This is a genomic window from Frigoribacterium sp. 9N, assembly GCF_902506305.1.
Classification (GTDB): Bacteria; Actinomycetota; Actinomycetes; order Actinomycetales; family Microbacteriaceae; genus Frigoribacterium.
Genome location: NZ_LR733392.1, coordinates 1729324 through 1784932 on the forward strand (window position 1 = coordinate 1729324; position 55609 = coordinate 1784932).

A 55609-nucleotide genomic window follows, 5' to 3' on the forward strand; every position below is an offset into this window, starting at 1 on the left:
GTCTACGTCGACGTCGGCAAGTCAGGAGAACGACCGCCGAAACGGCCCGCAGGAGGCGCGGCGCAGCCGGACTCCGGAGTTGCCGACATCGGACGAGCAAGTCGGGCCGGCCGGGCCGCGCGGCCGGGTGGGGCGAGCAGGTCCACGTCGGCAAGTCAGGAGAACGTCCGTCGAAACGGCCCGCAGGAGGCGCGGCGCAGCCGATCTCCGGAGTTGCCGACATCGGACGAGCAAGCCGGGCCGGTCGGGGCCGAGCGGCCGGGTGGGGTCGAGCAGGTCCACGTCGGCAAGTCAGGAGAACGACCGCCGAAACGGCCCGCAGGAGGCGCGGCGCAGCCGGACTCCGGAGTTGCCGACATCGGACGAGCAAGCCGGGCCGGTCGGGGCCAGGCGAGCCGAGCGGTCGGAGCCAGGCGAGCCGAGCGGTCGGGGCCGAGCGGCCGGGCCGGTCGGAGTCAGGCGAGCCGGGCGGTCGGGGCCAGACGGTCGGGCCGGTCGACTCCGTGCGCCGAGGCGACGGGAGGTGTCGGGCGGTGTGGGGCTAGGCGGCGCCGTCGAACATCGAGGTGACCGAACCGTTGTCGAAGACCTCGTGGATCGCCCGGGCGATCAACGGGGCGATGGGCAGGATCTCGAGCTTGTCGAACTTCTGGTGCTCGGTGAGCGGCAGGGTGTCGGTGACGACGACCGAGTCGATGAACTCGCTGTTGAGGATCTCAGGGGCGGGGTCGCTGAAGACCGCGTGGGTCGCGGCGACCACGACGCCGATCGCGCCGTTGGCCTTGAGCGCCTCGGCGGCCTTGACGATGGTGCGACCCGTGTCGATCAGGTCGTCGACCAGCAGACACACGCGACCCGAGACGTCGCCGACGATCTCGTGGACGGTGACCTGGTTCGGCACCAACGGGTCACGGCGCTTGTGGATGATCGCGAGGGGGGCGTCGAGCTTCTCGCTCCAGATGTCGGCGACGCGGACGCGGCCCATGTCGGGCGAGACCACCGTCAGGGTGGTGTTGTCGAGCTTGGCGCGGAAGTGCTCGAGCAACACGGGCATGGCGAAGAGGTGGTCGACCGGGCCGTCGAAGAAGCCCTGGATCTGCGGGGCGTGCAGGTCGACGCTCATGATGCGGTGCGCTCCGGCCGCCTTGAAGAGGTCGGCGACGAGCCGGGCGGAGATCGGCTCGCGGCCCCGGCCCTTCTTGTCTTGCCGGGCGTACGGGTAGAACGGCGCCACGACGGTGATGCGCTTGGCCGAGGCCCGCTTCAGTGCGTCGACCATGATCAGCTGTTCCATCAGCCACTCGTTGATCGGCGCCGAGTGGGACTGGATGACGAAGGCGTCCGAGCCACGGACGCTCTCGTCGAAGCGGGCGTAGAGCTCGCCGTTGGCGAAGGTGCGGGCGTCGGTCGGGATCAGCTCGCTGCCGAGCTCGGCGGCGATCTGGTTGGCCAGTTCGGGGTGCGCACGCCCCGAGATCAGAACGAGTCGGTTCTCGCCGGTGATCTTGATTCCGGACACGTCACTCGCTCTCCGGCCCCGAGGGGCCAACCCGACCGGGTTCAGTCGGTCGTTCGTTCGGCGCGAGCGGCGGCCTCGGCAGCCGCCGAGCCGGGGCGGTTCGCCTCGACCCATCCGCTCGCATTGCGCTGTGGAGCGATGCTCAAGGCCAGGGCACCGGCCGGCACGTTTTTGCGGACGATCGTTCCGGCGCCTGTGTACGCTCCGTCGCCAATCCTAACGGGGGCGACGAAGACGTTGTGCGACCCGGTGCGGACGTGCGACCCGACCTCGGTGCGGTGCTTGTCCACGCCGTCGTAGTTGGCCGTGATGGTGCCGGCGCCGATGTTCGACCCCTCGCCCACCTCGGTGTCGCCCACGTAGCTGAGGTGCGGCACCTTCGACCCGGCGCCGATCTGCACGTTCTTGGTCTCGACGAAGGTGCCGATCTTGCCGTCGGCGGACAGGAGCGTGTTGGGCCGCAGGTACGCGAACGGCCCCACGGAGGCGCGGGCACCGATGACGGCGAGCGTCGCGTCCGTGCGCTTGACGGTCGCCCCCTCGCCCACCTCGGTGTCGACGAGGGTGGTGTCGGGGCCGACGACCGCGCCCGGGGCGATGTAGGTCGCGCCGCGGAGCTGGGTGCCCGGCAGCAGTTCGACGTCGGGGCTGAGGGAGACGTCGCGGTCGATCCAGGTGGTCTGTGGGTCGACGATCGAGACGCCCTCGCGCTGCCAGTGCTCGACGATGCGGTCGTTCAGCCGACGAGCCGCGGCGGCGAGCTGCACGCGGTCGTTGATGCCCTCGAGGCGCCACGTCTCGTCGATCGCCCGTGCGGCGACGACCTCGCCGGCACCGGTGAGCAGGCCCACCATGTCGGTGACGTACTTCTCGTTCTGCGCGTTGGCCGACCCGATGCGGGGCAGGTGGGTGCGCAGGGCGGCGACGGTGAAGACGTAGGTGCCCGAGTTGATCTCGCGCACGGCCCGCTCGTCGTCGGTGGCGTCCTTGTGCTCGACGATGCGGTCGACGTCGCCCGACTCGCGGCGGACGACCCGCCCGTAGCCGGTGGCGTCGGGCAGCACGGCACTCAGCAGCGTCGCCGAGGCGGAGGCGGCACGGTGCTGGTCGAGCAGGGCGGTGAGCGTCGCGTGGTCGAGGAAGGGCACGTCGGCACTGACGACCACGACGTCGCCGGTGAACTCGGCGGGCAGCGCCTCCACCGCTTGTTCGACGGCTCGACCGGTGCCGGGCACGTCGTCCTGATCGACGACGAGCGCGTGCGGGGCGGTGTCGAGCACGCTCGCGACGACCAGGTCGCGCTCGTGCCGCACCACGGCGACGAGGTGGTCGGGCCGGAGCGCGCCGGCGCTCTCGAGCACGTGCTGGATCAGCGGCAGCCCCGCCAGGCGGTGCAGGACCTTCGGGGTCGAGGACTTCATGCGGGTGCCCTGCCCTGCGGCGAGGACGACGACGGCGAGCTGGCGTTCGGGCATGGTGCTCCTTGGTGAGGGGTGGCGCGTGATCACCGCCGATCCTCCCACGGGAGGCCGCCCGACCACGGGTCACCCGCCCGGCGTGGGGACGCCGCCGACGCCGAGACGCGGTGGGGAGGAGTCAGCGGGAGCGGACGACGGCGACCGAGCCCGAGACCGCGACGGCGTCCTCGACGAGCGCGACAGTGATGTCGGGCAACCCGGTCTTCTCGACGACGGCCTTCCGCGCCCGGTAGAAGAGCCAGCTGCCGACGAGGGCGCCGGACGCCCCGGCGAGCGCTGCGGCCACGGGGGTGCCCCGACGGCCGGTGCCGGCCATCGCGATCCCCGCGACGGCGCCGGAGACCGCTCGACCGAACAGCGGGCCGGCACCGACCCGGCTCGGCGTGGCCGGCAGCTTGTCGCCGACGAGCTCACCGACGCCCGCGGCCACCAGGGCACCGCGGCCGAGGGGTGAGCGGAACAGGCGCCAGCGCTGCCAGGGGCCCCGCGCCTCCTGGGCGTCGTGGTTCAGGGCCAGGACGGCGAGCGGCGTCGCCGAGCGCGACCCGCTGAGGACGCCGAGCAGGACGGCCCGGACGAGGGATGGCGTGGGATCGGTCTTCGACATGGCTGGAGTCCTCGTCGTCGGATGGACGCCGAGGGCGCCCGCGGTCGGGGCGGGACGGACCCGACGAGCCGACCGCGACCTGCGACGCTCGGGGCTCCGCCACCAGGATTCGAACCTAGACCTAACAGCTCCAAAGGCTGTCGTGCTGCCGTTACACCATGGCGGACCGCGCGTGCGCGCCGGTCCATTCTGCCAGACCACGACTCGACCGAGGTGCCCGCGTGGGGCGACGGGCCCGCCGGGCCGCACCGCGCCTCCCGCACCCGACGACGGCCTCGGGCATGATGGGCGGATGCCCGAGCAGGACGAGGTCGACCGCATCGTCGAGGCGTGGCGCCACGAGCGACCCGACCTCGACTTCGCGCCGCTCCAGGTGCTCTCGCGCGTCGGGCGGCTGTCGAAGCACCTCGATCGCGCCCGTCGCGAGGCGTTCACCGCGAGCGACCTCGAGTCGTGGGAGTTCGACGTGCTCTCGGCGCTGCGTCGGGCCGGCGACCCCTACCAGCTGAGCCCCAAGACGCTGCTGCAGCAGACCCTCGTCTCGAGCGGCGCGATGACCAACCGCATCGACCGGCTCGTGGCCCGCGGCCTGGTCGAACGCCGCACCGACCCGAACGACGGCCGGGGCATCCTGGTCACGATGACCGGCGACGGACGGCGCGCGGTCGACGCCGCGATCGAACGCCTCGTCACGGCCGAGGGCACCCTGCTCAGCGACCTCAGCGACGACGACCGCCGCCGCCTGACCGACCTGCTGCGGACGCTGAGCCTCACCCTCGGCGACTGAGTCGGGGCGACCGGCGGAGCACGCCGGCCCGCTCGCCCGCTCGCTCGCTCGCTACGCCAGCAACTCGCTCAGCTCGAGCCACCGCACCTCGAGCTCGCCCGTCTTGTGGTCGAGCGCCGTCAGCTTCGCCTGCAACGCGGCCAGGCCGTCGAAGTCGGACTGGTCGAAGGAGGCGAACTGCGCCAGCAGGGTCTCGCGCTCGCCCGAGGCCTTCGCGAGCTTGCGGTCGATCGATCCGAGCTCTTTCTCGGCGTTGCGCTTCTCGGCTCCCGACAGGCCGGAGGCGGCGGCCGAGGCCGCGACGGACGCCGAGGCCCCCTGGACGGCCGTCGGGCGGTCGGTCGCGCCTCCTTGGTTCTGGGTCGCCTCGCGACGCAGCTGCAAGTACTGGTCGACACCGCCGGGCAGGTGCCGGAAGCGGCCCTCGAGCACGGCGTACTGCTGGTCGGTGACGCGCTCGAGCAGGTACCGGTCGTGCGAGACGACGAGCAGGGTGCCGGGCCAACCGTCGAGCAGGTCCTCCATCGCGGCGAGCATGTCGGTGTCGAGGTCGTTGGTGGGCTCGTCGAGGATGAGCACGTTCGGCTCGTTCAGCAGGATCAACAGGAACTGCAGGCGGCGCTTCTGGCCACCGGACAGGTCCCTGATGGGGGTCTGCAGCTGGGCGCTGGTGAAGCCGAGGCGCTCGAGCAGCTGCCCGGGCGTCATCTCTTTGCCCCCGGTGACGTACGAGGTGCGCTGCCGGCCGATGACGTCGTTCACCCGCTCGTGCGCGACCTCGTGGAGGTCGGCGAGCTGCTGGTCGAGGATCGCGAACTTGACCGTCTTGCCCTGTTTGACGCGCCCCTCGGTGGGGGCGATGGCCCCGGTGACGACCTTCAGCAGCGTCGACTTGCCGGCGCCGTTCACGCCGAGCACGCCGGTGCGCTCCCCCGGCGCGATGCGCCACTCGACGTCCTGCAGCACGCGCTTGTCTCCGAACGAGACGCCGACCTCGACGAGGTCGACGACGTCCTTGCCGAGGCGCGCGGTCGCCATCTGCGACAGCTGGACGGCGTCACGCACGGGCGGCTCGTCGGCGATCAGCTCGTTGGCCGCGTCGATGCGGAACTTGGGCTTGGTCGAGCGCGCCGGGGCCCCGCGACGGAGCCAGGCGAGCTCTTTGCGCATGAGGTTCTGGCGCTTGGCCTCGGAGGCGGACGCCATGCGGTCCCGCTCGACGCGCTGGAGCACGTAGGCCGCGTAGCCACCCTCGAAGGGTTCGACGATGCCGTCGTGGACCTCCCAGGTGTCGGTCGAGACCTCGTCGAGGAACCACCGGTCGTGGGTCACGACCACGAGGGCGCCCGAGTTCGTCGACCAGCGACGCGAGAGGTGCTGCGCCAGCCAGGCGACGCCCTCGACGTCGAGGTGGTTGGTGGGCTCGTCGAGGAACAGGACGTCCCAGTCGCCGACGAGCAGGGTCGCGAGGGCCACGCGTCGACGCTGACCTCCGGAGAGGTCCTCGACCCGCGCCTCCCACGGGATGTCGGTGGCGAGGCCCGAGATGACGTCGCGGATGCGCGCGTCGCCGGCCCATTCGTGCTCGTCGCGGTCGCCGACGATCAGGCTGCCGACCGTGGCGCCCTCGGGCAGCACGTCGCGCTGGTCGAGCATGCCGATGGTCAGGCCGCGGCGGGTCGTCACACGACCGTCGTCGGGTTCGAGCCGACCCGCGAGCACCGACATGAGCGTCGACTTGCCGTCACCGTTGCGGCCGACGACACCGATGCGGGAGCCCTCGTCGATGCCGAGGGTCACCCCGTCGAGGACGACCTTGGTCGGGAATTCGAGACGGAGGTTTTCTGCGCCGAGTAGATGAGCCACCACAGAAGCGTAGACGGCCCGGGCCGGGCGGCCGACTCGACGGTGCTCGACCGGGGTCAGCCCAGCGACGCCACCCACTCGTCCGAGCCGTCGGTGAACTCCTGGCGCTTCCAGATCGGGGTGCGGGCCTTGACCTCGTCGACGAGCGCGGCGCAGGCCGCGAACGCCTCGGCGCGGTGGGCCGACGCCACCGCGCAGGCCAGCGCGACGTCGCCCACGACGAGGTCGCCGTAGCGGTGCTCGACCGCGATCGCGACCTCGGGGTGCGCCTCGGCCACGGCGACCGCGACCTCGTGGATCACCTCGGTCGCCGTCGGATGCGCCTCGTAGTGCAGCGCCTCGACCCCCCGCCCCTCGTCGTGGTCGCGGACGACGCCCTCGAACGTCACGACCGCCCCGGAGGCGCGGCTCGTCACGAGCGCGGAGCACTCGGCCACCGACACGGTCACGTCGACGACGCGGGCGAGCAGCACGCGCTCGGAGGCGGGAGGCGCGGCGGGTGCCCCGGCGGACGCACCGCCGGGCAGGAGGGTCGGATCGTCGGCGGTCATGCGGCCCCCTCGGGACTGGGATGGCGGTTCTGGGCGTGGTCGACCCCGTGCAACTGGTCGACCACGTGGTCGAGGACGTCCTCGAGGACCGCGAGCCCGTCGCGCACCCCGCCGCGCGAGCCGGGCAGGTTGACGACGAAGGTGCCGCCGGCCACGCCCGCGAGCCCCCGGGAGAGGACGGCCAGGGGCGTCGAGGCCGCACCCCTGCGCCGGAGTTCTTCGGCGATGCCGGGCAGTTCGCGGTCGAGCAGCGGCAGGGTCATCTCGGGCGTCGCGTCGGTCGGCGACACCCCGGTGCCGCCGGTGGTGACGACGGCGTCGACGCCCCACTCGAGGGCGGCCTCGAGCACCGCGCCGACCGGTTCGCCGTCGGCCACGACGACGGGCCCCTCGACCAGCCACCCCCGCGCGACGAACCAGTCGCGGATGACCGGCCCGGTCGTGTCGTCGGCGGTGCCGGCAGCGGCCCGGGTGGACGCCACGACGACGACGGCCCGACGGCGCGCGGTCTCGTCGGGCGCCGTCACGCCGGGCGCGGTCACGCCGGGCGCGGTCACGCCGGGCGCGGTCACGTCGGGCGCGGTCACGTCGGCCGTCTCGTGCGGGGCGCCGCTCATCGCGACCAGTCCCCCGACTTGCCGCCCTGCTTGTCGAGCACCTTGATCTCGCCGATCACGGCGAGCGCGTCGACCGCCTTGATCATGTCGAAGAGGGTCAGGGCCGCGACGGACGCGGCGGTCAGGGCCTCCATCTCGACCCCGGTGACGCCCCGGGTCGAGACGCGGGCGATCACGGTGACCTGCGCCTCCGTGGTCTCGAAGTCGACGGTGATCGCGCCGAGCGGCAGCGGGTGGCACAGCGGGATGAGCGTCGGCGTCTGCTTGGCAGCCAGGATGCCGGCGATGCGGGCGGTGCCGAGGGCCTCGCCCTTGGGCAGCGATCCGTCGACCAGTCGCGCGACGACGTCGGGCCGGGTGGTCAGCACGGCCTGGGCGGTGGCGATCCGCTTCGTCTCGGACTTGCCGGTCACGTCGACCATGTGCGCGGTGCCGTCCTCGCGCACGTGCGAGAGCGGGGCGTCGGTCGGGGCGTCGGTCGGCGGCACGTCGGGCGGGGTCGGGGTCATCGGTCGGCCTTCTCGGCCTTCTCGTGGGGGGCGGGGTCGTCGAGCGCCCAGACCTCGACCCGGTCGTCCGCGTCGACGCGGTCGACCCCGACGGGGATCGAGACGAGCACGGTGGCCTCGGCGTGGGCGGCGAGCAGGTGCGAGCTCGGCCCGCCGACGAGGTGGGCGCGCCCGTCGACGTCGACCCGGCCGCGACGCAGCTGGTGCTTGCCGACCGGCGAGTCCACGGGGTGCGCCATCGGCACGGTCCAGCGCCGTCGGGGCAGGCCGACGCCGGTGACGCCCTGCAGGGCGGGGCGCAGGAAGGCCTCGAACGACACGAGCGAGCTGACGGGGTTGCCGGGGAAGCAGACGACGGGCAGCTCTCGGTCGTGCACGCGGATCGTCCCCCAGCCCTGCGGCCCGCCCGGTTGCATGGCGACCGGACCGAACGTGACGCCGGCACCCTCGAAGGCGTCGCGGACGACCTCGTAGGCACCCGCGCTGACCCCGCCGCTCGTGAGCACGAGGTCGACCTCGTCGGCGTGGCGGGCGACGACGGCGAGCAGGGCGGCCGCGTCGTCGGTCACCCGGGCGGAGGTGACGACGACGCCGACCTCGGCGAGCGCCGCGGCCAGGGCGACGCCGTTCGCGTCGTGGATCTGGCCGGGCCCGAGCGGGGCACCGGGTGCGGCGAGCTCTTCGCCGGTCGACACCAGCAGGAGGCGCGGGCGGCTCCGTACCTCGACCGCGTCGATCCCGGAGGCGGCGAGCACGCCCCACCGCGCGGGCGTCAGTCGCGTCCCGGCCGCGAAGAGCACGGAGCCCGCGGCGACGTCGCTGCCCGCGGCGCGGACGAAGGCCCCGGCGGCGACGCCCGGCGGCACCTCGACGACGGCCTCGACGCCCACGGGAGGGAAGGCGTCCGGCGAGACCCTCTCGATGGGCACGATCGCGTCGGCACCGGCGGGGACGGCCGCGCCGGTCATGATCGGGGCCGCGGCGCCGGAGACCAGGTCGGGGGCGGCCCGCCCGGCGGGGATGCGCGCCGCGACCCGGAGGCTGGTGGGCGCGTCCGGGTCGAGCCCGGCGGTCGAGACGGCGTAGCCGTCCATCTGCGAGTTGGCGAACGGCGGCAGGTCGATCGGGGCGACGACGTCGGCGGCGAGGACGCGGTCGCGGTACCGGTCGGAGCGCGAGGCGAGCGCCTCGGGGCTCACCACCAACGCGTCGACCGGACGGGCCCGCACGGCCGCCTCGACGACGGCCGTGACCTCGGCGAGGTGGGTCTCGATGGTGCGCACGCGGTTCCTCTCGGGCGATCGTCAGTAGCGTATCGGGGGTGACCGACCCCGCGACCGAGCCCGACGTCCCCCAGCCCACCCGCGCCTCCTCGGGGCCGCCGCCCGTCGACGTCGCCGTCATCGGCGGATCGGGGCTGTACTCGCTCTTCGCCGAGGGCGAGGCGACCCGGCACGTCGTCGAGACGCCCTACGGCCCGACCTCGAGCGAGGTGACGATCGGCGAGTTGGGCGGCAAGCGCGTGGCCTTCCTCACCCGGCACGGCGCGGGCCACGCGGTGGCGCCGCACCTGATCGACCACCGGGCGAACGTGTGGGCACTGGCGTCGCTCGGCGCGAAGGCCATCGTGTCGTCGTCGGCGGTCGGCGGGGTCAGCCCCGACGTCGCCCCCGGCACCATGGTCGTGACCGACCAGTTCATCGACCGCACCTGGGGACGACGCGACACGTTCTTCGACGTCGAGGGGCAGGTGCAGCACCTGATCGCCGCCGACCCGTTCGACCCCGTGCTCCGGGCCGCCGCGATCGCGGCCCTCGAGGCGCAGGGTGAGCCGTTCTCCCCGACCGGCACCTGCGTGGTGATCCAGGGGCCGCGGTTCTCGACCCGGGCCGAGTCGCTGTGGTTCCGGGCCGCGGGCGCGCACACGGTCAACATGACGATGTACCCCGAGATCCCGCTCACCCTCGAACTCGGCATGGGAGCCGTCAACCTCTCGTACGTGACCGACAGCGACGCCGGCCTGGCCCCGGCCGAGGGCGACGCACCCGACGCCGACGCCGTGAGCGCCTCGCTCGTCTTCGAACGGCTCGCGGCCGCCCAACCGCGCATCGTCGCGGCCATCGCGTCGATCGTCGCCGCGATGCCCGGCGACTACTCGCCCCGCGAGCTGATGCCGCCCGGGGCGGTGGCCGAGGTGCTCGCCCTGCCCGTCTCGGGTCGGAGGGCTGCGCTGTGAGCGCGACCGGCGCCTCCTCGTCCACCGACGGCCCGGGCCTGCTGCTCGTCACCGGTGGGGCCGGCTTCATCGGGTCGGCGATCGTCGACCTCGCCCTCGACCGCGGCTGGCGCGTGCGCGTGCTCGACTCCCTGCGGGCCGACGTGCACGGCGGCGAGCCGACCGTCGACCCGCGCGTCGACTTCGTGCACGGCGACGTACGTGACGCCGAGACCGTCGACCGAGCACTCGCGGGCGTCGACGCGGTCTGTCACCAGGCGGCCAAGGTCGGGCTCGGCGTGGACTTCCAGGACGCGCCCGACTACGTCTCGTCGAACGAGCTCGGCACGGCCGTCGTGCTCGCGGCGATGGACCGCGCCGGCGTCGACCGCCTCGTCGTCGCCTCATCGATGGTCGTCTACGGCGAGGGCAGCTACCGCACCTCGACCGGTGCGACCGAACGCCCGGCACCCCGCCGCATCGCCGACCTCGACGCGGGCGTCTTCGACCCGCGTGACGAGGCGGGCGAACTGCTCGAGCCGCAGCTGATCGGCGAGGAGGCCCCGCTCGACCCCCGCAACGTCTACGCCATCACGAAGCTGACGCAGGAGCACCTGTCGACCTCGTGGGCGCGCAGCACCGGCGGTCGGGCCGCCGCCCTGCGCTACCACAACGTCTACGGCCCGGGCATGCCCCAGAACACGCCCTACGCCGGCGTGGCCTCGCTCTTCCGCTCCGCCCTCGAACGCGGTGAGGCCCCGCGCGTGTTCGAGGACGGCGCCCAGCGTCGCGACTTCGTCCACGTCCGCGACATCGCGTCCGCCAACCTCGCGGCCCTCGAGTGGACCGCGGACCAGCCGACCGACACGTTCCGCGCGTTCAACGTCGGCAGCGGGACGGTGCACACGATCGGCGAGATGGCGGAGGCCCTGGCGCGCGAGGCCGGCGGACCGACGCCCGTCGTCACGGGCGAGTACCGCGCGGGCGACGTGCGGCACGTGACGGCGTCGTCGGCGCGGCTGCAGGGCGAGCTGGGCTGGCGACCGAGCGTGACCTTCGAGCAGGGCATGCACGAGTTCGCCACGGCCCCGCTGCGCGCCGCGGTCGTCCGCTAGGCGGGCGCGGCCGCCCCCCGTTCGGGTGCGCACCGCCCGCTCCCATCACCTTCATGGGATCGCATCCGTACAGTCGAGAGGATGAGCAGCCCCCGAGTCGACGTCGTGCTTCCCTGTCTCGACGAAGAAGGCGCGTTGCCCTGGGTCCTCGGCCGCCTGCCCGAGGGCTGGCACGCGATCGTCGTCGACAACGGCTCGACCGACGACTCCGCCCGCGTCGCCGCCGAGCACGGCGCGACCGTGGTGCAGGAGGCGCGGCGCGGCTTCGGCAGCGCCGCCCACGCCGGTCTCGAGGCCGCCACGGCCGACTACGTCGCGTTCTGCGACGCCGACGCGTCGATGGACCCCGCCGACCTCGTCGCCCTCGCCGCCCCCGTGATGGCCGGTGACGCCGATCTCGTCCTCGGCCGCCGGCGCCCGACGACCCGGGGCGCCTGGCCGGTGCACGCCCGCATCGCCAACCTCGCCCTCTCGCACCTCATGCGGCGGGCCAGCGGCGTCGCCCTGCACGACCTCGGCCCCATGCGCGTCGCGCGGCGCCGGGCACTGCTCGACCTCGACCTGAAGGACCGCCGCAGCGGCTACCCGCTCGAGATGGTGCTGCGCGCGAGCGAGGCCGGCTGGCGGATCGTCGAGCAGGACGCGCCCTACTCGCCCCGGGTCGGCCGCAGCAAGGTGACCGGCACCATCCGCGGCACGTCCGTCGCGATCAAGGACATGTCCCGACTCCTCAGGGAGGTCGGCCGATGACGACCCTCGTGGTGATCGCGAAGGAGACGATCCCGGGCAAGGTCAAGACGCGCCTGCACCCCCCGCTCAGCCTCGAGCAGGCCGCCGACGTCGCGGCCGCCGCGATCCAGGACACCCTCGACGTCGTCCGTCGGCTGCCCGCCACGCGTCGCGTGTTGCTGTTCGACGGCAACCGCAGGCCCGTCGGCTCCGAAGACTTCGATGTGATCCCTCAGATCGGTGGCGACCTCGACGCACGCCTCGGCGCCCTCTTCGACGAGGTCGACGGGAAGACCGTGCTGATCGGCATGGACACCCCCCAGGTCACGGTCGAGGCCCTCGCCCCCGTCTTCGACGCGTGGACCGACGACGTCGACGCCTGGTTCGGCCCGGCGAACGACGGCGGGTTCTGGGCCCTGGGCCTCTCCCGGCCGACCGGCGACCTGCTGCGCGGCGTCCCCATGTCGCGTGACGACACGGGTGCCCACCAGCTCCGCCGACTCGCCGACGCCGGCCTGACCGTGCGCATGCTGCCCGAGCTCGTCGACGTCGACACGATCGACGACGCCCGCCTCGTCGCGGCCGTCGCACCCGACAGCCGCTTCGCCGCCGCCCTGCGGCACGCCGAGGCGCCCCCCACGACCACCACCACGAACGGCGTCGCCCGCACGACCGATCCCGCCACCGAAGGGGTCACCTCATGACCATCGCCCCCGAACAGCCCGCCACCTTCGGTTCAGGAGGCGCGGAGCCGTACGCGCGCGCCCTGCGTCACGAGGGGCTCCTGCAACTCGTCCGCGCGGCCGGCGGTGCCGGACGCCCCGCGTCGCCCCCCGAGGCAGGCGACGACGAGGCGTTCGACGTCGCGCGGTGGAGCGCCGACGCCGACGCGGCCGACCTCACCACCCTCGACGGCGAGACCGGCCCCGTGCTCGACATCGGCTGCGGGCCGGCCCGCATGGTGCGCGCCGCCGTGGACCGCGGCCTGACCGTCCTGGGTCTGGACGTCTCGCCCACGGCCGTCGCGATGGCCCGCGAGGCCGGACTGCCCGTGGCCGGCGGGTCGGTCTTCGACCCGCTGCCCCGCGAGGGCCAGTGGAACCTCGCGCTGCTGCTGGACGGCAACGTCGGCATCGGCGGCGACCCGACGGCGCTGCTGACCCGCTGCGCCGAGATCCTCACCGCGACCGGTTCGGTCGTCGTCGAGACCGCCCCCGAGGCGTCGCTCGACGACAGCTACGAGGCCCACGTGGTCGACGACCAGGGTCACGCAAGCGCGACCTTCCCCTGGGCGGAGGTCGGCCGCGAGGCGCTGCACCGCCACGCTCGACGCGCGGGCCTGCGGGTCGCTCAGACCTGGTCGGTCGACGGACGCACCTTCTGCCGCCTGCGCGCCAGGTAGAGCGCGACCACAGCGGCCGTCAGCGCCGCGATGACGAGCCACAGCACGGCCAGGCGCAGGCCGTAGTCGAACGGCAGCACGGTGTCGTTCTTCGGCCCCTTCGCCTTCGCCACGATCTCGGGCACGACGACGAGCGAGAAGATCGCCCCGACGACGACCGCGCCCTGCACGATCCAGAGGACCGCGGGCCGGATGCGGCGTCCGGTCCGCCGCACGAGCAGCGAGACCGCGGCGACCACGGGGGCGAGCACGGCGTCGTGCACGACGACCGAACCGGCCAGCCAGAGCAGGAGTCCGCCGTACCGGTTCGGGGAGACGGTGTCGGTGAGCACCCAGCCGCCGAGGCCCAGGAGGGCCACGCCGAGGGCGATCAGCACCCCGCGCACGACGTGGACGGTGCGCGACGTGCCCGCGCCTCCTGCGCTCGACGCGGCCGAGGGCACCCGGGCGCTCACGAGAGCACCTCGATGGAGCTGAGCCACTTGGTCTGCAGCACGCCGGGTCGGCCCGGGGCGATCATGCGCGCCGGGTAGCCGTGGTCGATGCTGAGCGGCTCGCCGTTCAGCTCGAGGGCGACGAGGGTGCGCGGGTCGGAGGCGTACTCGGGGCCCATCTCGGTCACGCGGTAGCCACCCTTCTCTTCGAGGCTGGTGAGCCGGAGGCGCTGGTCGGTCGGGGCGCCGGCAGCCGCCAGCAGGTCGACGAGGCGGACGCCGCGCCAGGAGCCGGTCTGGCTCCAGCCCTCGACGCAGGCGATCGGCAGGCGTTCGTCGGCCCCGTCGAACCCGCGCAGCGCGTCGAGCGTGAACGAGGTCGCGACGCCGCCCACCAGGACGTCGAGCCGCCAGTCGGGGTCCATGGCCGTCTCGAGCACCCGGGCGGCGGCGGCCGTGCGGTTGATCGGCAGGTCGTTCGGGCCGAGCCCGCGCTGCCGGGGGCCGAAGGCGTTGAGGGGTGACAGCGGGGCGAAGGACTGCCCGGCCGTGAGCGCGACGACTCCCCCGGTGGCGACGCCGGCGGCGGTGAAGAAGCCGCGGCGGGACACCCGGGCGCGGCCCGGTTCGCGGTCGACCTCGTGTGCGGAGTCGATCCAGCGGAGGACGCGTCCGGTGAGGCCGCGGGCGGGCGCAGGAGGCGCGGCGTGCGGATCACGGTCGCGTCGCGTCCCGTCGGCGTCGCGCACGGCACGGAAGCGGGCGAGCTCGGCGGTCGCCTCGCTCTCGGCCACGAACGCGGCGCGGGCCTCGTCGAGCTCGGACGACGGCTCGACGAAGCGCCCCTCGGCGTCGTAGCTGTCCCGCGCCCGCCAGTAGCGGGTGATGAGCGGCAGCTTGACGGCGATGTGGATCGCGAGCGAGCCGATGATGACGAACGACAGGGCGAAGTGCACCTGCTTGAACGGGAAGGGCCACGGGTAGTACTGGTACGTGTTCAGCAGGCCGGTGACGAGCTGGAGGATCGACGTCGCCACGAACAGGGCGATGGAGGCGCGCTCGAGCACGTCGACCGGGTGCTTGATCGGCGGGTGCTGGAAGAGCTGCGGGAACACGGAGTGCAGCTTGACCAGCAGCAGGGGGATGCAGGCGATGCCCGCGGTGATGTGGACGCCCTGGCTCACCTGGTAGAGCCAGACGGGACTCGTCGGGAACCGCATCCCGTCGAGCGGCTCCTGCAGGAAGTGGCTGTAGAGCCCGGTCAGCAGGCAGATGACGAACGCGGCGCCGAGGAGGCGACCGAAGACGGTCGCGGACCGGGCGTTGCGGTTCGGCGACGAGGCGGCGCGGCGCGCCTCGTACAGCAGGCGCCTCATGGTGTCGGTCGTCTCATGTGGCTCATCATCTCCGATGTGCACGACTCCCAGGGCCGATTCGGCCAGACTGGGGGCGTGCGTACTGTGTTCGCGGCCGTGGCCGTCCTCGGATTGGCCGGGGCGATCGCCTGGGGCGTCGTGAACGTCGGGTTCCTGATGAAAGACCTGCGGACCGACTTCGTCGTCTGGACCGCCGTGTGCTGGGCGTTCTTCGCCCTGGCGGTGGTGCTGCTGCGCCGGGTGCCCGTGCGCCACGTCACCGCTCTCGTCGTGGCGGGCACGGCCCTGGTCGGCGGGGCGGGCCTGACCGGCGTACCCAACACGAGCACCGACCCGGCGCGCTACGCCTGGGACGGCATCGTGCAGACCGCCGGCGTCTCGCCGTACGAGTACACGCCCGACGCGGGCGAGCTGCGCGACCTGCGGCCGGCCTGGATCTTCCCCGAGTCGACGCCGTTCACCCGCGACGACGGCACGATCGGCGAGCGCTGCGGCGAACCCGACCGCCAGGTCCACCGTGCCTACGACAGCCAGACGGGCGACGTCGTCTGCACGCTGATCAACCGGCCCGACGTGCCGACCATCTACCCGCCGATGGCCGAACTGTACTTCTGGGCGGTGTCCGCCGTGGTCGGCCCCGACGCCGGGTTCTTCCCGCTGCAGGCGATGGGCTTCGTGCTCGTGCTGGGCACGACCGTCGCCCTGCTGGCGACCCTGCGCCGGCGGGGTCTCGACCCCCGCTGGGCCGCGCTGTGGGGCTGGTGCCCGCTCGTGGTCGGCGAGGGCGTCACGAACTCGCACGTCGACCTCCTGGGTGCCGTGCTCGTGGTCGCCGCGTCGTTGCTCGTCGCCACCGGTCGGCGCTTCCGCGGCGGCATCGCGCTCGGAGCCGCCATCGCGACCAAGTTGATCCCGGTGATCGCGGCACCCGCCCTGCTGCGCGGCCAGCCCTGGAAGGTGATCAGCGCCTCCGTCGTCACCTTCGCCGTGCTCTACGTGCCCTACGTCGCGATGACCGGGTGGGGCGTGCTCGGGTACCTGCCGGGCTACCTGACCGAGGAGGGCTACGAGGACGGCTCGCGCTTCGTGTTCCTGTCGGCCTTCATGCCGGACGCGTGGACGACACCGGTCGCCGTGCTGATCGTCGGTGTCACGGCCGTGCTCGTGTGGGTGAAGACCCCGGCTCACGACCCGTGGCTCGGCCAGCTCGTGATGATCGGCGTGACGCTCGTGGCGGTGAGCCCCCGCTACCCCTGGTACGCCCTGCTGCTGGTGCCGTTCGTCGCGCTGACCGGGCGGGTCGAGTGGCTGGCGATCCCGCTCGCGCTGCTCGTGCGCCAGCTCGAGCCGGGCATGGCACTGCAGCGGGCGTCGCTCGCCTCGGCCGTGCTCGTCATCCTGCTCGTGACGCTCTGGCGGGCCGGCCCCGGGTTCACGGACCGGTTGCTCGACGCCGTGGGGGGCGACGTCGACCGGCTGCGTCGGGTCGTCGGCCGCCGACGGTCCGCCCCCTCGTCGAGCCCCGGGCCCGCTCAGACCAGGTAGGCGACGGCGTCTCCGGCGTCGAAGGAGAACCGGACGGCACTGCCCGGCACGAGGTCGAGGCCGGCGACCACGCCGGGCGGGACGTCGGCCGACACGTCGCCGGCCCGGACCCGGACGACGTCCCCGCGGGGCTCGAGGTCCGTGACGACGACGTCGAGGGCGTTCTCGGACGGCGTCGGACCCGAGGGGGTCCCGGTCGACACGCGCACGGCGCTCGGCCGCACGGCCACCGCGGCCGCGGCGCCCGCCGGGAGCCCGTCGGCGGACCGGGCGGTCAGCAGGGTGCCGTCCTCCAACCGGACGCCTCCCCCGCGGGCCGTGCCGGTCAGCAGGTCGAGCCCCGCGAGCCCCGCGGCGAACGGCGTGGTCGGACGGTCGAGGACGGCGCGCGTGGGGCCGGCGTCGACGACCCGGCCCCCGTCGAGCACGACGACCCGGTCGGCCAGCGTGTAGGCGTCCAGGACGTCGTGCGTGACGATCACCGCCGTGCGGTCGGCGAGGACGTCGCGCAGGGTCCGTCGCAGGGCGGGCGCGACCGACGCGTCGAGGGCGGCCATCGGCTCGTCGAGCAGCAACAGGCAGGGGTCGGCGGCCAGGGCACGGGCGACGGCGATCCGCTGCGCCTGTCCACCCGAGAGCTGCGCCGGACGCCGCTCGGCGAGCCCCGTGGCGTCGACCCGGTCGAGCCAGTCGCGGGCTCGGCGGCCGGCCTCGCGTCGAGGCACCCCGGTGCTGCGCGGGCCGAAGGCGACGTTGTCGAGCGCACTGAGGTGGGGGAAGAGCAGGGCGTCCTGGGCGAGCATCGAGACGCCGCGCTCGTGCGGGCGCAGCGAGGGTCCGCGCCCGCGGCCGTCGACGTCGAACAGCACGCGGTCGCCCAGGCGGGCCGTGCCGTGGTCGGGTCGCAGGAGGCCGGCGACCAGGGACAGCAGCGTCGACTTGCCGGCCCCGTTCGGGCCGAGGACGGCCACCGTCTCTCCGTCGGCCACCTCCAGCTCGACGTCGAAGCCGCGGTCCTCGACGACCGCCGCGAACTCGAGCGTCACGACCCGCGCCTCCGGGTGGCGACGCCGGACGGCCCGCCCGCCCGATGGGCCAGGGCGACGACGACGACCGCCACGAGGACGAGCACGAGCGACAGCGCCACGGCGGCGTCGGGGTCGGTCTCGCGTTGCAGGTAGATCTCGAGCGGAAGGGTCCGTGTGACGCCCTGCAAGGAGCCCGCGAAGGTCAGCGTCGCCCCGAACTCGCCGAGGGCCCGCGCGAACGACAACACGGCGCCCGAGACGAGGGCGGGCAACACGAGCGGCAGCGTGACCCGCCGCAGCACGGTCGTGGGCCGGGCGCCCAGGGTCGCCGCGACGGCCTCGTAGCGCGTGCCCACCGTGCGGAGGGCGCCCTCGAGGCTCAGCACCAGGAAGGGCAGGGCGACGAAGGTCTGGGCCAGCACGACCGCCGTGGTCGAGAACGCGATCGTCACGCCGAGCGCGTCGAACGCCTGACCGAGCAGGCCGCGGCGCCCGAAGGTGTAGAGCAACGCGATGCCTCCGACGACGGGCGGGAGCACCAACGGCAGCAGCACGAGCGACCGCAGCACCCTTTGGCCCCGGAACCCGGTGCGGGCCAGCACGACCGCCATCGGGACGCCGAGCACGACGCAGAGGAGGGTCGCCGTGACCGACGTGCGCAGGCTGAGCCAGAACGCGGCGACCGACGACTCGGAGGTGACCAGCGGCACGAACTCGGCCCAGTCGACCCTCGACACCATGGCGACGAGGGGCAGCAGGACGAAGGCCGCCCCCAGGGCCGCGACGACCGCGATCCACACCGGGACGCCGGCGTAGGCACGGTGCGGGGCGGGCGTCACGGCGCGCCGAAGCCGGCGTCCCGCAGCACGCCCTGCCCGACCTCGCCGGTGACGAAGGCGACGAACGCCTCGGCCACCGCCGGGTTCGCCGTGTCGGCCACAGGGGCGATGGGATAGGTGTTGACGGCCTGGTCGGCCTCGGGGAACTCGATGCCTGTCACGCTGTCGCCGGCGGCCTCGACGTCCGTGACGTAGACCAGCCCGGCGTCGGCCTCCCCCGAGGTGACCTTGCCCAGCACGTCGGTGACCGAGGACTCCTCGCTGACCGGCGAGATCGTGACGCCGGTGGCCCGCTCGACCGCGACCGTCGCCGCACCGCAGGGCACCTGGGCCGCGCAGACCACGGTCGTCACGTCGGACTTCCCGAGGTCGGCGAAGCCCGTGACGTCGGCGGGGTTCGACGGCGGCACGGCGATGGTGAGGACGTTCGTGGCGAAGTCCTCCGAGGCCGACGGGTCGACGAGTCCGGCGTCGGTCAGCTTCGCCATGTTCTTCTCGTCGGCCGAGGCGAAGACGTCGGCCGGGGCTCCCTCGGTGATCTGCGTCACCAGGTCGGACGAGCCCGCGAAGGTCAGGTCGACGGTCGTGCCCGGGTTCGCTTTCTCGAACTCGTCGGCGAGCTCGGTGAACGTCGTCGTCAACGAGGCGGCGGCGTAGACGGTGATCGACCCCTCGAGGGTCGGGTCGGAGGCCGTCGGTGTCGCGCTGGTCGCCGTGTCGACGGTCGCGCCCGAGCACCCCGTCAGGGCGAGGGCCGTCGCCACCGCGAGGGCTCCGACGAGCGCCGTGACGACGCGGGGGGTCCGTCTCATGGTCAGGCCTTCCCGCCGGGCGTCTCGATGATGACCGTCGTGGCCTTCACGACGGCGATGGCCACCGAACCGGGTTCGAGGCCCAGCTCTCGGACGGCTTCGCTGCTCATCAGCGAGACGATGCGGTGCGGGCCGCACTGCAGCTCGACCTGGGCCATGACCCGGTCGGCGGTGATCTCGGTCACGACGCCCACCAGGCGGTTGCGTGCCGACCGCCCCACCTCGGACGGGTCGGCGGGCAGCACGGCGTTCTTCCGGGCGAGCGTCGCGAGCGCGAGCCCGTCGACCACGCCGCGCCCGGCGTCGTCCTTCTCGCTCTCGAGCAGGCCGAGGTCGATCCAGCGTCGCACGGTGTCGTCGCTCACGCCGAGGAACGCCGCCGCGTCCTTGATCCGTATCTGCGTCATGGACGCGAGCCTAGTTCCGAATGCGCGGTCGCGCAGCCGCAAGGAGTGGCCCCGGACGAGCCTGCGGGGCGGGGCGTCGTGCACGGCGGAGCGAAAGGAGGCGCGGGTCGCCTCCCATGGACACCCCACGTTCGGCCCCGCGGGCTTAACCTCGACGGATGACCGTCTCGCTCGGACTGCCCACCATGCCCGGCCGGGCCCCCGCCGACGACCTGCTGCCCGCGCGGCCGTCGAGCGACGCCGCTCCGGGACTGCTCGACCGCTTCGGTCGGACCGCGACCGACCTGCGGGTCTCGCTGACCGACAAGTGCAACCTGCGCTGCACCTACTGCATGCCGGCCGAGGGCCTGCCGGCCCTCCCCCGTGAACAGGCGCTCGACGCCGACGAGATCGTGCGCCTGGTCGGCATCGGCGTGCGCGACCTCGGCGTCCGGCAGGTGCGGTTCACCGGGGGCGAGCCACTGCTGCGTGCCGACCTCATCGACATCGTGCGACGGGTCGCCGCGATCGACCCGCGGCCCGAGGTGTCGCTGACGACGAACGCCATCGGCCTGGCGCACCGCGCCCAGGCCCTGGCCGACGCCGGGCTCGACCGGGTCAACGTGTCGCTCGACTCGCTGCACGCCGAGACGTTCATGAAGGTCTCGCGTCGTCCGTTCCTCGACAAGGTGCTCGCCGGCGTCGACGCCGCGGCGGCGGCCGGCCTCACCCCGGTCAAGATCAACGCCGTCCTGCTGCCCGGCATCAACGACCACGAGGCGCCCGACCTGCTCGCCTGGGCGCTGCGCGGCGGCCACGAGCTGCGGTTCATCGAGCAGATGCCGTTGGACGCCGACCGCAGCTGGGACCGCGCCTCCTTCGTCACCTCACGCGACATCCACTCGCTGATCGCCACGCGCTTCGACCTCAGCCCCGCCGACGTCGAGCGCGACGGAGCACCCGCCGAGCTGTTCGACGCCGTCGGCCGCGGTGACGACGCCGGACTGGCCGGGCGGGTCGGCATCATCGCCTCGGTCAGCGAACCGTTCTGCGCCGACTGCCGGCGCACCCGCATGACCGCCGAGGGCGGCATACGCAGCTGCCTCTTCAGCGGCGGAGAGACCGGCCTGCGCGACCTGCTGCGGAGCGGGGCGAGCGACCTCGAACTGGCCGACGCCTGGCGCGGTGCCATGTGGGCCAAGCCCTCGGGCCACGGCATCGACGACCCGGACTTCGTGCAGCCGGAACGCACCATGAGCGCCATCGGAGGCTGAGATGACGACCACGAACCCCGCCCCCACCGTCGACGGAGCCACCCCCGTCGACGGAGCCACCCCGGCCCCCGTCTCGTCGACGCTGCGGTTCTTCGCCGCCGCCCGCACCGCCGTGGGCCGCGACGACCAGCGCGTCGAGGTGCCCGCGGGCGAACGCCCGACCATCGGGCGCCTGCTCACCGAGGTCCGCCCGGTCGAGGGCGTGTCGGCCGCGGACTTCCGCGACGTGCTGCTGCGCTGCTCGTTCCTCGTCGACGGCCTGACCACGCGGGACCGCGAGCAGCTCGTCCCCGACGGCGCGGTCATCGACGTCATGCCGCCGTTCGCCGGCGGCTGAACGCCCGCCTACGGCCGCGTGGGTGCCCCCTGCGCGAGCTGCCACCCGAGCATGCCGCCGTGCAGCACCGACACGTCGAAGCCCTCGCCCGCCAGCAGGTCGGCCGCGGCGCGGGCCCGCGGCCCTCGGGCGCAGTAGACGACCACCCGCTGCGCCGGATCGAGCTCGGGCCGCTGGCGGGTGCGCGTGCCGTACCCGGGAGCCTGCACGTCACCGGAGATGTGGGCGAAGTCGTGCTCGTCGACCTCGCGCACGTCGAGCAGCGTGAAGTCGGCATCGCCCGTCGCTCGCGCCCCGAGCAGGGTCGTCAGCTCGGCCGCGTCGACGTCGGGGCCGACGCGGCGACCACGGGCCGGGGGCGCGTCGGCGGTGGTCGCCTGCGCCTCGGAGGCCGAGGACGAGGAGGCGCGGCGCGCATCGTTCACCGTCGCCCGGGCCTCGGCCCGGTGCGGGGCGCGGGCCAACCGGCTCTCCCGCCAGGTGCCGCCCAGGGCGTCGACGGTCACGACCCGGCCGAGCAGCGGATCGCCGAGACCGGTCAGCAGCTTGACGACCTCTCCGGCCATGCCCGCGCCCACCGTCCCGCACAGCGGCCCCAGCACGCCGACGTCGGCGCAGGACTCGTCCCAGCCCGAGGCGGGCGGGGCAGGGTGCAGGTCGCGGTAGTCGACCGCCCGGGCGTCCGGGGCGTCGTCCCAGAAGACGCTGAACTGTCCGTCCCAGCGGTTGACGCTGCCCCAGACGACCGGCAGACCGCGCTCGGCCGCGGCGTCGGCCACGAGGTAGCAGGTGTCGAACGAGTCGCTGCCGTCCACCACGAGGTCGTAGTCGTCGAGCAGGTCGGCGGTGCGGTCGCTCAGTCGGACGGGGTGGGCGACGACGGTCACGTCCGGGTTGGCGGCACGCACCCAGTCGGCGGCGGCGCGGGCCTTCGGGAAGCCCAGCTGGTCGGGGCGGAAGAGCACCTGCCGTTGTAGGTTCGACAGATCGACGGCGTCGTCGTCGACGATTCCCAGGGTTCCCACACCCGAGGCTGCGAGATATTGGATGACCGGCGCGCCCAGCCCGCCGGCCCCGACCACCAGCACCCTCGACGCCGCCAGGCGCCCCTGGGAGCCCAGACCGAACCCCGGCAGGCGCACGCTTCGCGAGTAGCGTTCGCCCTCGACGGGGTCGCCGCCGTGTCCACCGTCGCGCACGCCGGCACCGTGCACGCCACCGTCGTGCACGGCCGCCCCGCGCGCGTCACCCCCGTGTCGCACGCGAGATCCTCCGAGAGGGGGAAGAGACGACATGACGAACCTCCTGCATCCGGCCGACGGTCGATCGACCGCGCCCACTGTATCCACGACGCCCGGGACCGGCCGCAGCACAGCCCTCACGCGCCTCCGGCACTGGCGTCATCTCGACGCCGTGCTCGTCGGCCTGCTCGCCGCCGTGCTGTCGGGCGCCTTCCTCTGGGTGCCGTCCGTCTGGTACGACGAGGCCGCGACGGTCATCTCGGCGACGCGCAGCTGGGGCCAGCTCTGGCAGATGGTCCAGACCGTCGACCTGGTGCACGCCACGTACTACGCGTTCATGCACCTGTGGTTCGACGTCTTCCCGTACTCGCCGATCTCGCTCCGGGTGCCCAGCACGATCGTCACGGGGCTCGCCGCCGCGTTCACGGTCGTGCTCGCCCGCACCCTGGCCGACCGCCGGACGGCCGTCGTGGCGGGCCTGCTGTTCTGCCTGATCCCCCGCGTGACCTGGATGGGCGGCGAGGGCCGTTCGTACGCCTTCTCGGCGATGTTCGCCGTCGCCCTGACCCTCGTGCTCGTCACCGCCTCGCGCCGGACCGCCCAGGTCGGCGAGACCCGCACCCGGGCCTCGGCCGTCCGCTGGTGGGTCGCCTACGCCGTGCTCGCCGTCGTCTCGGTTCTCTTCTTCCTGTACGTCGCCTTCGTCGTGGTGGGGCACGGCGTCACCATGCTGGTGCAGTGGCGACGCGAGCGCCGGCTCCGCGCCTCCTCGGGGTCGGTGGCGACGTCGCAGGACGCCGTGGCGTCGACCCCGCTCGTCGGCGCACCGCACGGAGCACGCGGTTCGTTCCTCGGCTGGTTCGCCGGTGCGGCCGTCGCCGGACTCGCGAGCCTGCCCGTCGTGTACTTCACGTCCGAGCAGAGCGGCCAGGTCGGCTGGCTCGACCGGCCGAGCTTCGCGACGATCGACCAGGTGCTGACGACGCAGTGGTTCTACCAGAACGACCGTTTCGCCGTCTTCGGCTGGATGCTGGTGCTCGCCAGCCTGGTCGTCGTGGTCGCCGGTCTCGTGCCCCGTGCCCGGGGACTGGCCGAGGTCGTCCTGCCCTGGATGATCGTGCCCACCGTCGGCCTCGTGGGCGTCTCGCTCGTGACCGAGCCGCTCTACTCGCCCCGCTACCTGACCTTCGGCACCCCGGCCGTCGCGATCATGATGGCCGTCGCCGTGGCCGCCATCCCTTGGCGGCGGGTGATCGCCCTCGTCCTGCTGGTCGCCGTGGTGCTCACCGCCCCGACCTACGAACGTCAGCGTCAGCCCGAGGCGAAGGACTCGGCCGCGTGGAACCAGGTGGCCGACCTCGTGAGCGAGCAACGGGCGCTCGAACCGGCCGGGACGGCCGAGGGCGTCGTCTTCGGCCCCGTGCGTCGACACCCGAAGGCCACGTCGCGCATCATCGAGAACACGTACCCCGCGGCGTTCGAAGGGATGTCGGACTTCACGCTCGAGACCCCCGCGGCCGAGACCGGCGGGCTGTGGGAGGTCCAGCACCCGCTCGAGGACGTCATCGACCGCACCGACGACCTCGACGTCGTCTGGCTGATCACGAGCGACAAGCAGGACTGGAGGCCCCGGGTCACCGCGGACCTCGCCGCCAAGGGCTTCCACGTCGCCGACGAGTGGCACCTCACCCGCACGAACGTGCTCAAGTACGAGCGCTGAGCCCGCGAGACCCCGGGGCGTCGCCGAGCCCCCCTGCGCGCGCGGGGGGGCTCGGCGACGCCCTGGGGCCCGGGCCTAGTCGGTGACGACGCGGGCGCCGTGGACCGGGCCCGTGGCGCGGACGACCGTGAGGCGGGCGGCGCTCAGCGCGATCTGCAGCTCGAGAGCGCCGTCGAGGTCGGGTGCGAGGAACGCCACCGTCGGGCCGGAGCCCGACACGATGCCCGCGAGGGCCCCGTTGCCCTCACCGAGCTCGAGGACGTCGGCCAGGCCCGGCTGGAGGTGCAGGGCGGGCGCCTGGAGGTCGTTGTGCATGGCGTCCGCGAGCATGCCCGGGTCGCCCGCCCGGAGTGCCTGCAGGACGCCGGCGTCGACGACGGGGTGCCGCACCGAGCGGATCTCGCCCTGGTGCCGCAGACGGTGCGCGTCGAGTTCGTCGTAGACGCGCGGCGTCGAGAGGCCGACGTCGGCCACGGCCAGGACCCACTGGAACTGCCCCTTCGCCAGGGCCGGGCTGAGCTCGTCGCCGCGACCGGTACCGATCGCGGTGCCCCCGGCGAAGGCGAACGGGACGTCGGCACCGAGTCGGGCCGAGAGCCGCAGGAGTTCGTCACGACCGACGCCGGTTCCCCAGAGCGTGTCGCACGCGAGCAGCGTCGCGGCGGCGTCGGCCGATCCGCCCCCCATGCCGCCGGCCACGGGCACCGCCTTGTCGACGGTCAGGGCGACGCCGCCCGTGTAGCCGGTCGTCTCGGCCAGCAGGCGGGCGGCCTTGATCGCCAGGTTGGACCCGTCGGTCGGCACGCCCGACACGTCGATGGACGGGCCACCCGTGACGCTGACGGTGAAGTCGTCGGCGCGACGCGCACGCACGTCCTCGTAGAGGGACACGGCCTGGTAGGCGGTCGCGAGGTCGTGGTAACCGTCGTCCTGCAGGTCGCCGACGGCGAGGAAGACGTTGATCTTGCCCGGCGCACGCGTGTGGACCACGGTCGGGGCGGCCACGGACGTCATGCGTCCAACCTAGTCAGTTCTGGCGATCACTCATGACGCCGAACGCCCGCGTCAACCCCTCTTTCACGGGCTGCACCCGTTCGGGCAGGCGCAGGCTGCCCTGCGTCAACGACACCGAGCACTTCGGACCGGCGGTCGACACCACCTGGAGGCGCAGCGTGTCCCCGTGCGCGAGGGTCCAGTCGGCGGTCGGACGCGTCGCGGACCGGGCGACGACCTCGGGCGGGCCGCCGGCGTACCGGGCGAACCGGTCGACGGCGAGGTCGAACAGTTCGAGCGGTGCACCCCTCAAGCTGCGGCCGACGGTGACCGCGTAGCTGCCGTCGGGCTGGCGCCCCGGCGGCTCGACGCCGCGTTCTTGCTCGTAGCGCACCGTGATCCCCTCGGCCCACCACGGCACGACCTCGAACTCGTCGACCAGGAGGCGCGAGATCTGCTCGTGGGACAGTCGCGCCGCCCCCGCGGCGTCGAGCCGTGCGAACCACTCGGCCGCACCGCGTCCGGTGCCCGACCCGAGCCGGGCGTCACTGAGCCGCTGCTCACCGTGCCCGCGCTCGTCACCGCCACCGGCACCGTCCCTGCCCCTGGCCCTGCCGGACGGCGCGCCGTCGGGGCCGTTCTTGCGTCGGGGCACGGCTCAGCCGGCCTCGCCCTCGTCGGCGTGCAGCACGGCGGCGACGGACGCCCCGGCGAGGGCGTCGACGTCGCTGACCCGGGCCACGGCGAGGAAGTCGTCGACGGTGAGCTGCTCTCCCCGCTGGGTCGGGGCGAGTCCGGCACGTTCTAGGGCCTCGGAGGCGGCGGCGGACGACCCGTAGAGGGAGGACAGCGACTGGCGCAGCATCTTGCGTCGCTGCTGGAACGCGGCATCGACGAGGGCGAAGGTCGCCCGACGCTCGAGCTCGCTGCCGCGGGCCGGCTTGCGGTCGAACGCGACGAGGATGCTGTCGACGTTCGGCACGGGCCAGAACACCTGGCGGCTGACCTGGCCCGCGGCCCGGAACTCGCCGTACCACGCCGCCTTGATGCTCGGCCCGCCGTACACCTTCGAGCCGGGCTCGGCGGCCAGGCGCAGACCGACCTCGGACTGCACCATGACGAGCCCGTGCTCGAGCCCGTCGAAGTGCTCGAGGAAGTGCAGGAGCACCGGCACGCTGACGTTGTACGGCAGGTTCGCCACGAGGTGGGTGGGTTCGTCGGGCAGGGTCGTCACGCGCAGGGCGTCGTCGACGACGACGGTGAGGTCGGCCGCCGGCTGCAGCTGCGCGATGGTCTTCGGCAGCTGTTCGGCGAGGCGCTTGTCGATCTCGACGGCCACCACCTTGGCACCCGCCTCGAGCAGGCCGAGGGTCAGGGAGCCGAGCCCGGGGCCGATCTCGACGACGGTCATGCCCGCCGAGACACCCGACGCGGCGACGATGCGACGCACGGTGTTGGCGTCGTGGACGAAGTTCTGCCCGAGCTTCTTGGTCGGCTGCACGCCGAGGAGGTCGGCGAGGTCACGGATCTCGGCGGGGCCGAGCAGGGTGGCGCGCGACATCAGCCCTCGACCGTCACGGGCTCGCTGTCCCAGCTGCCGTACACCAGTTCGGTCGTCGACGAGATCTGGGCCGCGAGCATGGACACGTCGGTGCCGATCGTCTCGGCCATCGACCGCAGCGTGAAGGGGATCAGGTACGGCGCGTTGGGGCGACCGCGGTAGGGCACCGGCGTCAGGTAGGGCGCGTCGGTCTCGACCATGATCAGGTTGCGCGGCAACTGCACGAGGGCGTCGCGCAGGGGCTGGGCGTTCTTGAACGTCACCGTGCCGGCGAAGGACGCGTACCAGCCGTTCTCGGCGAGGATGCTCGCCAGCTCGGGCCCGCCGCTGAAGCAGTGGAAGACGGTGCGTTCGGGAGCGCCCACCTCGAGCAGCAGGTCGACCACGTCGTCGTGGGCGTCGCGGTCGTGGATCTGCAGGGCCAGGCCGTGGCGCTTGGCGATCTCGATGTGGCCGCGGAACGCCTCGAGCTGGGCCGCCCGACCGTCGTCGCCGGTGCGGAAGAAGTCGAGCCCGGTCTCGCCGACGGCGCGCACGCGCGGCCTCGCGGCGAGCCCGTCCAGTTCGGACAGCGCCTCGTCGAGGGTGCCCGCGGCCGCGAGGGCCGGGGCCTCGTTCGGGTGGATGGCGACGGCGGCGAGCACCCGGGGCTCGCGGCTGGCGATCTCGGCCGACCAGCGGGACGTCTCGAGGTCGGTGCCGACCTGCACCACGCCGCGCACGCCCACGGACGAGGCCCGGTCGAGGTGCTCGCGGTAGTCGAGGGGGCCGTCGCCGTCGTCTCCGACGCCGTCGGCGATCTCGAGGTGCGTGTGGTTGTCGTAGACCGGCACGACGAGGGGCTGGGGAGGCGCGGGGTAGGTCAGGTCGCGCTTCTGGCCGTCCGCGCCCGACGAGCGGTGGCGGACGTGCGTCGCCGGGACGCCGTCGGCCGGCCCGGAGGTCGCGCCGCCGCCACCGGACGTGTCGTCGCTCATGCCGCGGGCTCGGGCTGTTCGATGCGGGGGAAGAGCCCGGCGGCGAGCGGCTTGACGTCGGGAGCGCTCGACCACTCGGCCGCCCGGTCGACGGGCTGGCTGGTCAGCTCGCCCTGCCCGATCGACTGCCACAGGGTGCGCGTGGCCGTCGGGATGAACGGCGACAGCAGCACGGTGAGGGTGCCGAGACCCCGCAACGCGGTGGCGAGGACGGTCGCCAGGCGCTCGCGCTGCGACTCGTCCTTCGCGATGGCCCAGGGTTCTTGCTCGGTGATGTAGCCGTTCAGCTGGTCGACCAGTTGCCAGATCGACGCGAGCGCCTCGTTGATCGCGAACCGGTCGATCGCCGCGTCGGCCTCGGCCGTGACCCGCAGTTCGGTCTCGCGGACGGCCAGGTCGGCCTCGGTGAGGTCGCCGGCGACGGGCACGGTGCCGTCGAAGTAGCGGGTGATCATGGCCACGACGCGCGAGGCCAGGTTGCCGAACCCGTTGGCCAACTCGGCCTGGTAGCGGGCCGCGATGTCTTCCCAGCTGAAGTTGCCGTCCTGACCGAAGGTGATGGCGCGCATGAAGTAGTACCGGAACGCGTCGGCACCGAAGACGTCGGTGATCTGCTGCGGGGCGATGCCCGTGAGCTTCGACTTCGACATCTTCTCGCCGCCGACCAGCAGCCAGCCGTGGCCGAAGACGTTCTTGGGGACGGGCAGCCCGGCCGCCATGAGCATCGCGGGCCAGATGACGGCGTGGAACCTCACGATGTCCTTGCCGACGAGCTGCACGGCCGGCCAGCGACGCCGGAACTCGTCGTCGTCGACGCCGTAGCCGATGGCCGTGACGTAGTTGAGCAGGGCGTCGAACCACACGTAGACGACGTGCTTCTCGTCCCAGGGCACCTTGACGCCCCAGTCGAAGCTCTGCCGCGAGATCGACAGGTCGCGCAGACCCTGCTTGACGAACGAGACGACCTCGTTGCGCACCGAGTCGGGCTGCACGAAGTCGGGCTGGGCCTCGTAGAGGTCGAGCAGTCGCTGCTCGAAGTCGCTCATGCGGAAGAAGTAGTTGCTCTCTTGCAGCACCTCGACCGGGATGCTGTGGATCGCGCAGACCTGCTCGCCCTCGTAGGCGCCGGTGCCGGGCACCAGGTCGCTCGGCTGCTTGTACTCTTCGCAGCCGACGCAGTAGAAGCCCTCGAACTCGCCCTGGTAGATGAAGCCGTCGTCGTAGAGCTTCTGCAGGAACTTCTGCACGCCGGCCTCGTGGCGGGCGTCGGTCGTGCGGATGAAGTCGTCGTTGGCGATGTCGACGGTCTCGAGCAGGGGCTTCCAGGACTCGGTGACGAGCTTGTCGGCCCACTCCTGCGGGGTCACGCCGTGGCTCGTGGCCGTGCGCAGGATCTTCTGACCGTGCTCGTCGGTGCCGGTCAGCAGCCAGGCGTCGTCACCCCGCTGACGGTGCCACCGGGCGAGCACGTCGGCTGCGACCTCGGTGTAGGCGTGACCGATGTGCGGCACGTCGTTGACGTAGAAGATGGGCGTTGCGATGAAGAAGGAGTCGCCGGCGGGCATGGGGACCATCTTAGGTGGGGGCACCGACGTGATGACGCGACCCGCGCCTCCTGCGTCCGCCGCCGGGGACGAGGAGGCGCGGGTCGCGTCGACCGGTCAGGTCGCGTCGTGCTCCTCGGTGCGGTCGTCGGAACCCGCCCGCTCGCCGGCGTGCTCGCCCGGGTACTCGACGACGTCCATGCCGAGCACGTACTTGCCCCGGGCGTGGCCGTCCTCGAGGTCGCGGTAGGCGTCCTTGACGTCGTCGAGGGGGAAGATCCCGTCGATCGGCACCATGATCTTGTTGGTCGAGATCAGCTCGAGCAGCTCGGACAGCACGGCCTGCGACGTCGCCTGGGCGCTGCCCTCGGCCTTGACGCCGTGCTGCTCGACGGCCGCGAAGTCGATGATCGTGTCGATGCGCTGCGGCGCGACGCCGAGCTCGAGGGCGTACCCGACGTTGCCCTGGCCGAAGCAGTCCACGAACGCGTCCACGCCCTGGGGGGCGGCCTCACGGATGCGGTCGACGACGCCGTCGCCGTACTCCACGGGCGTGACGCCGAGCTGCCGCAGGAAGTCGTGGTTGCGCTCGCTCGCGGTGCCGATCACGGTGAGCCCGCCCAGGACGGCGAGCTGCGACACCATCACGCCGACGCCGCCGGCCGCGGCCGAGACGACGATCGTGTCGCCCTCGGTGGCCTGCACGGCACGCAGCGCGGCGTAGGCGGTGGGTCCGGTCACGCTGATGCTGCCCGCGACCTCCCACGGCACGTTCTCGGGCTTCGCCACGAGTTCGTCGTGGTCGACGACGACGAACTCGGCGTGCGACGACCGGTTGGCCCACCCGACGACCTCGTCACCGACGGACCACTCGTCGACCCCCGCGCCGACCTCGTCGACCACGCCGGCGAAGTCGGTCCCCTGCCCCGACGGGAACGCCGCGGGGAACGCGTCGTGCATCAGTCCGGCGCGGATCGCCGCCTCACCGGGGTTCAGGCCCGCCGCCTTGACGGCGACCACGACCTGGCCGGCACCCGCCTCGGGCTTCGCCACCTGTTCGACCTTCAGCTCGTCGATGTCGCCGTACTGCTCGAAACGGACCGCCTTCATGTCGTACCTCCTGCTCGTGGTGGGCCGCGCCTCCTCCGGGCACGCGCCTCCTCCGAGCTTGCACCCGCCGGGCTGGGCGGGGTACGCCACGCCCTACGCGCGGGGCGGGCGGGCGGCGAGGGCGGCCTGGTAGAGGTCGCGCCTCGACAGACCCGTGGCGGCGGCCACGTCGGCGGTGGCCTCTTTGAGGCGGGTGCCGTCGGCGACCAGGGCCTGCACCTGCGCGAGCCCGGCGGCCAGGTCGACGACGCGTTCGGGGGCGCCCTCGACCACGATGCAGATCTCGCCCCGGACGCCCTCGGCCGCCCACTCGGCGAGCTCGGCCGCGCTGCCGCGGCGCACCTCTTCGTGCAGCTTCGTCAGCTCACGGCACACGACCACGCGGCGCGTGGCCCCGAGAGCGGTGACCAGGTCGCCGAGCGAGTCGGCCAGGCGGTGGGGCGACTCGAAGAACACCATGGTGCGGCGTTCGTCGGCGAGCGCCCCCAGCACGCGCAGACGGTCGCCCTGCTTGCGCGGCAGGAAGCCCTCGAAGCTGAAGCGGTCGGTGGGCAGTCCCGACACGGCGAGCGCGGTGAGCACCGCGGACGGGCCGGGGATCGCCGTGACGGTGACGCCCGCGGCGGCGGCGGCCTCGACGAGCGGGAACCCGGGGTCGCTGATGGCGGGCATGCCGGCGTCGGTGAGCACGACCACGTCGGAGGCGCGGGCCAGCTCGACGATCTCGCCCGCCTTCTCGCGCTCGTTGTGCTCGTGCAGGGCGATGAGGCGGGGCCGGTTCTCGACGCCCAGGGCACGCATCAGGTGGATCGCCGTGCGCGTGTCCTCCGCGGCGACGACCTCGGCGTTCGACAGCGTCTCGATCAGGCGGCGGCTGGCGTCGCCGAGGTTTCCGATGGGGGTGGCGGCGAGCACGATCACCCGCCCATTGTCCCCCGGCCCCGGACCGCCCACTTACGATGGCCCGATGACGACCGGGCCCGAGCGCGAATTCGACGCGCTCGTCGAGGCCGGCACCGCGCCTCCTGCCCGTCCGACGGCGGGCGAGCCGGGCCTCGCGTCGGCCGACCCGCTCACCGACCGGGTGATCGTCCCGCCCGTCGGCACCCCGGTCGACGACGCGACCGCGGCCCACGCCCGCGAGGCTCCCCCGACCCGGCTCGACGCCTGGTGGGGGCGCGTGCTGCGCACCCCGGTCAGGAGGCGCGTCTGGGCCTGGGCGGGCCCGCTCGCGGTCACGCTGCTGGCCGCGGTGCTGCGCCTGTGGCACCTGAACTCCCCCGCGACCCTCGTGTTCGACGAGACGTACTACGTCAAGGACGCCTGGTCGTTGTTCAACCTCGGCTACGAGGGGTCGTGGCCGGCCGACTACGACCCGACCTTCGCCGCGGGCGGGGTCGGAGGGTTCCTCGCGGCACCGTCGTTCGTGGCGCACCCGCCCCTCGGCAAGTGGCTGATCGGCCTCGGCATGGCGGCGGTCGGTCCCGAGAACCCGGCGAGCTGGCGCATCAGCACGGCCGTCGTGGGCATCCTCGCGGTCGCCCTGGTCGCGGTCATCGGGTCGTTGCTGCTGCGATCGACGCTGCTCGGCACGCTGGCGGGGTTCTTCCTGGCGATCGACGGGCACGCGATCGTCATGTCCCGGGTGGCCCTGCTCGACAACTTCGTCATGTTCTTCGGCCTGCTGGCCTTTGGGGCGGTGCTGCTCGACCGCCGGCAGAGCGCCCGCCGGCTCGAGGCCTGGCGGGCGAGGAGGCGCGGTGCCGGTCGCGACATCGCCTGGGGCCCCGCCCTGTGGGCGCGTCCCTGGCTGGTGACGGCCGGCCTCCTGTGCGGGCTGGCGACGGCCGTGAAGTGGAACGGCCTGTACTTCCTGGCGTTCTTCGCGGTCTACACGGTGGTCGTCGACATGGTGGCGCGCCGCCGGGCCGGCGTGGAGTTCTGGCTGTCGGGCACCCTGTTCAGGCAGGCACCGGTGAGCTTCCTGCTGACCGTGCCCGTCGCCGTGGTGGCCTACCTGGCGAGTTGGACCGGCTGGTTCGCGACGTCGGGCGGCTACTACCGCAGCTGGGTCGAGGACGGCGGCACGCGGTGGACGGGAGCCCTGGCGTGGGTGCCCGACGTGGTGCAGAATTTCTGGCACTACCAGGCGGGCGTCTACGGGTTCAACGTCGGCCTGCACACCCCGCACGCCTACCAGGCGAACCCGCTCACCTGGCTGCTGATGCTGCGACCGACGAGCATGTACTACCAGGGGTTCGACGAGGGCCAGGGCGGCTGCGACGTGGCCCGGTGCGGCGAGGCGATCACCTCGGTCGCGAACCCGCTGATCTGGTACGCCGCGGTCGCGGCCTGCTTCTACCTCGTCTACCGCGTCGGGCGGTACCGCGAGTGGCGGTACGGGGCGATCCTCGTCGGCGTCGCGGCGGCCTACCTGCCGTGGCTGGCGTTCACCGACCGGACGGTGTTCCAGTTCTACACGATCGCCTTCGAGCCCTACCTCGTGCTCGGCCTGGCCGCGGTGCTCGGCATCGTCCTCGGCCGACGCACCGACGACCGGTCCCGGCGGCTGAGCGGCATCGGCGTCACGGCGATCGTCGTCGTGGTCGCCGTCGCCGTGTCGGTCTTCTTCTACCCCCTGTGGACGGCGCAGCTGGAGGACTGGGAGTTCATCCGGCTGCACTACTGGATACCCAGCTGGAAGTAGGCGTCGGAGCCGCCTCCGGCCGACCGACGGCTCCTCCCCCGCAGGAGGCGCGGGTCGGCCGTGTTCCGCCGTGTGACGTCCCGGGTCCCCGCGTGACGACCAGCGGCTAGCGTGGGGGCATGGCAGATCGTGAGTACGGCTTCCGCACGCGGGCGATCCACGCGGGCAACATCCCGGACGCGGCGACGGGGGCACGGGCGCTGCCCATCTACCAGACCAGCGCCTTCGTGTTCGACGACACCGACGACGCCGCGGCGCGGTTCGCCCTGCAGAAGTACGGCAACATCTACAGCCGCCTCGCCAACCCGACCACCGCCTCCTTCGAGGAGCGCGTCGCCAGCCTCGAGGGCGGGCTCGGCGCCGTCGCGACGGCGAGCGGCCTCAGCGCCCAGTTCGTCACGTTCGCCTCGCTGGCCGGCGCGGGCGACCACATCGTCGCGAGCGCGAACCTCTACGGCGGGTCGATCACGCAGCTCGACGTCACCCTGCGTCGCTTCGGCGTCGAGACGACCTTCGTGCAGTCCTCCGACCCGGCGGACTACGCCGCCGCCATCCGTCCCGAGACGAAGCTGGTCTTCGTCGAGACGGTCGCGAACCCGTCCGGCGAGGTCGCCGACCTCGAGGGCCTGGCCGACGTGGCCCACTCGCACGGCCTGCCCCTGATCGTCGACTCGACCATCGCCACGCCCTACCTCAACCGTCCGATCGAGTGGGGTGCCGACGTCGTCGTGCACTCGGCCACGAAGTTCCTCGGCGGTCACGGCACCACGCTCGGCGGCGTCGTCGTCGAGTCCGGCCGCTTCGACTGGGACAGCGAGCGGTTCCCGCTCTTCGACCAGCCCGTGCCGAGCTACGGCGGGCTCAACTGGTCCGGCAACTTCGGCGAGTACGCCTTCCTAACCCGGTTGCGCGCCGAGCAGCTGCGCGACATCGGCCCGGCCCTCGCTCCCCACTCGGCTTTCCTGCTCGCCCAGGGGGTCGAGACCCTGCCGTTCCGCATGCAGGCCCACGTCGACAACGCCCGCCAGGTCGCCGAGTGGCTCGACGCCGACCCGCGCATCGAGCGCGTTCGCTGGGCCGGCCTGCCCGGGCACCCGCACCACGAGCGCGCGGCGAAGTACCTGCCGAAGGGCCCCGGCTCGGTCTTCACGTTCGAGCTGAAGGGCGGTCGTCCGGCCGGCAAGACCTTCATCGAGTCGGTCGAGCTCGCCAGCCACCTCGCCAACATCGGCGACGCGAAGACGCTCGTCATCCACCCGGGCTCGACCACCCACGCCCAGCTCAGCGAGCAGCAGCTCGTCGACGCGGGGGTGCTGCCTGGCTCGGTGCGCATCAGCGTCGGCATCGAAGACCCCGACGACATCATCCACGACCTCGACCAGGCGCTGGCCGCGGCGACGAAAGGCGAGTGACCCGACGTGACCGACACCGTCACCACGCAGCTGACCAACGGGCTGACCTGCGAGCTGCCCGCGTCGTCTCCCCTGGCCAAGCTGCTCAAGTCGCAGCGGACGTGGGTCGGCCCCACGGCCCGCGAGCGCCAGGCCATCCTGCGCTCGGCGAAGAGCGTCGCCGTCGTCGGTGCCTCGCCCAACCCGAGCCGGTCGAGCTCGTTCGTGGGCACCTACCTGCAGCAGTCGACCGACCTCCGCGTCTACTTCGTCAACCCCCGAGCCGACACCATCCTCGGCCAGAAGGCCTACCCCGACCTGGCCTCGCTGCCCGAGGTGCCCGACGTCGTCGACGTGTTCCGCAAGGCCTCCGACATCCGATCGGTCGTCGACGACGTGCTCGCGATCGGCGCGAAGACGATCTGGGTCCAGCTCGGCATCTACGACGAGGAGGCCGCCCGGTACGGCGAAGAACAGGGGCTCACCGTCGTCATGGACCGCTGCATGAAGGTCGAGCACGCCCGGTTCAACGGCGGGCTCAACCTGATGGGCTTCGACACCGGCGTCATCACCGCGAAGAAGGCCGGTCGCTGACACGACCGTCGGGGCGGGTCGCGGTTTCCCCGTTCGTCGAGGCGCACACGTTGTGACGCTTCATTGCGGACTCAGGGTCCGATGTCACCGGTCGGCGTTACCGTGGCCCGCATGGCACCCGTCCTCACCTCACCCGTCGTCTCGACACAGTGGTTGGCCGACCACCTCGGCGCCGACGACCTGACGATCGTCGACGCGACGGTGCTCGTCGACCTCGATCTCGACGTCGACCTCGACGTCGATCCGGGTCGCGGCGTCGGCCCGGGTCGTGGCGACGGCCCGGCGGCCCTCACCACGGGCCGCGACGGGTTCGAGCGAGACGGTCACGTCCCCGGGGCGGTCCTCGCCGACCTGCTCGTCGACTTCAGCGACCCCGGCTCCGACCTGCCCTTCACCCGGCCCGGGGTCGACCGTTTCCAGGCCGCGGCGGCCGCGCTGGGCGTCTCGAACGACAGCACGGTCGTCGTGTACGACACGGTCGACGGCCGCTGGGCGTCCCGCCTGTGGTGGCTGTTCCGCGCCTACGGGCACGACGCCGTGGCGGTGCTCGACGGCGGGTGGTCGCAGTGGCTCGCGCAGGGCAAGCCGTACGACCTCGGCGACGTCCTGCCGACGCCCGCCCCGTTCGTCGCGACCGAACGTCCCGACCACTGGGTCGACAAGGCCTTCGTCGAGTCCGTGGTGGCGGGCGACGAGAGAGCGGCGCTCGTCTCCGGTTCGCCCCGCGACGAGTTCGACGGCACGTCGAGCCCGTTCACCCGCGCCGGGCACATCCCCGGCAGCGTCAACGTACCGGCCGAGACGCTCCTCGCCGACGACGGCACGCTCGCCCGCGACCCGGTCCTCCGCGACCGCCTCGCCGTCGTGCCCGACGAACCGCGCACGGTCGTCTACTGCGCCTCGGGTGTGTCGGCCAGCGTCGACGCCCTCGCCTTCGCCGTCCTCGGCCGCTCGGACGTCGCGGTGTACGACGGTTCGCTCGCCGAGTGGGTCGCCGACCCGGCCGCACCGCTCGTGCCCGCCGCCGCCTGACGCCCCCGCCCGGCGCCCCGCACGGTTCACCCGCCGGGAGCCCCCGCCTGGCGCCCCTACCCGGTGCGTCGCCGGTGCCTGGGAGATCGACGCGGTCGTGTCGTCACCCCTCGAGCAGCAGTCCGTCGAGGTCGCCCACGGTCGTGACCGGCAGTCGGCAGACGAAGTCGCGGCAGAGGTACGCGGTGGGGACGCGCCCGGGGGCCGAGCGACCCGCGAACAACTCGAAGCCCGCGTGCTCGAAGGCGACCAGCGCCTCCTCGTCCAGCACGGCGACGACGCTGCCCGGGCGGACGACGCTCCGTGCCCGCCGGGCGAGGCCGTCGTCGGCGCGGTCCGTCGGGGACGGCTCGACCACGACCAGCTGCGTCAGCGGGGCCTCGAGCTCGACGAGCAGCCCGAAGGCGGCACCGTACGCGAGCGGGTTGTCGAGGGCCGAACCGGCCACCTCGGCGACGAGCCGTCCGGCCACCGACCGGTAGCGCGCCTCCCCGGTGAGCTGGTGGAGGGTGAGCGCGGCCGCCGCGACCGCACTGCGTCCCGACGGGTAGGCACCCTCGCTCGGGTCGCTCGACAGGGCAACGCCCTGCGAGACCAGCACGGGGTCGCCACCCGACGGGGCCGCGACGACCCGCGGGTCGGCGTCGTCGAGCAGGCAGGCGTCGACGAACGACCGCGCGGCGACGGCGTACCGGGCCTCGCCCGTCGCGAGCGAGAGGGCCAGCAGGCCGGACGCGAACAGGCCGTGGTCCTCGAGGGTCGCCACGGCGTCCGACACGGTCGACCCGACGGAGGCGCGCAGCAGACGACCGTCGTCGGTCACGTGACGCGAGAGCAGCAGGTCGGCCGCGCTGCGGGCGGTGCCCACCCAGTCGGGGCGACCGTGCCGTGACCCCGCCTCGGCGAGCGCCGCGATCGCGAGGCCGTTCCAGCCGGTGAGCATCTTGTCGTCGACGGGCGGCGGGTCGAGGGCCGCGCGACCCGCGGCGTCCCTCCGGTAGTAGCCGCCCTCGTCACGGACGCCGTCGATCGTGCTCTCGCTGTCCTGCGCCGAGCCGAAGGCCCCGTCGGCCGTGCGCAGTCGGGAACTCAGGAAATCGGCGACCCCGGCGGCGACCCGGACCGGATCCGAGCCGATCTCCTGAGTTGCCGACGTCGGCGCGGGGCCGGGGGCCGGGTCCGGGTCGAGCACCGAGAGCCGCGAGTAGGCCAGCAGCAGCTGCGCGTTGTCGTAGAGCATGCGCTCGTAGTGGGGTTCTGACCAGTCGCGTCGGACCGCGTACCGGAAGAACCCGCCCTCGACCGGGTCGCGCAGCGGCGACGCGGCCATGCGGGCGAGCGTCCGCGACACGAGTTCGAGCGCGCCGTCGTCCCCTCCCGCGCCGAGGGCGAGCAGCGCCAGCTGGGCCGGCGCCGTCGGGAACTTCGGGGCCCCGCCGAAGCCGCCGTGCTCGCGGTCCTCGTGGGCGACGAGCCGGGCGACGGCGTGGGCGAGCTCGGGCCGTCCCGGCAGGGCGACCCCGGCACCGGGACCAGGAGGCGCGGTGCCGGTGACCGACGCGGGCCCCGCAGCCAGCGCCTCCTGAACCGCCGACGCGGTCGCGTCGACCTCGGACCGCCTGGTGGTCCAGGCGTCGGTGACGGCGTCGAGCACCTGTCGGAACGACGGCCGACCCTGCACGGGCACGGGGGGGAAGTACGTGCCGGCGTAGAACGGCCGACCCTCGGGCGTGACGAAGACGGTCAGCGGCCAGCCGAGCCCCTCGGTGAAGGCCGAGGCGGCGGCCAGGTAGCTGGAGTCGACGTCGGGGTGCTCCTCGCGGTCGACCTTGACCGAGACGAAGCCCGCCGAGAGCTGGGCGGCGACCTCGGGGTCGGAGAAGCTCTCGCGCGCCATCACGTGGCACCAGTGGCAGGTCGAGTAGCCGATCGACACCATCACGGGCACGTCCCGCTCGACGGCCTCGACGAACGGCCCCGTCCCCCAGGCACGCCACTCGACGGGGTTGTCGGCGTGCGACCTGAGGTAGGGGCTGACGGCGTCTCGCAGCTGGTTCGGCATGCGGGCCACGGTAGGCGTCAGCGCGCGGGGACGTCCCTCAGGGGTGCGCCGTCGTACTCGCTCAAGGGGCGGATGAGGGAGTTGGCCTCGCGCTGCTCGATGACGTGGGCGCTCCAGCCGAGGACCCGCGACGCGACGAACAGCGGCGTGAAGACCGGCGTCTCGAACCCCATCAGGTGGTACGCCAGCCCGGACGGATAGTCGACGTTGGGCTTCAGGCCCTTGCGCTCGAACACCGTCGCGGCGACGACGTCGTAGGTCTCCTTGAGCCCGTCGACCCGGTCGTCGCCCCGCTCGCGGGCCCGGTCGACCAGACGGCCGAGGGCGTCCTCCATCGTGGGAACCCGGCTGTCGCCGTTCTTGTAGACCCGGTGTCCGAATCCCATGATCTTCTCCTTGCGCGCGAACGCCTCGTCGAGCCAGGCCACGGCCCCGTCGGCGGGGCCGACCCGGTCGAGCAGCTCGAGCGCGGCCTCGTTGGCGCCGCCGTGCAGCGGGCCCTTGAGCGCCCCGATCGCGCCGACGATCGAGGAGTGCAGGTCGGACAGCGTCGAGGCGACGACCCGGGCCGTGAAGGTGGAGGCGTTGAACGAGTGCTCGGCGTAGAGCGTCATCGAGGTGTCGAACGCGTCCACGTCGAGCGGGTCGGGCTCGCGGTCGAACACCTGGTGCAGGAAGTCGGCGCTGTAGCCGAGGTCGTCCCGCGGCGGAACCGGCGGCAGGTCGTGGCGGCGCCGCTGGTCGTAGGCGATCACGGCGGGCAGCACGGCGAAGAGGTGCGTGGCGAGTCGACGCGTGTCGGCGACGTCGTAGGCACCCGCACCCGTCGTGGGTTCGGGCCGGGCGGCGCCGATGGCGCTCACCGCGGTGCGGACGACGTCCATGGGGTGCGCCGAGGTGGGGATCAGGTCGATGAGGTGCTGCAGCCCGGGGGCCAGCGTGCGGTGCGAGCGCAGCTCGGCGTCGAAGTCGCGTCGCTCGTCGACGGTCGGCAGGTCGCCGTGCAGCAGCAGCCAGGCGACGTCCTCGACGTCCCGCTCGGCGGCGAGCTGCTGCACCGGGTAACCGCGATAGAGCAGCGAGTTGCTGGCCGCGTCGACCTTCGAGACCGCCGTCCGGTCGACCGTGACGCCGGCCAGGCCCTTGTGGATCTCGGGACCGTCGGAGGCGGCCGGGGCGGGTGCGGTGATGGTGTCGCTCATGTCACTCCTTCGTGATGAGGCGGGCCCGCCGGAGCGGGCCGGTCGTGTCGGGACGGGGCCGCGACACGATCGTCGAGGCTCCACTCTAGGTGGCGACCGCCTCGGGACGGGAGGGGCGGACGGGTCTCGTCAGCACGATCGAGACGACACCCGCCAGCACGAGGGCGAGGCCGATCCAGCCCGGCGGCTCGAGCCGCTCGCCCACCACGAGCACCGCCAGCAGGGTCGCGACGAACGGTTCGAGCAACGTCACGGTCGTCGCCCGAGAACTCGACACCGTGCGCAGGCCGTGGCCGAAGAGGAGGTAGGCGACGAACATCGGCCCGATCGCGAGATAGACCGTCGCCCCCACGGAGGCGCCCGACTGCAGCAACGGAGCCCCGGTCGCCAGCAACACCGGCAGCAGGAGCACCGCACCGAGGCCGAACTGGGCCGACACGGCCCCGCGCGACGGGTGGCCCTCGGCCATGAGCCGAGCCGCGGTGTAGGTGTACGTCGCGTAGGCGAGGCCCGCGAGGACGCCCAGGGCGATGCCGAGCGGGGCCGACCCGGGGGACGCCGCCGCGCCCGCCTGACCGTGCTGCCCGGTCGCCGCGAGCACTCCGACGCCCACGACGGCCAGTGCCGCACTCGCCACCCAGCGGGGCTCGAGGGGACGCCGCCGGCCGGGCGGGTCGAGCAGGCGTTCGAGCAGCGCCGCGAAGACGGGCGCCGTGCCGAGCGAGACCACGTTGCCCACGGCGACGCCGGCGAGCGACATGGACGAGTAGAACGCCAGCGGGTAGACCACGACGCCCAGTGCCCCCGGCACGAGCCAGCACCACGCCGCCGGGCCACCTCGTAGGGCTGCGCGCGTGGCGCGGGGGGCCGTGAGCGCCAGCAGCAGGCCGCCGACGCACATCGTCGCGGCGCCCGTGGCGAGCGGGCCGACGTCGCCGGGAAGAGAAGACGCCACCGTGCCCGTCGTGCCCCAGAGGAGCGCGGCGAGCACGATGGCGATCATCGTGCGAGGGTACCGACGGCGCGGGTCAGGTGCGCGGCGGGCCCGGGCAGTAGTTCAACGCGGCCGCGTTCTCGGAGACGGCCGCCGTGCCACCGATCGTGACGACCTTCTCGGACTCGAGGCCCGCGATGAGGTCCTCGGCGTAGTAGTTCGTGCAGCCGGGCGGGGTGAGGAGCACGGGCGACTTCTCGGCGCCGGCGACCGCGGCGATGGCGAGGGCGTCCGGGAAGTTCTGACCGGAGGCGAGGTACGCGGTGCCCGAGTCGTCGGTACGGGGGGTGTCGCCCTTCGCGTCGCTGAAGGCGAAGAACGAGACGAAGGCCGAGGTCTCGTAGCGGTCCTCGCCAGCCAGCAGCGCGACGTCGCCCGGGAACTGCGCGTCGAGATCCGCGAAGATCCCGTCGGAGACCGCCAGCGATCCGCCGACGACCGCCACCGTCTGGACGTTGAGGTCGTCGAGCAGGGTCGACGTGGCCTGGTCGAGATGTTCCGCCGAACCCGGAACGAGCACCACGGCGTCCGGCGCACCGGTCGAGTCGGTGCTGCCGGCACCGGCGGCGGCACTGGCGCTGATGGCGTCGGGGAAGTTCAGGCCCGTCGTGACGAAGGCGCGGTAGACGCCGGTCTCGGCGAAGAACGCGTCGACGACGGCCCGCGAGGTCGCGTAACGGTCGGCGCCCTGGACGCGATCGACCGTCGCCCCGGTGATCTTGCCGATCTGGGTGGCGACGGCGGGGGACACGGCGTTGACGCCACCGATGACGACGACGTTCCGCGGCTTGAGGGCGACGAGGCGGTCGGCCACCGACGACGGGAGGGCGTTCGGAGCCGTCAGCAGGAGCGGCGCCTCGATCAGCGCGGCGGCCGGAGCGGCGCTCAGCGCGTCGGGGAACTGCAGGCCGTTCGCGATGATGACCGTGCCGGCACCGTCGGGGTAGGCCCGGCCGGCGATGTCGGCGGCCGTCGCGAAACGGTCGGCGCCCTGGTAGCGGTCGAGGGCGGGGGCCGCCGCCGCGGAGGCGTCGGACCCGGTGAAGGAACCGGTGGCGGGTTCGGCGGTCGCCGCGGTGACGCCTGCCAGGCTCAGGGCGACGAGGCCGCCCACGGCGGCGGTGACGCCGAGGACTCGGGACATGGAAGGGTTCACGGGGGTCCTGTCAGATCGGGCTGAGGTTCTGCTGTGAGGCTAGAAGCCCGATCGTCCGCCCGGCAGCCCCCGTCCGGGCAGCCCCCGTCCTGGTGATCCCCGTCCGGGGGGTGCCCTCGTGACCCGGTCAGCGGGGCGCCGCGGCTCCCTCGCCGACCCCGGTGACGGCGGCCGAGAACCGGTCCACGAGTTCGCGCTTGAGCACCTTGCCGCTGGGGCCGAGCGGCAAGGCGTCGAGGACGTGGACCACGCGGGGGTACTTGTAGGCCGCGATCTCGTCGGCGACGAAGGCGACCAACTCGTCGGGGGTCGCCGTGGCCCCGTCACGGAGGACGACGGCCGCCTCGATCTCTTGCCCGTGGAGTTCGTGCGCCACGCCGAAGACGGCCGCCATCGTGACGTCGGGGTGCTGCGCGAGGACCTCTTCGACCTGCCGCGGGTACACGTTGTAGCCGTTGCGGATGATCATGTCCTTCGTGCGGTCGACGATCGTCAGGTAGCCGTCGTCGTCCTTCGTGCCGAGGTCGCCCGTGCGGAACCAGCCGTCGACGATCGCCTTCGCGGTGTCCTCGGGCCGGTCGAGGTAGCCGTTCATGAGGTTGTGCCCCCGGATGACGAGTTCACCGATCTCGCCGTGCGGCAGCAGCACGATCGAGTCCTCGACGTGCTGGTCGGCGATCTCGACGTCGACGCCCCAGATCGGCGTGCCGATGGTGCCGGGCCGCGGTGGCACCCCGACGTGGTTGAAGGTGGCGACGGGCGAGGTCTCGGTCAGCCCGTAGCCCTCGTGGATCGGGGCGTCGTACACCTGCTGGAACTTCTCGAGCACGGCGAGCGGCAGCGACGCCCCACCCGAGACGGCGTAGCGCAGCGGTGGGCGCGCCTCGCTGCGGGTGGCCGCGGCGATGAGGGCCATGTACATCGTGGGCACGCCCATGAACACCTCGCAGCCGTGCTCGACCATCGCGGCGAGCGCGGCGTCGCCGTCGAACTTCGGCAGCATGACGATCGTCGCGCCGACCCGGAACCCGGTGTTCATCGTGCAGGTCTGTCCGAAGGTGTGGAACAGCGGCAGGGCCCCGAGCAGCACGTCGCCGCGATGCATGTCGAACGTCGTCATCAGGTTGGTGTTGACCTGCTCGATCAGGGCGAGGTGAGACCCCTCGGCCCCCTTGGGCTGGCCCGTGGTGCCGCTCGTGTAGAGGATCGTGGCGGTGTCGAACGGGTCGCGGGGCACGTAGGTGTCGAGGGGTGCGGCGGCCGCGGCGAGGTCCTCGAGGCGGTCGGGCCCGTCGTCCTCCTGGCCGGCAGGAGGCGCGAGCACGGTCAGGACGTCGACCCCCGCGAGCTGCGCTCCCGCGCCTCCTTCACCGAGCAGCGGTGCGGCGCAGACGAGCAGGCGGGAGCCGCTGTCGCGCAGCACGTACTCGATCTCGTGTCGCTTGAGGAGGGCGTGGACGGGCACGGCCACCGCGCCGAGCGCGAGCGTCGCGTAGTAGACGCGAGGGAAGTCCGCGACGTTCGGGACGAGCATGGCGACCCGGTCCCCGGGGCCGACGCCCCGGGCGCGGAGGGCCCCGGCGTAGGCCAGGGTCTGCTGCCAGAGTTCGGCGTAGGTGGTCGAGGTGGGCCCGACGATGACGGCGACGTCGTCGGGGTACCGGCCGGCCGACTCGGCGAGGATGGCCGCGACCGATGCGGTGGCGTGGCCTCGGGGGCTGGGGGCTGATGACATCGTGTCTTCTCCGTCTCCGTTGACGTGCAGTTCGACGCGATCCTACGACGCCGTGCGGGGAAGCCGGCCCTCGTCGGGCCCGGGTCGGGCCCGGGTCCGAGCCGGCGGGCCCTGCTACCGCACCCCGCTCCGGACGAAGCCCTGCACGAAGAACCTCTGGAACGCGAGGAACAACGCGACCATGGGCAGCACCGAGATGACGGCGAGCGCCATGATGCCGTTGTAGTCCGGGTTGGTCTGGCCCTTCAGGTAGAGCAGCCCGACGGGCAGCGTGTAGAGGTCCGGGTCCTTGAGGGCGATCAACGGCCAGGCGAAGTCGTTCCAGCTGCCGAGCAGGGTGAGCAACACGAGCACCGCGACCAACGGACCGCTCAGCGGCAGGACGATGAGGGTGAAGACCCTGATCGGGCCGGCACCGTCGAGGCGGGCGGCCTCGATCAGCTCCTGCGGGATGCCGAGCATGAACTGGCGCGCGAGGAACACCCCGAACGCGGTGGCGGCCGACGGGAGGATCACCGCCCAGTAGGTGCCGTAGATCTCGAGCCCGTTCACCAGCCGGAACTGAGCGACCATGATCGCCTGCACCGGGATCATCAGGGTCGCGAGGAACACGAGGAACACCGCCGTGCGCCCGACGAAGCGGAGCTGTGCGAAGGCGTACCCGGCGAGCAGGCTCACGACGACCGTCAGCACGGTGACGAAGACCCCGATGACGATCGAGTTGCCGAACCACGCGCCCACGGGGTACCGCTCGAGCACCCGGGTGAAGTTCTCGAGGGTGACGGCGCTGGGCAGGAGGCGGAGGCCACGTCCGAAGACCTCGCCCCGCGGCGAGAACGCCACGACGAGCATCCACAGCAACGGGAACGCGACGACGACGGACGCCACGACGGCGACGACGGTACGGAGGACGACGAAGCCACCATGGCGACGTGGTCGCCTGCGCGGGGCACGGACGCCGGCGACGCGATCGGCGCCGCGGACGGTGCTCCGCGGCGCGCCGGCCGCGGGGACGTCGGCGACGGACTGGGGTGTGGTCACGTTCTGTTCCTCGTCATTCGGTGAGGTCGCGGGTGCGGTTGGTGCGCCACTGCACGACGGTGAACGCCAGCGTGACGACGAGGATCACGACGCCGAGCGCGGCGCCGTAGCCCTGTTCGCGGATCTGGAAGCCGTTGCGGTAGGCGTAGGTGCCCAGCACCGACGTGGAGTAGCCGGGGCCGCCGCCGGTGAGCACGAAGACGAGGTCGAAGACCTGGAACGACGCGATCACGTTGAGCACGAGCAGGAAGAACGTCGACGGCCCGACGAGCGGCACGGTGATCGAGCGGAACCGCTGCCAGGCACCGGCGCCGTCGAGCTCGGCCGCCTCGTAGAGCTCGGGTGAGACGGACTGGAGGCCCGCCAGGTAGATGATCATGTTGAGGCCGACGCGCAGCCAGATCATCGTGACGATGACCGAGACCATCGCGAACGCGCCGTCCGACTGCCAGGGCACGGCCCCGAGCCCGAGGGCGCGCAGCACCTTGTTGACGAGACCGTTCGCCTCGGTGAAGAGGATCACGGCGATCATCGCGCTGGCGACGCCCGAGACGACCATCGGCAACACGAGCAGCGTCCGCCAGGTCCGTCGACCGGGGAGCACCCCGTCGAGCAGGACCGCGAGCCCGAGTCCCACCGCCATCTCGACCGGCACGGTGACCACGGTGAAGAGCACCGTGTTGCCGAGCGTCTGCCAGAAGACGGGGTCGGCGACCATGCGGGCGTAGTTGGCGCCGCCGACCCACTCGGGGTCGCCGAAGCCGCGGGTCTCCTGGAACGACAGCTGCACGGCCCAGAGGATGGGGACGAGCAGGAACACCGACAACAGCACGAGGTTCGGCCCGATGAAGGCCCAGCCGACCAGGTTCTCCCGGAGGCGGGCGGCGCGTCGTCCCGGACGGCGCGCACCCGGCATCGCCGTCATCAGTCGGTGGCCTGGCCGACGGCCTCGTCCAGGGCGCTCAGGGTGTCGTCGACCGACTGCCCCTGGGTGAACGCCGCCTCGAGCTGGTCCTGCATCGCGACGGTGATCTCGGCCAGGTACGGCGAGGTCAACTGCTTGACGTCACTCGGCTGGATGGTCGTGGCCTGGTCGACGAACACCGGCATCACGTCGGGCCGCACGGCGAAGTCGATGGACGAGGCGTCGATGTCGGTCCGGGTCGGCAGCTCGTTGGTCGCGGCGCAGAACTCCGTCATCGCGTCGGCCGAGGCCATGAAGTTCAGGAACTCGGTCGCGAGCTCGCCCTGGTCGGTGTCGGCCGTCGCGACGAGGGCGTTGCCGCCGAGGTCGGTCGCCCCGCGCTCGTCGACCGGCATCGGCACGGCCGTCCAGTCGAAGTCGGTCGAGGCCAGCTCGGGCACCAGGAACGAGCCCACGAACGCCATCGCCGTCGTCTGTTCGCCGAACTCGGTGTCGGCGTACGTCGTCGACTTCACGCTGCTGCTCGGCGCCACCCACCCCTGCTCGAAGAAGGACTGGGTGAAGCCGAGCGCCTCTGCCGCCTCGGGCGAGTCGATCTCGCTCGTCGTCCCGTCGTCGGCGAGCAGGGCGCCACCGGCCTGGAACAACCAGCTGAGCCAGCGCGGTGTGCCACCCTGCTGCCAGTTCACCCCGAACGGGTACTGGTCGGCGGGGAGGCTCGCGCGGAGCTTCGTCGCGACCTCGCCGAACTCGTCCCACGTCCACGCGTCCGCCTGGCTCGTCGGCAGGTCGGTGACGCCGGCGGCGGCGAGCAGCTCGGTGTTGACGAGCAGCGCCGAGACGTCGGTCTGGTGCGGCACGCCGTAGGGGGCGCCCTCGTACGAGACGGCCTCGAGCATGGCGGGCTGGAAGGAGTCCTCGTCGTCGATCCGGCCCGTGAGGTCGAGCAACTGACGCTGGCTCGAGTACACGCCGAGGTTGCCGTAGTCGACCCGGAAGACGTCGGGGGCGTCGCCCGTCGAGAGCTGCGCGTCGATGTTCGAGAACATCTGGTCGTAGGGCACGACGTTGAGGTCGACCGTCGCGCCGTCGTGCTCGCTCTCGAACTGGGCGACGAGCTTCTCGAACGAGTCCTGCTCGGATTCGCTGGCCCAGGTCGTGAAGGTGAGGGTGCCGTCGGCGGCGTCGTCGGAACCGCCGGTGAAACCGCTGCAGCCGGAGAGGCCGGCGGCGAGGGCGAGGGACGCCGCAGCGGCGGCGGTGGTGCGTCGGGTCGTGCGTCGGGTCGTCATGTGGGTCTCCTGGCGTCGGTGCGGTCGTGATCGGTGCTGGGGTGCTCGATGCGGTGCGGTGCGGATCGGTGCTGTGGAGGGTGCGTTCGCGTCTCGACGAGACGGGCGACCGTCACGACGCGGTCAGGCGTGCCTCGACCAACGACACGAGGCCGTGTGGCCCGAGCAGGGCGTCGAGACCGGCTTGTACCCCGGCCCTGTCGCCGTCGTGCTGCGCAGAGTTTGCTCCCTCGAGCGCCAGGACGACCGCCGTGACGTCTTCGAGTGCGCGGACGCAGCCGAACCGGGTGATGCGGTCGTGGTCGGGCACCACGTCGTCGCCGTAGCCGGTGCGGAACGCCGCCCGGTGCTCGGGCTCGACGGGCAGCCCGGGCAGCACGCCGAGCTCGACGAGCACGAGGTCGACCTCGCGTGGGGCGACGGTGGCCTCGTCGAGGTCGATGAGCCAGGGGCGGCCCTCGGGATCGACCACGACGTTGCCGAGGTGGGGATCGCCGTGACAGGAGACCCGGGCGGTCGCGCCCCGCGCCTCCTTCAGTCGGAGCGCGGTCGTCTCGAGGAGCCGGAGACGGTCGCGGTGGGCGTGCCAGAGATCGGCCAGCCAGGGGTCGACCCCCGGGGCCCGAGCGGCGCCGACGAAGCGGGCGTCGAGGTCGCGGAGGCGCACGCGGGCCCGACGGCCCGTGCGCTTGACGCCGTGGCGCAGCGGCGCGACGGACGACGGAGGCGGTTGGTCGTGCACCCGGCGGACGACGGCGCCCAGCTCGGCCCACTGCGCGAGGTCGAGGCCGCGCGCGTCCTCGGCGGCGTCGTCGCCGAGGACCCACGGTGAGACCGACACGAGGAGCCCACCGCGCTCGACCCAGTGGTGGCCGGCGAGGGTCGGCAGCGGTGCGACGACGCCCGACCCCGGGCCGAGCACCGCGGCGAGGGCCAGCCCGAACCGGCAGTCGCGCCGGGTGGCCTTCACCGCCCACTCGTCGCCGGCCCGGTCGCGCACCTGCCAGACCGCGGCATCGGGGTCGAGCCCGCCGACGATCATCGTCTCGTCGACGGCGTGGAGGCCCCAGTCGCCGAGCGCCGGAGGGCGGCGGGACGACAGCGACGGGAGCGTCGAGGACGGGGCGGACACGCGGCCATCATCGTCCGCACCACCGACATCGGTCCGTGGGAGCCGAGCGGTACTCGTTTCCCGGACAGCCCCCGGCGACCACGACGAGCGGAGGGACCCCGACGGCGAACCCCCGTCGCCCGGTCCGGCCCCGGGCGGCTTACGATGGAGGGCTCATGATCCCCACCATCACGTATCCCGCCGAGCTGCCGGTCAGCCAGAGGCGCGACGACATCGCCGCGGCGATCCGTGACAACCAGGTCGTCATCGTCGCGGGCGCCACCGGTTCGGGCAAGACGACCCAGCTGCCCAAGATCTGCCTCGAGCTCGGCCGGACCAAGATCGGCCACACCCAGCCGCGCCGCATCGCGGCCCGCACCATCAGCGAGCGCATCGCCGAAGAACTCGGCGACGAGGTCGGCGGCGTGGTCGGCTACCAGGTGCGGTTCACCGACAAGGTCGGTGCCGACACGCAGATCAAGCTGATGACCGACGGCATCCTGCTGAACGAGATCCACTTCGACCGCGAGCTCGAGCGCTACGACACGATCATCATCGACGAGGCCCACGAGCGCAGCCTGACCATCGACTTCCTGCTCGGGTACCTCAAGCAGCTGTTGCCCCGCCGCCCCGACCTCAAGCTCATCATCACGAGCGCCACGATCGATCCCGAGTCGTTCTCGAAGCACTTCGGCGACGCGCCCATCGTCGAGGTCTCGGGTCGCACCTACCCGGTCGAGGTCCGCTACCGACCGCTCGTGGCCGACGACACCACGAGTGACGACGACGGCGACCTCGACGACGACGACCGCCCCGCGGGTCGCCAGGGCGACCGTCAGGAGGCGCGGGCCGGCGACCGCAGGCAGCGCGCCGACGACAAGGACTACCTGCAGGGCATCAACGAGGCCCTCGACGAACTCGCCCGCGAGTCGAGCGGCGACGTCCTCGTCTTCCTCAGCGGAGAGAACGAGATCCGTGACGCCGAGGAGAGCATCCGCGGCCGCAACCTGCCGTTCACCGAGGTGCTGCCGCTGTACGGCCGGTTGAGCGCCGCCGACCAGCACCGGGTCTTCCAGCCCAGCACGACCGCGGGCACCCGGCGCCGCATCGTCCTCGCGACCAACGTCGCCGAGACCAGCCTCACCGTGCCCGGCATCAAGTACGTGATCGACGCCGGCACGGCCCGCATCAGCCGCTACTCGACCCGGGCCAAGGTGCAGCGCCTGCCGATCGAGGCCATCTCGCAGGCGAGCGCCAACCAGCGGTCGGGCCGCTCCGGTCGCACGAGCAGCGGCATCGCGATCCGCCTCTACAGCGAGACCGACTTCGAGAAGCGTCCCGAGTTCACCGAGCCCGAGATCCTGAGGACCAACCTCGCCGCGGTCATCCTGCAGATGATCTCCCTGAACCTCGGCGACATCGCCGCCTTCCCCTTCCTCCAGCCGCCCGACTCGCGCGGCATCAAGGACGGACTCGACCTGCTGCGCGAGCTCGGCGCCGTCACCCAGGGCGGCCAGATCACCCGGGTCGGCAAGCAGCTCACGCGACTGCCGATCGATCCGCGCCTCGCCCGCATGGTGGTCGAGTCCAAGACGCAGGGCACGACGCGCGAGGTGCTCGCCATCGTCTCGGCCCTGAGCATCCAGGACCCCCGCGAGCGGCCCCTCGAGCGGCGTGCCCAGGCCGACGAGAAGCACTCGCGCTTCCGCGACCCCAAGGGCGACTTCCTCACGCTGCTCAACCTGTTCGAGTACCTCGAGGACAAGCAGAAGGAGCTCAGCGGCAACGCCTTCAAGCGTCTGTGCCGCGACGAGTTCCTCAACTACCTGCGCATCCGCGAGTGGCAGGACGTCTACCGCCAGCTCAGCCGCGCGGCCAGGCCCCTCGGGCTGCACATCGGCGAGCGCAGCGCGAACCCCGACGGCGTCCACCGCAGCCTGCTGGCCGGCCTGCTCAGCCAGATCGGCCTGTTCGACCCGCAGAAGAAGGACTTCGTCGGCGCGCGCCAGACGAGGTTCCTGATCTTCCCGGGCAGCAGCCTCGCGAAGAAGCCGCCGGCGGCCGTGATGACCGCCGAACTCGTCGAGACCAGTCGCCTGTTCGCCCGCGTCGCCGGCTCGATCGACCCGGCGTGGGCCGAACCGCTGGCGCCCGACCTGGTCAAGCGCAGCTACGGCGAACCCCACTGGGAGAAGAAGCAGGGCGCCGTCGTCGCCTACGAGCGCGTCACGCTCTACGGGGTGCCGATCGTCGAGCGACGACGCATCCAGTTCTCGCGCATCGACCCGGCCTACGCCCGCGAGCTGTTCATCCGGCACGCGCTGGTCGAGGGCGACTGGGAGGGGCACCAGGCCTTCGAGCAGAAGAACCGGCAGCTCATCCGCGAGCTGACCGAGGTCGAAGAGAGGACGCGTCGCCGCGACATCCTGGTCGACGGCGACGCCGCGTTCGAGTTCTTCCAGCGGCGCATCCCGGCCGACGTCGCGAGCATGCGCGACTTCGAGGGCTGGTGGCGCAAGGCCAAGGTCGACACGCCCGACCTGCTCACCATGACCGCCGCCGACCTGCTCGGGGACGACGAACCCGACGTCGACGAACAGGGTTTCCCGAGCACGTGGCAGCAGGGCGACCAGACGTTGACCCTGCGCTACAAGTTCGAGCCGGGGGCCGACGACGACGGCGTGACCGTGATCGTTCCGCTGCCGCTGCTGCCGCGCCTCCGTCCGGTCGGCTTCGACTGGCAGGTGCCGGGGTTGCGCGACGAGCTCGTCACGTCGCTCATCAAGTCGCTGCCGAAGCAGATCCGCAAGAACGTGGTGCCCGCCGCCGACTGGGCGTCGAAGATCACGGACGAGCTGCCCGACGCACCTCCGGCCGACGTCGACGAGCCGTTCACGGCGACCGTGGCCGCGGCGATCAAGAAGCTCACCTACACGCCCGTCTCGACCGACGACTTCGACCTGCACCGCGTGCCCGCGCACTTGCGGGTCACGTACGCCGTGGTCGACGAGCGGGGCCGCACGGTCGGGGCCGACAAAGATCTCGACGCGCTCCAGCACCGGCTGCGCGACGCCACGCGCGACAGCGTCGCGCGCGTCACGCAGGGCGGCGGGCGCGACGAGCGCGGCCGTGGCCGGGGTCGCGGACGAGGAGGCGCGGGGGGCGACGCCACGCCCGTCACGCCTCGCCCCACGAGCTCGATCGAGCGCGAGGGCCTGACGTCGTGGGACTTCGACGAGCTCCCCGCGGTCGTCGACACCCGCCACGGCGACACCGTGATCCGGGCCTACCCGGCGTTGGTCGACCACGGCGACTCGGTCTCGATCACGTTGATGGCGACGCCCGCCGACCAGGCCCTGGCGACGCCGAAGGGCGTGCGGCGCCTGCTGATGCTGGCGACCCCGTCGCCCTTGGCCTACGTGCAGCAGCACCTGACGAGCGCCGAGAAGCTCATCCTCGCGACGAGCCCGTACCAGAACACGTCGGCGCTCTTCGCGGACTGTCTCGTGGCCGTCGTCGACGACGTGCTGTTCCGCGTCAAGCCCGACGGCATGGTCATGACGAAGAAGGAGTTCCTCTCGACCCGCGACCGGGTCTCAGGGGCCGTGATGGACCAGATGTTCCAGACCGTCTCGCTCGTCGCCCGCACGCTGACCGCCGCCCGCGACGCCGACAAGGCCCTGAAGGGTGCGACCTCGATGACCCTGCTCGCGGCGCTGACCGACATGCGGCAGCAGCGGGATCGCCTGATCCGTCCGGGCTTCGTGTCGCAGACCGGGCTCCAGCAGCTCCAGCGCGTGCCGGTGTACCTCGTGGGCATCACGAAGCGCACGGCGAAACTGCTCGAGAACCCCGGGCGGGACCGCGTCTGGCTCAGCGAGGTGCAGCAGGCGACCGAGCTGTACGAGGCCGCGGGCGGGACGTTCCCGCCCGCCGACACCGCGCCTCCTGCGCTCGTCCGCGCCCGGTGGATGATCGAGGAGTTCCGCCTCAGCCTGTTCGCACAAGACCTGCGGCCGAGCGAGAGCGTCTCGCTGCAGCGCATCGTCAAGGTGCTCGCCTCCGCCTGAGCGCCTGCCGCCACTAGCCTGAACGCATGCGCGCGACGGTGAAGGACGTGGCGGCACTCGCCGGGGTGTCGCCGAAGACCGTCTCCAACGTGATCAACGGCGTCGTCTTCGTCCGGCCCGACACCCGCACCCGGGTCGAGAGCGCACTGGCGGAACTCGACTACGTGCCGAACCTCAGCGCGCGTGGCCTGCGCACCGGGCGCACCGGGTCGATCGCCCTGGCGTTCCCCGACCTGAGCACCCCGTACAGCGCCGAGATGACGCACTGGTTCGTCGAACAGGCGCACGAGCGCGGCTGGTCGATCCAGCTCGAGCAGACCGGCTCGCGGCCCGAGCGCGAGGGCGAGCTGCTCTCGCGCGGCAAGGAACACCTCGTCGACGGCCTCGTCCTCAACCCGATCACGCTCGACGCCAGCGCCCTGTCGTCCGCCGGCAGCGGCTCCGGCACCGGCTCCGGCTCCGGCTCCGGCTCGGGGGCCACCGACTCGCTGCCGCCCGTGGTCGTCATCGGCGAGGTCGAGCAGACCCTCGTCGACCAGGTGCGGGTCGACAGCGTCGCCGCGGCCCGCGACATGACGGCCCACCTGATCGCCGCCGGACACCGCCGCATCGCGACCCTCGGCGACTCGGCCGGCGAGTTCGACACGGCCACGGCCCGCGCCCGCACCCGCGGCTTCGAGCAGGCCATGGCCGAGGCCGGGCTGCCCCTCGACCACGCCCTGCAGTACTCGTGCCCGGAGTGGACCTCGGCCGACGCCTTCTCGGTCGTCCGGGCGGCCGTCGAGCGCGGCGACCGGCCCGACGCGATCTTCTGCTTCACCGACTCGCTCGCCATCGGCGCCGTCAGCGCGCTGACGTCGGCGGGCCTGCGGGTCCCCGACGACGTCGCGGTCGCCGGTTTCGACGACATCGTCGACGGGAGGTTCTCCGTGCCGCCGCTGACGACCGTCACCTTCGACAAGCGCCTCTTCGTCGACCGCACCCTCGAACTGCTCGCGGCCCGCATCGCCGACCGGCAGGGCGCGGCCGAACTCGTGATCGTCCCCCACGAGATCGTCGTGCGCGCCAGCACCCGCGGCCGCGCCTGACACCACGAGAGGGGCACGACGCCAGAAGAGAGCCTGGCGCTGTGGCCCTGTCCTGGCGGTGTGCCGGAAACCTCTTGCGCATCCGTTACAACGATGGAATAGTCGCTTTCGTCACGCATCACGAAGGAGTGAAGATGACCGAGAACCATCGGACGACCCCGGCACCGCGTCCGGGCACCACCGCCGGCACCGCCACCCCCCGCGGCCTCAGCCGCCGCAGCATGTTGCTCGGCTCGGCCGCCCTCGTCGGCGGGGCGTTCGTCGCCACGGGCCTCTCGGGCTGTGCGCCCGGGGCGGTCACCGGCTCGGGCACGGACGTCGCGCAGCTGAAGTTCTGGCACCTGCTCAGCGGCGGTGACGGCATCAAGATGTCGGCGCTGATCGACCAGGCCAACGAGCAGAACCCGGGGTTCCACGCGACGCAGACCGTGCTCGCCTGGGGCACGCCGTACTACACGAAGCTCGCCATGGCCTCGGCCGGCGGTCGCGCACCGGACGTCGCGATCATGCACGCCTCGCGCGTGCCCGGCTACGCCCCCGGCGGCCTGCTCGACCCGTGGGACGTCGAGAAGCTCGCGTCGTACGGCGTCCGCGAAGAGGACTTCGCCGAGGCCGTGTGGAAGAAGGGCTTCAACGGCGGCGACCTGTACTCGGTCGCCCTCGACTCGCACCCGTTCATCCTGTTGTACAACACCGACATCGCCGCCCAGGCGGGTGCCCTCGGCCCCGACGGCAAGCTCGTCGAGATCACCAGCCCCGAGCAGTTCCTCGAGGTCGCGAACGCCATGCAGCAGGTGACCGGCAAGCACGGCGCCTCGTGGGGCTACCTCAACGACGGCGCGCAGCTGTGGCGCATGTTCTACACGTTCTACAAGCAGCAGGGCGCCGACATGGTGCTGAAGGAGGGCGGCACGGTCGAGTACGACGAGCAGGCCGCCGTCACCGCGCTCCAGTTCATGCAGCAGCTCACCGACGGCACGGCGATGGCCACGGCCAGCGACATCCAGTCGGGCATCGCCGAGTTCGTCAGCGGCGAGAGCGGCATGCTCTTCACCGGCGTGTGGGAGGTCCCGAGCGCCGAGAACGCGGGCATCCCGTTCGACGGCAGCATCATCCCGACGCTCTTCGGCACGCCGGCCGTCTACGCCGACTCGCACGCGTTCGTGCTGCCGAGGCAGAGCGAGGTCGACGACGTCAAGCGCGAGGACGTCTACAAGATGGTCTCGACCATCCTGAAGGACTCCATCTCCTGGGCCGCGGCCGGGCACATCCCGGCCTACCTGCCGATCGTCGAGAGCCCCGAGTACGCCGAGCTGCGGCCGCAGGCGAACTACGCCGAGGCGGCGGACTACCTGAACTACGACCCGCCCGCCTGGTTCACCGGCTCGGGCTCGGACTTCCAGACGTACTTCCTCGACTCGATCCAGTCCGTGATCCTCGCCAAGGACGACGCGGCCGACGGCATGCGTCGGTTCGTCGCGCGAGTCAACACGCAGCTGTCGCGGCCGGCTCCGGTGTGACCGTCGTGCCCTCCCCCACGCCGACACGACATCGCCGCCCCGTCCGCCCGACACCGCCTTCCTCCCCCTCCGCACGACCCGACCATCACGACGACGAAGGAGTCGATCTGTGACCTCCACCACGGTCAAGGCCCCCCGGGCCACCGCCGAGCGCGCGCGGTCCGACGCCCGCGCGACCGACCGCAGCCGCGCCTCCCGCAAGCGGACCGGCCCCTCCGACAACCGCATCGGCTGGGGCTTCGCCGCTCCGTTCACCGTGCTCTTCGCGGTGTTCCTGGTCTGGCCGCTGCTCCACGGCTTCTACCTGAGCTTCACCGGCCAGAGCCTGACCGGCCAGGGCGGCGAGCTGATCGGCGTCGCCAACTACGCCGAGGCCTTCGCCGACGGCGACATGTGGCGTTCGATGCTCAACACGCTGTGGTTCACGGTGCTCAGCACGATCCCGCTCGTCGTCGTGGCGCTCGTGCTCGCCATCCTCGTCAACACCGGTCTGCCGGGTCAGTGGCTCTGGCGGCTGAGCTTCTTCCTGCCGTACCTGCTCGCCTCGACGGTCGTCTCGCTGTTCTGGATCCAGCTCTACAGCCCGACCCTCGGCCCGATCAACAACGTGCTCGGCACGCTGGGACTGCCGCAACCCGCCTGGCTGCAGGACCCCGACACCGCCATGATCGCCGTGGTCGCGACCACCGTCTGGTGGACGGTCGGCTTCAACTTCCTGCTGTACCTCGCCGCCCTGCAGAACATCCCCGACCAGCAGTACGAGGCCGCGTCGCTCGACGGCGCCGGACGCTGGCGGTCGCTGCTGTCGATCACCATCCCGCAGCTCGGCCCGACCACCGGCCTGATCGTCATCCTCCAGGTGCTCGCCTCGCTGAAGGTCTTCGACCAGATCTACCAGATGACCACCGGCGGACCGGCGGGCAGCACCCGCTCGGCCGTGCAGTACATCTTCGACACCGGCTTCACCGGCTACCGCTTCGGCTACTCGTCGGCGATCTCGTACATCTTCTTCGCGGTCATCGTCGTCATCTCGATCGCGCAGTTCAGCATCACGGCCCGCAACCGCAAGGGAGCCCAGAAATGACCGCCCCCGCCCTCGCCCCCACGTCCGACCTGC

At 72.6% G+C, this 55609-nt stretch carries 49 protein-coding genes, 1 tRNA gene and 1 pseudogene; 18 read left to right on the forward strand and 33 right to left on the reverse strand.

Annotated elements, in window-relative coordinates; translation table 11 throughout:
* Positions 1 to 541 precede the first annotated feature (541 nt).
* The 4 genes from ARTHRO9V_RS11125 to ARTHRO9V_RS11140 form a co-directional block, all read right to left on the reverse strand.
* Positions 542 to 1519, reverse strand: coding sequence for a ribose-phosphate diphosphokinase (locus ARTHRO9V_RS11125; protein ID WP_056048844.1), 978 nt, complete (start codon positions 1517 to 1519; stop codon positions 542 to 544).
* A 41-nt stretch (positions 1520 to 1560) separates the two neighbouring features.
* Complete coding sequence (glmU, locus tag ARTHRO9V_RS11130; RefSeq protein WP_159827153.1) at positions 1561 to 2994, reverse strand: bifunctional UDP-N-acetylglucosamine diphosphorylase/glucosamine-1-phosphate N-acetyltransferase GlmU; 1434 nt, start codon at positions 2992 to 2994, stop codon at positions 1561 to 1563.
* Between the two features lie 121 nt (positions 2995 to 3115).
* A complete protein-coding gene (locus ARTHRO9V_RS11135; protein ID WP_159827156.1) occupies positions 3116 to 3604 on the reverse strand; it encodes a DUF4126 family protein in 489 nt (162 codons plus the stop codon).
* 94 nt (positions 3605 to 3698) lie between these two features.
* Positions 3699 to 3770, reverse strand: a tRNA-Gln gene (locus ARTHRO9V_RS11140).
* A 126-nt stretch (positions 3771 to 3896) separates the two neighbouring features.
* On the opposite strand from ARTHRO9V_RS11140, the gene ARTHRO9V_RS11145 reads away from it, so the two are divergent.
* Positions 3897 to 4391, forward strand: coding sequence for a MarR family winged helix-turn-helix transcriptional regulator (locus ARTHRO9V_RS11145; RefSeq protein WP_159827159.1), 495 nt, complete (start codon positions 3897 to 3899; stop codon positions 4389 to 4391).
* A 51-nt stretch (positions 4392 to 4442) separates the two neighbouring features.
* Here ARTHRO9V_RS11145 and ARTHRO9V_RS16005 read toward each other — a convergent pair whose 3' ends face one another.
* The 6 genes and pseudogenes from ARTHRO9V_RS16005 to glp form a co-directional block, all read right to left on the reverse strand.
* The gene (locus ARTHRO9V_RS16005) at positions 4443 to 5597 is read right to left on the reverse strand and encodes an ABC-F family ATP-binding cassette domain-containing protein (RefSeq protein WP_370516208.1); all 1155 of its coding nucleotides are present in this window, start codon (positions 5595 to 5597) and stop codon (positions 4443 to 4445) included.
* Between the two features lie 191 nt (positions 5598 to 5788).
* A pseudogene (locus tag ARTHRO9V_RS16010) lies at positions 5789 to 6335 on the reverse strand (ATP-binding cassette domain-containing protein); the annotation flags it as partial.
* On the reverse strand, positions 6314 to 6808 hold the full coding sequence (locus ARTHRO9V_RS11155; RefSeq protein WP_123571606.1) for a molybdenum cofactor biosynthesis protein MoaE: 495 nt from the start codon (positions 6806 to 6808) through the stop codon (positions 6314 to 6316). The gene ARTHRO9V_RS11155 and the pseudogene ARTHRO9V_RS16010, both read right to left, overlap by 22 nt.
* Positions 6805 to 7425 (reverse strand): molybdenum cofactor biosynthesis protein B, encoded by a 621-nt coding sequence (locus tag ARTHRO9V_RS11160; protein WP_159827165.1) that lies wholly within the window; start codon positions 7423 to 7425, stop codon positions 6805 to 6807. The genes ARTHRO9V_RS11155 and ARTHRO9V_RS11160 overlap by 4 nt, the downstream gene beginning before the upstream one ends.
* The gene (gene moaC, locus ARTHRO9V_RS11165; protein ID WP_056048856.1) at positions 7422 to 7934 is read right to left on the reverse strand and encodes a cyclic pyranopterin monophosphate synthase MoaC; all 513 of its coding nucleotides are present in this window, start codon (positions 7932 to 7934) and stop codon (positions 7422 to 7424) included. The genes ARTHRO9V_RS11160 and moaC overlap by 4 nt, the downstream gene beginning before the upstream one ends.
* Positions 7931 to 9217 carry a gephyrin-like molybdotransferase Glp gene (gene glp / locus ARTHRO9V_RS11170; protein ID WP_159827168.1) on the reverse strand — a complete coding sequence of 429 codons (1287 nt, stop codon included), beginning with the start codon at positions 9215 to 9217 and terminating at the stop codon, positions 7931 to 7933. The genes moaC and glp overlap by 4 nt, the downstream gene beginning before the upstream one ends.
* Positions 9218 to 9255: 38 nt before the next feature.
* On the opposite strand from glp, the gene ARTHRO9V_RS11175 reads away from it, so the two are divergent.
* From ARTHRO9V_RS11175 to ARTHRO9V_RS11195, 5 genes are all read left to right on the forward strand, one after another.
* Positions 9256 to 10170, forward strand: a complete 915-nt coding sequence (locus ARTHRO9V_RS11175) for an MTAP family purine nucleoside phosphorylase (RefSeq protein ID WP_159827171.1) — start codon at positions 9256 to 9258, stop codon at positions 10168 to 10170.
* On the forward strand, positions 10167 to 11264 hold the full coding sequence (locus ARTHRO9V_RS11180; RefSeq protein WP_233568492.1) for an NAD(P)-dependent oxidoreductase: 1098 nt from the start codon (positions 10167 to 10169) through the stop codon (positions 11262 to 11264). Before ARTHRO9V_RS11175 ends, ARTHRO9V_RS11180 begins: the two co-directional genes overlap by 4 nt.
* Before the next feature lie 81 nt (positions 11265 to 11345).
* Positions 11346 to 12014, forward strand: a complete 669-nt coding sequence (locus ARTHRO9V_RS11185; protein ID WP_056048859.1) for a glycosyltransferase family 2 protein — start codon at positions 11346 to 11348, stop codon at positions 12012 to 12014.
* Positions 12011 to 12697, forward strand: coding sequence for a DUF2064 domain-containing protein (locus ARTHRO9V_RS11190; protein WP_159827174.1), 687 nt, complete (start codon positions 12011 to 12013; stop codon positions 12695 to 12697). Before ARTHRO9V_RS11185 ends, ARTHRO9V_RS11190 begins: the two co-directional genes overlap by 4 nt.
* On the forward strand, positions 12694 to 13395 hold the full coding sequence (locus ARTHRO9V_RS11195) for a bifunctional 2-polyprenyl-6-hydroxyphenol methylase/3-demethylubiquinol 3-O-methyltransferase UbiG (RefSeq protein WP_159827177.1): 702 nt from the start codon (positions 12694 to 12696) through the stop codon (positions 13393 to 13395). Before ARTHRO9V_RS11190 ends, ARTHRO9V_RS11195 begins: the two co-directional genes overlap by 4 nt.
* Here ARTHRO9V_RS11195 and ARTHRO9V_RS11200 read toward each other — a convergent pair.
* Both ARTHRO9V_RS11200 and ARTHRO9V_RS11205 read right to left on the reverse strand, forming a co-directional pair.
* Positions 13344 to 13850 (reverse strand): hypothetical protein, encoded by a 507-nt coding sequence (locus ARTHRO9V_RS11200; protein WP_159827180.1) that lies wholly within the window; start codon positions 13848 to 13850, stop codon positions 13344 to 13346. The genes ARTHRO9V_RS11195 and ARTHRO9V_RS11200 overlap by 52 nt on opposite strands.
* Positions 13847 to 15205, reverse strand: a complete 1359-nt coding sequence (locus tag ARTHRO9V_RS11205) for a molybdopterin-dependent oxidoreductase (protein WP_056048872.1) — start codon at positions 15203 to 15205, stop codon at positions 13847 to 13849. The genes ARTHRO9V_RS11200 and ARTHRO9V_RS11205 overlap by 4 nt, the downstream gene beginning before the upstream one ends.
* A gap of 75 nt (positions 15206 to 15280) precedes the next feature.
* Between ARTHRO9V_RS11205 and ARTHRO9V_RS11210 the strand changes: the two genes are divergently transcribed.
* The gene (locus tag ARTHRO9V_RS11210) at positions 15281 to 16750 is read left to right on the forward strand and encodes a glycosyltransferase 87 family protein (RefSeq protein WP_159827183.1); all 1470 of its coding nucleotides are present in this window, start codon (positions 15281 to 15283) and stop codon (positions 16748 to 16750) included.
* Here the strand turns inward: ARTHRO9V_RS11210 and ARTHRO9V_RS11215 are convergent.
* The 4 genes from ARTHRO9V_RS11215 to ARTHRO9V_RS11230 are packed head-to-tail and all read right to left on the reverse strand — an operon-like array spanning position 16738 to position 19836.
* Positions 16738 to 17796 carry a sulfate/molybdate ABC transporter ATP-binding protein gene (locus ARTHRO9V_RS11215; RefSeq protein WP_159827186.1) on the reverse strand — a complete coding sequence of 353 codons (1059 nt, stop codon included), beginning with the start codon at positions 17794 to 17796 and terminating at the stop codon, positions 16738 to 16740. The two genes, ARTHRO9V_RS11210 and ARTHRO9V_RS11215, sit on opposite strands and share 13 nt — an antisense overlap.
* Entirely contained in the window at positions 17793 to 18617 is an 825-nt protein-coding gene (locus tag ARTHRO9V_RS11220) for an ABC transporter permease (protein ID WP_056048879.1), read from the reverse strand. The genes ARTHRO9V_RS11215 and ARTHRO9V_RS11220 overlap by 4 nt, the downstream gene beginning before the upstream one ends.
* Positions 18614 to 19429 carry a molybdate ABC transporter substrate-binding protein gene (gene modA / locus ARTHRO9V_RS11225; protein WP_056048882.1) on the reverse strand — a complete coding sequence of 272 codons (816 nt, stop codon included), beginning with the start codon at positions 19427 to 19429 and terminating at the stop codon, positions 18614 to 18616. The genes ARTHRO9V_RS11220 and modA overlap by 4 nt, the downstream gene beginning before the upstream one ends.
* A 2-nt stretch (positions 19430 to 19431) precedes the next feature.
* Positions 19432 to 19836 carry a molybdopterin-binding protein gene (locus ARTHRO9V_RS11230; protein WP_056048887.1) on the reverse strand — a complete coding sequence of 135 codons (405 nt, stop codon included), beginning with the start codon at positions 19834 to 19836 and terminating at the stop codon, positions 19432 to 19434.
* A gap of 158 nt (positions 19837 to 19994) precedes the next feature.
* Here ARTHRO9V_RS11230 and moaA point away from each other — a divergent pair, with 158 nt between their 5' ends.
* Together moaA and ARTHRO9V_RS15890 are read left to right on the forward strand one after the other, a co-directional pair.
* A complete protein-coding gene (moaA, locus tag ARTHRO9V_RS11235; protein WP_123571616.1) occupies positions 19995 to 21089 on the forward strand; it encodes a GTP 3',8-cyclase MoaA in 1095 nt (364 codons plus the stop codon).
* A 1-nt stretch (position 21090) separates the two neighbouring features.
* Positions 21091 to 21426, forward strand: coding sequence for a MoaD/ThiS family protein (locus ARTHRO9V_RS15890; RefSeq protein WP_159827189.1), 336 nt, complete (start codon positions 21091 to 21093; stop codon positions 21424 to 21426).
* 8 nt (positions 21427 to 21434) lie between these two features.
* Here the strand turns inward: ARTHRO9V_RS15890 and ARTHRO9V_RS11245 are convergent, their stop codons facing one another.
* A complete protein-coding gene (locus ARTHRO9V_RS11245; RefSeq protein ID WP_236557035.1) occupies positions 21435 to 22688 on the reverse strand; it encodes a ThiF family adenylyltransferase in 1254 nt (417 codons plus the stop codon).
* Between the two features lie 31 nt (positions 22689 to 22719).
* On the opposite strand from ARTHRO9V_RS11245, the gene ARTHRO9V_RS11250 reads away from it, so the two are divergent.
* Positions 22720 to 24387, forward strand: coding sequence for a hypothetical protein (locus tag ARTHRO9V_RS11250; RefSeq protein ID WP_123571619.1), 1668 nt, complete (start codon positions 22720 to 22722; stop codon positions 24385 to 24387).
* A gap of 75 nt (positions 24388 to 24462) precedes the next feature.
* Here ARTHRO9V_RS11250 and ARTHRO9V_RS11255 read toward each other — a convergent pair whose 3' ends face one another.
* The 7 genes from ARTHRO9V_RS11255 to rsmI form a co-directional block, all read right to left on the reverse strand.
* Positions 24463 to 25401, reverse strand: coding sequence for a 4-(cytidine 5'-diphospho)-2-C-methyl-D-erythritol kinase (locus ARTHRO9V_RS11255; protein ID WP_159827195.1), 939 nt, complete (start codon positions 25399 to 25401; stop codon positions 24463 to 24465).
* Between the two features lie 13 nt (positions 25402 to 25414).
* Positions 25415 to 26035 carry a hypothetical protein gene (locus tag ARTHRO9V_RS11260; protein WP_159827198.1) on the reverse strand — a complete coding sequence of 207 codons (621 nt, stop codon included), beginning with the start codon at positions 26033 to 26035 and terminating at the stop codon, positions 25415 to 25417.
* 3 nt (positions 26036 to 26038) lie between these two features.
* Positions 26039 to 26941 carry a 16S rRNA (adenine(1518)-N(6)/adenine(1519)-N(6))-dimethyltransferase RsmA gene (gene rsmA, locus ARTHRO9V_RS11265; RefSeq protein WP_159827201.1) on the reverse strand — a complete coding sequence of 301 codons (903 nt, stop codon included), beginning with the start codon at positions 26939 to 26941 and terminating at the stop codon, positions 26039 to 26041.
* Positions 26941 to 27918, reverse strand: a complete 978-nt coding sequence (locus ARTHRO9V_RS11270; RefSeq protein WP_082460596.1) for a TatD family hydrolase — start codon at positions 27916 to 27918, stop codon at positions 26941 to 26943. Before ARTHRO9V_RS11270 ends, rsmA begins: the two co-directional genes overlap by 1 nt.
* Entirely contained in the window at positions 27915 to 29483 is a 1569-nt protein-coding gene (metG, locus tag ARTHRO9V_RS11275; protein ID WP_159827204.1) for a methionine--tRNA ligase, read from the reverse strand. The genes ARTHRO9V_RS11270 and metG overlap by 4 nt, the downstream gene beginning before the upstream one ends.
* A gap of 96 nt (positions 29484 to 29579) precedes the next feature.
* Positions 29580 to 30572, reverse strand: coding sequence for an NADP-dependent oxidoreductase (locus tag ARTHRO9V_RS11280; protein WP_082452609.1), 993 nt, complete (start codon positions 30570 to 30572; stop codon positions 29580 to 29582).
* A 93-nt stretch (positions 30573 to 30665) separates the two neighbouring features.
* Entirely contained in the window at positions 30666 to 31493 is an 828-nt protein-coding gene (gene rsmI, locus ARTHRO9V_RS11285; RefSeq protein WP_056048904.1) for a 16S rRNA (cytidine(1402)-2'-O)-methyltransferase, read from the reverse strand.
* A 46-nt stretch (positions 31494 to 31539) separates the two neighbouring features.
* On the opposite strand from rsmI, the gene ARTHRO9V_RS11290 reads away from it, so the two are divergent.
* From ARTHRO9V_RS11290 to ARTHRO9V_RS11305, 4 genes are all read left to right on the forward strand, one after another.
* Positions 31540 to 33279 (forward strand): dolichyl-phosphate-mannose--protein mannosyltransferase, encoded by a 1740-nt coding sequence (locus ARTHRO9V_RS11290; protein ID WP_159827223.1) that lies wholly within the window; start codon positions 31540 to 31542, stop codon positions 33277 to 33279.
* A 119-nt stretch (positions 33280 to 33398) separates the two neighbouring features.
* Complete coding sequence (locus ARTHRO9V_RS11295) at positions 33399 to 34691, forward strand: O-acetylhomoserine aminocarboxypropyltransferase/cysteine synthase family protein (protein ID WP_056048907.1); 1293 nt, start codon at positions 33399 to 33401, stop codon at positions 34689 to 34691.
* Between the two features lie 6 nt (positions 34692 to 34697).
* Positions 34698 to 35264 (forward strand): CoA-binding protein, encoded by a 567-nt coding sequence (locus tag ARTHRO9V_RS11300; RefSeq protein ID WP_056048910.1) that lies wholly within the window; start codon positions 34698 to 34700, stop codon positions 35262 to 35264.
* Positions 35265 to 35375: 111 nt separating this feature from the next.
* Positions 35376 to 36296: a sulfurtransferase gene (locus tag ARTHRO9V_RS11305; RefSeq protein ID WP_056048914.1), complete on the forward strand. Its 921-nt coding sequence runs from the start codon at positions 35376 to 35378 to the stop codon at positions 36294 to 36296.
* A gap of 103 nt (positions 36297 to 36399) precedes the next feature.
* On the opposite strand, the gene ARTHRO9V_RS11310 is transcribed toward ARTHRO9V_RS11305, so the two are convergent.
* The 9 genes from ARTHRO9V_RS11310 to ARTHRO9V_RS11350 form a co-directional block, all read right to left on the reverse strand.
* Positions 36400 to 38358: a thioredoxin domain-containing protein gene (locus tag ARTHRO9V_RS11310; RefSeq protein WP_159827226.1), complete on the reverse strand. Its 1959-nt coding sequence runs from the start codon at positions 38356 to 38358 to the stop codon at positions 36400 to 36402.
* A gap of 17 nt (positions 38359 to 38375) precedes the next feature.
* Positions 38376 to 39560 carry a bifunctional 2-methylcitrate synthase/citrate synthase gene (locus ARTHRO9V_RS11315; RefSeq protein ID WP_056048917.1) on the reverse strand — a complete coding sequence of 395 codons (1185 nt, stop codon included), beginning with the start codon at positions 39558 to 39560 and terminating at the stop codon, positions 38376 to 38378.
* Between the two features lie 85 nt (positions 39561 to 39645).
* Positions 39646 to 40563: a DMT family transporter gene (locus ARTHRO9V_RS11320; protein ID WP_159827229.1), complete on the reverse strand. Its 918-nt coding sequence runs from the start codon at positions 40561 to 40563 to the stop codon at positions 39646 to 39648.
* Between the two features lie 25 nt (positions 40564 to 40588).
* Complete coding sequence (locus tag ARTHRO9V_RS11325) at positions 40589 to 41698, reverse strand: cell wall-binding repeat-containing protein (RefSeq protein ID WP_123571627.1); 1110 nt, start codon at positions 41696 to 41698, stop codon at positions 40589 to 40591.
* A gap of 139 nt (positions 41699 to 41837) precedes the next feature.
* Positions 41838 to 43445 carry a long-chain fatty acid--CoA ligase gene (locus ARTHRO9V_RS11330; protein ID WP_159827232.1) on the reverse strand — a complete coding sequence of 536 codons (1608 nt, stop codon included), beginning with the start codon at positions 43443 to 43445 and terminating at the stop codon, positions 41838 to 41840.
* A gap of 114 nt (positions 43446 to 43559) precedes the next feature.
* Positions 43560 to 44486 (reverse strand): carbohydrate ABC transporter permease, encoded by a 927-nt coding sequence (locus ARTHRO9V_RS11335; RefSeq protein WP_236557036.1) that lies wholly within the window; start codon positions 44484 to 44486, stop codon positions 43560 to 43562.
* Positions 44487 to 44499: 13 nt separating this feature from the next.
* Positions 44500 to 45411 (reverse strand): carbohydrate ABC transporter permease, encoded by a 912-nt coding sequence (locus ARTHRO9V_RS11340; RefSeq protein WP_236557037.1) that lies wholly within the window; start codon positions 45409 to 45411, stop codon positions 44500 to 44502.
* Positions 45411 to 46703: a sugar ABC transporter substrate-binding protein gene (locus tag ARTHRO9V_RS11345; RefSeq protein WP_159827235.1), complete on the reverse strand. Its 1293-nt coding sequence runs from the start codon at positions 46701 to 46703 to the stop codon at positions 45411 to 45413. The genes ARTHRO9V_RS11340 and ARTHRO9V_RS11345 overlap by 1 nt, the downstream gene beginning before the upstream one ends.
* A 112-nt stretch (positions 46704 to 46815) precedes the next feature.
* Complete coding sequence (locus ARTHRO9V_RS11350; RefSeq protein WP_159827238.1) at positions 46816 to 47835, reverse strand: phosphotransferase enzyme family protein; 1020 nt, start codon at positions 47833 to 47835, stop codon at positions 46816 to 46818.
* Positions 47836 to 47990: 155 nt separating this feature from the next.
* Here ARTHRO9V_RS11350 and hrpA point away from each other — a divergent pair, with 155 nt between their 5' ends.
* From hrpA to ARTHRO9V_RS11370, 4 genes are all read left to right on the forward strand, one after another.
* Positions 47991 to 51884 (forward strand): ATP-dependent RNA helicase HrpA, encoded by a 3894-nt coding sequence (gene hrpA, locus ARTHRO9V_RS11355; RefSeq protein WP_159827241.1) that lies wholly within the window; start codon positions 47991 to 47993, stop codon positions 51882 to 51884.
* Between the two features lie 26 nt (positions 51885 to 51910).
* Positions 51911 to 52972 (forward strand): LacI family DNA-binding transcriptional regulator, encoded by a 1062-nt coding sequence (locus ARTHRO9V_RS11360; RefSeq protein WP_056048930.1) that lies wholly within the window; start codon positions 51911 to 51913, stop codon positions 52970 to 52972.
* Positions 52973 to 53106: 134 nt separating this feature from the next.
* A complete protein-coding gene (locus ARTHRO9V_RS11365) occupies positions 53107 to 54492 on the forward strand; it encodes an extracellular solute-binding protein (protein WP_123571746.1) in 1386 nt (461 codons plus the stop codon).
* 226 nt (positions 54493 to 54718) lie between these two features.
* Positions 54719 to 55576, forward strand: a complete 858-nt coding sequence (locus ARTHRO9V_RS11370; RefSeq protein WP_043593482.1) for a carbohydrate ABC transporter permease — start codon at positions 54719 to 54721, stop codon at positions 55574 to 55576.
* Positions 55577 to 55609: the final 33 nt, after the last annotated feature.

What these genes read in the sequence shown, in the direction of transcription:
- glmU (WP_159827153.1), bottom strand. Translation starts at nt 2,994, where the DNA reads ATGCCCGAACGCCAGCTCGCCGTCGTCGTCCTCGCCGCAGGGCAGGGC.
- ARTHRO9V_RS11135 (WP_159827156.1), bottom strand. Translation starts at nt 3,604, where the DNA reads ATGTCGAAGACCGATCCCACGCCATCCCTCGTCCGGGCCGTCCTGCTC.
- ARTHRO9V_RS11145 (WP_159827159.1), top strand. Translation starts at nt 3,897, where the DNA reads ATGCCCGAGCAGGACGAGGTCGACCGCATCGTCGAGGCGTGGCGCCAC.
- ARTHRO9V_RS16005 (WP_370516208.1), bottom strand. Translation starts at nt 5,597, where the DNA reads ATGGCGTCCGCCTCCGAGGCCAAGCGCCAGAACCTCATGCGCAAAGAG.
- ARTHRO9V_RS11155 (WP_123571606.1), bottom strand. Translation starts at nt 6,808, where the DNA reads ATGACCGCCGACGATCCGACCCTCCTGCCCGGCGGTGCGTCCGCCGGG.
- ARTHRO9V_RS11160 (WP_159827165.1), bottom strand. Translation starts at nt 7,425, where the DNA reads ATGAGCGGCGCCCCGCACGAGACGGCCGACGTGACCGCGCCCGACGTG.
- moaC (WP_056048856.1), bottom strand. Translation starts at nt 7,934, where the DNA reads ATGACCCCGACCCCGCCCGACGTGCCGCCGACCGACGCCCCGACCGAC.
- ARTHRO9V_RS11185 (WP_056048859.1), top strand. Translation starts at nt 11,346, where the DNA reads ATGAGCAGCCCCCGAGTCGACGTCGTGCTTCCCTGTCTCGACGAAGAA.
- ARTHRO9V_RS11190 (WP_159827174.1), top strand. Translation starts at nt 12,011, where the DNA reads ATGACGACCCTCGTGGTGATCGCGAAGGAGACGATCCCGGGCAAGGTC.
- ARTHRO9V_RS11195 (WP_159827177.1), top strand. Translation starts at nt 12,694, where the DNA reads ATGACCATCGCCCCCGAACAGCCCGCCACCTTCGGTTCAGGAGGCGCG.
- ARTHRO9V_RS11205 (WP_056048872.1), bottom strand. Translation starts at nt 15,205, where the DNA reads ATGAGGCGCCTGCTGTACGAGGCGCGCCGCGCCGCCTCGTCGCCGAAC.
- modA (WP_056048882.1), bottom strand. Translation starts at nt 19,429, where the DNA reads ATGAGACGGACCCCCCGCGTCGTCACGGCGCTCGTCGGAGCCCTCGCG.
- ARTHRO9V_RS11230 (WP_056048887.1), bottom strand. Translation starts at nt 19,836, where the DNA reads ATGACGCAGATACGGATCAAGGACGCGGCGGCGTTCCTCGGCGTGAGC.
- moaA (WP_123571616.1), top strand. Translation starts at nt 19,995, where the DNA reads ATGACCGTCTCGCTCGGACTGCCCACCATGCCCGGCCGGGCCCCCGCC.
- ARTHRO9V_RS15890 (WP_159827189.1), top strand. Translation starts at nt 21,091, where the DNA reads ATGACGACCACGAACCCCGCCCCCACCGTCGACGGAGCCACCCCCGTC.
- ARTHRO9V_RS11250 (WP_123571619.1), top strand. Translation starts at nt 22,720, where the DNA reads ATGACGAACCTCCTGCATCCGGCCGACGGTCGATCGACCGCGCCCACT.
- ARTHRO9V_RS11255 (WP_159827195.1), bottom strand. Translation starts at nt 25,401, where the DNA reads ATGACGTCCGTGGCCGCCCCGACCGTGGTCCACACGCGTGCGCCGGGC.
- rsmA (WP_159827201.1), bottom strand. Translation starts at nt 26,941, where the DNA reads ATGTCGCGCGCCACCCTGCTCGGCCCCGCCGAGATCCGTGACCTCGCC.
- ARTHRO9V_RS11270 (WP_082460596.1), bottom strand. Translation starts at nt 27,918, where the DNA reads ATGAGCGACGACACGTCCGGTGGCGGCGGCGCGACCTCCGGGCCGGCC.
- metG (WP_159827204.1), bottom strand. Translation starts at nt 29,483, where the DNA reads ATGCCCGCCGGCGACTCCTTCTTCATCGCAACGCCCATCTTCTACGTC.
- ARTHRO9V_RS11280 (WP_082452609.1), bottom strand. Translation starts at nt 30,572, where the DNA reads ATGAAGGCGGTCCGTTTCGAGCAGTACGGCGACATCGACGAGCTGAAG.
- ARTHRO9V_RS11290 (WP_159827223.1), top strand. Translation starts at nt 31,540, where the DNA reads ATGACGACCGGGCCCGAGCGCGAATTCGACGCGCTCGTCGAGGCCGGC.
- ARTHRO9V_RS11295 (WP_056048907.1), top strand. Translation starts at nt 33,399, where the DNA reads ATGGCAGATCGTGAGTACGGCTTCCGCACGCGGGCGATCCACGCGGGC.
- ARTHRO9V_RS11305 (WP_056048914.1), top strand. Translation starts at nt 35,376, where the DNA reads ATGGCACCCGTCCTCACCTCACCCGTCGTCTCGACACAGTGGTTGGCC.
- ARTHRO9V_RS11310 (WP_159827226.1), bottom strand. Translation starts at nt 38,358, where the DNA reads ATGCCGAACCAGCTGCGAGACGCCGTCAGCCCCTACCTCAGGTCGCAC.
- ARTHRO9V_RS11315 (WP_056048917.1), bottom strand. Translation starts at nt 39,560, where the DNA reads ATGAGCGACACCATCACCGCACCCGCCCCGGCCGCCTCCGACGGTCCC.
- ARTHRO9V_RS11320 (WP_159827229.1), bottom strand. Translation starts at nt 40,563, where the DNA reads ATGATCGCCATCGTGCTCGCCGCGCTCCTCTGGGGCACGACGGGCACG.
- ARTHRO9V_RS11325 (WP_123571627.1), bottom strand. Translation starts at nt 41,698, where the DNA reads ATGTCCCGAGTCCTCGGCGTCACCGCCGCCGTGGGCGGCCTCGTCGCC.
- ARTHRO9V_RS11330 (WP_159827232.1), bottom strand. Translation starts at nt 43,445, where the DNA reads ATGTCATCAGCCCCCAGCCCCCGAGGCCACGCCACCGCATCGGTCGCG.
- ARTHRO9V_RS11340 (WP_236557037.1), bottom strand. Translation starts at nt 45,411, where the DNA reads ATGACGGCGATGCCGGGTGCGCGCCGTCCGGGACGACGCGCCGCCCGC.
- ARTHRO9V_RS11345 (WP_159827235.1), bottom strand. Translation starts at nt 46,703, where the DNA reads ATGACGACCCGACGCACGACCCGACGCACCACCGCCGCCGCTGCGGCG.
- hrpA (WP_159827241.1), top strand. Translation starts at nt 47,991, where the DNA reads ATGATCCCCACCATCACGTATCCCGCCGAGCTGCCGGTCAGCCAGAGG.
- ARTHRO9V_RS11360 (WP_056048930.1), top strand. Translation starts at nt 51,911, where the DNA reads ATGCGCGCGACGGTGAAGGACGTGGCGGCACTCGCCGGGGTGTCGCCG.
- ARTHRO9V_RS11365 (WP_123571746.1), top strand. Translation starts at nt 53,107, where the DNA reads ATGACCGAGAACCATCGGACGACCCCGGCACCGCGTCCGGGCACCACC.